Raw genomic sequence first — 55,545 nt, 5'->3', positions numbered from 1 at the left:
ATGCAGCTGAGCCACTGCACCACCGAAGAGCTCGACGCCCGCGCCCGCCGCGCCGAGCACCAGCTGACCCTCGCCCGCCAGTCCAGGCAGTGGCACCTGGCCGACCGCTACCGCCGCGAAATGCGGGCCGTGGCAGCGGAGTACGACCGCCGGCTCGGCTCCGGCCCGCACCGCACCAGGGCGATGCTGCGAGCCGAGGTCGGGTGATCTCGGCTCAGCGGAGGTAGACCCGGTCCGGGTCCACCTCCGCGCGCAGCAGCCGGAGCTCGGCTTCGGTGGGCGGCTCGACGGTGGCCAGCTCGTCGGCCACCGCGAGATCCCAGCCGGTGGCCGCGCGGACCTGCTCGACCGTGACGCCCGGGTGCGTGGCGACCAGGCGCAGCTCCTCGCCGACGCCGTCGCGGGCCAGGATGCCGAGATCGGTGATCACCCGCGTGACGCCCGCTCCGCGCGGCCGGATCCCGTCGCGCAGCGCCCGGTCCGGGCCCGGCGAGGTGCAGAAGTCGAGCTCGGCGGGCAGCGATCGCGGGTCGTGGCGGCGCATCACCACGAACACCTCGCGGGAGTTGGCCATCACCTCCATCGCGCCGCCCGAACCGGGCAGCCGCACCTTCGGCGCGTGCCAGTCGCCGATCACCGAGGAGTTCAGGTTGCCCCACCGGTCGATCTGCGCGGCGCCGAGGAAACCGACGTCGATGCGGCCGCCCTGCAGCACGTAGCCGAACAGCGCCGGCATCGACAGCACCGCCTCGGAGCCGGTGATCAGCACCGAGTCCGCGATGGTCTCCGGCAGGTGCGAGGGGTGCGCGCCGCACACCCCGGACTCGTAGACGATCTCGACGTCGGGCGCGACGGTCAGCTGCGCCAGCGACACCGCCAGGGTGGGCAGCCCGATCCCGGCGAACACGGTGTTCTTCCCGGCCAGCTCGCGCGAGGCGACCGCGGCGAGCAGCTCCGAGGACGTGACCGCCGCGGTGTTGGCTCCGGTGTTCAACTCGACTCCTCCTGCGCTGGTCGGCGTCACTGCCGACGTCCGTAGTTGACCGGCTCGCTCCACGCCTCGCCGACCGACAACCGCTGCTGGGCCTCGGTGCCGAGCTTGGCCAGGTACTCGGCGTGGTCGGCGGTGCCGCGGACCCACTCGTCGAGCCACCGCTGCAGCCGCTCGGGATCCTTGCTGATGTGCGACCAGCCGCGGTAGAAGTCGCCGTCGCGGTCGTAGTAGCCCTGCGCGAAGGCCGGGTGCGCGCCGCGCGGGCACTCGACGACCGCGTCCACCGCGTGCGCGGGCACCACCGTGCGGTTCGGGTCTGAGCGGATCACCTCGTCGGCCACCACCTCCTCGACCACCACGATCACCTTCCGCGCGGCGTAGGCGGCTTCGGCCTGGATGCCGGTCAGGCCCCAGATCTGGGTGTTGCCCGCCCGGTCGGCGCGCTGCGCGTGGATGATCGTGACGTCCGGGTTCAGCGGCGGCACCACGTAGATCTGCTCCGGCTCGCCGTCCGGGCCCGGGTAGGGCGAGGTGACCTTGCGGATCCCCGGGTTGACCGACGGCACGTCGCTGCCCGCGTAGGAGCGCAGCGGGTAGAACGGCAGCCGCTGGGCACCGGCCAGGTAGCGGCAGATCATCCCGTAGTGGCTGTACTCCTCGTACTCCAGCGGTTCGGGCTGCCCCGTCTCGATGCGGCGGCGCAGCTCGCCGAGCGAACCGGCGGTGGAGTTGCCCACGAACGACGACACCAGCTTGCGCACGCAGCCACCGGCGATCAGCTGGTCGGTGACGATGTCGGCGGTCATCCGCGCCACCGTGAGGTCCCGGCGGCCCTGGCGGATGATCTCGTGCCCGGCGGCGGTCGGGATCAGGTGCGTGAAGCCCTCCAGCGCCACGGTCGCCCCGTCGGTGACGTGGGCGGCGATCGCCTCCCGCATCGTCGTGGTCTTGTCCGGCCTGCGGACCGGCTCGGCGACCGGGTTGTGCATCGTCGGGGCTCCTCGGTGTTCGGTTCGGGTCGAGCTCACGCTGCCAGCCGCCATTGATAGCTGTCCAATACTGAATTAGTGTCGGATCAAGAGCGTTCACTGATGAATATGCCGAGGTCTGCCGTGGAGCTTCGCTACCTGACCGCGTTCGTCGCCGTCGCCGAGGAACTGCACTTCGGGCGGGCGGCCAAGCGGCTGCAGATGGCGCAGCCGCCGCTGAGCCAGCAGATCCGGCAGCTGGAGCGCGAGCTCGGTGTCCAGCTCTTCGAGCGCAACACCAGATCGGTGCGGTTGACCAGCGCGGGGGAGTCGTTCCTGGAACCGGCCCGCGCGGTCCTCGACGACGTCGACACCGCGGTGCGCGCCGCCAAAGCCGCAGGCCGCGGCGAGTACGGGCGCGTCACCGTCGGCTTCGCCGGCGCCTCCAGCCACGAATCGCTGCCGCTGCTGACCCGCGCGGTGCGCGCCGCGCATCCCGGCCTGGACCTGGTGATGCGCGGGCAGACCTACGCCAACGTCGCGCTGGCCAAGGTCGCCGACGGCTCGCTGGACCTGGGCTTCGTCCGGCTCCCGGTCAACCAGCCCGGCGTGCGGACCCGGGTGATCGAGGTCGAGGAGCTGATCTGCGCGCTGCCCACCGACCACCCGCTGGCCCAGCAGGAGAGCATCGCGATCGAGCAGCTGGCCGACGAGCCGTTCGTGAGCTTCCCGGCCAACGCCGGGTCCACCTTGCGCGACGCGCTGGTCAAGGCGTGCGTGTCGGGCGGGTTCAACCCGAGGGTCGTCCAGGAGGCGCCGGACTCCTACACGATCCTCGCGCTGGTGGCCGCGGGCGTCGGCGTCACGCTGACCCTGACCTCCTGCCAGCACATCCAGCAGACCGGCCTGGTCTACCGGCCGCTGGCGGGCGAGCCGACCCGGATGCACGCGGCGCTGGCCTGGCGCACCGACAACGCCTCGGCGGCCCTGCGCACGGTCCTGGAGATCGCCGAGGAAGCGCTGCCCACCCCGGCCGCGCACTGAACATTCCGGGCGAACGGGACCGGCCTGCTCGGCGGTCCACGCGGTGACCAGGCAAGACGCCGCCGATTGAGAGGCGTGGCGTCTTGCTGTCGCACCGATTCTGTATTGGACAGTCTTGGTGTGAGGTGAAACGGTTGCCCCCATCACATCGGGACGTGAGCGCGTGCTGAGCGCTCACCGGCACCGAAGCTTCAAGGGAGAATGCATGGGTGCGGTCAACGCGCGCGAGCAGAGCCGGACGGCCAACCGCGCCGGGATCGGGGCCTTCATCGGCTCGACGATCGAGTGGTTCGACTTCTACATCTACGGCACGGCGTCGGCCTTGGTCTTCGACAAGGTCTTCTTCCCGGAGCTCGACGGTGCGCTCGGCACCCTCGTGGCGTTCGCGACGTTCTGGGTCGGGTTCCTGGCCCGCCCGCTCGGCGGCATCATCTTCGGCCACATCGGCGACCGGCTGGGCCGGAAGAAGACGCTGGTCATCACGCTGCTGATGATGGGCATCGCGACCACCCTGATCGGCCTGCTGCCCGGCTACGCCCAGATCGGCGTGTGGGCGCCGATCCTGCTGGTGATCATCCGCATGGTGCAGGGCATCGGCCTGGGCGGCGAGTGGGGCGGCTCGGTGCTGATCGCCTCCGAGCACGCGCCCAAGGGCAAGTCCATCCTCTACGGCGCCTTCGCCCAGCAGGGCTCGCCGGTCGGCAACACCCTGAGCACGCTGAGCTTCCTGGCCATCAGCCAGCTGCCGGACGAGGCGTTCCTGGGCTGGGGCTGGCGAATCCCGTTCCTGGCCTCCGCGCTGCTGGTGCTGGTGGGCCTGTTCATCCGGATGCGGGTCACCGAGTCGCCGGCGATGGCCAACCTGATCGAGCGCAAGAAGGTCGCCAAGCTGCCGGTCTGGGAGGTCGTGCGCTCGCACCCGACGCTGCTCGCGCTGGGCATCGGCGCCTGCACGATCGGCCTGTCGGCCACCTACTTCAAGTCGACCTTCGCGCTGTCCTGGGCCACCAGCACCCTGGAGTTCGACAAGAGCTCGTTCCTGACCATCATCCTGGTCGCCAACATCGTGCAGATCTTCGCCCAGCCCTTCGGCGCGGTCATCGCCACCAAGATGCGCAGCTGGTCCCGCGCGGTGACGATCATGCTGCTGCCCGAGGTGGTGCTGCTGCCGCTGATGTTCGTGCTGATCAGCACGAACGACTACTACCTGGCGATGTTCGGCGTGGCGATCGCGACCATCCCGCACTGCCTGTACTACGCGGCGCTGGCGGGCATGCTGGCCAGCCGGTTCCCCGCGCACGTCCGCTACACCGGCATCTCGCTGTGCTACCAGCTGTGCGGCACGATCCTCGGCGGCACCACGCCGATCGTGGGCCAGTTCCTGCTGAACCTCTCCGGTTCCATCACCGCGGTGATCGCCTACGCGATCTTCCAGGTGCTGCTGACGCTGGGCTGCATGCTGCTGCTCCTGCGCCGTCCCAACCACGACGACCGCGCGCACGCCGAGAACGCGCGTGCCGAGGCCGTCCCGGCCTGATCCGACCGGTGCGGCTCCCCGGGCGAGGGGAGCCGCACCGTCCTGGAGGTTTCCATGCAGAACCCGCGCTGGGTGCGGCGGCCCGAGGGCTCCAACTGGGGCGATTTCGGCCCCGACGACAACCTCGGTCGGCTCAACCTGATCACGCCGGAGAAGGTGCGCGCCGGTGTCGCCGAGGTCGTCGAGGGCCGCAGCTTCTGCCTGAGCCTGCCGCTGGACCTGCCCGGCGGAACCGCGCTCAACCCCAACCGGTTCCCGCCGGTGCTGCGCCCGAACCTGCGCGCGGGCCAGGTCAACTTCAACTTCGGCATGGACCGGCTGCAGCCCGGCCGCACCGACGTGCTCTGCGACGACCTGGCCGTCCTGCACCTGCAGTACTCGACGCAGTGGGATTCGCTGGCCCACGCCGGGGCGATGTTCGACGCCGACGGCGACGGCGTGCCGGAACCGGTATTCTACAACGGGTTCCGCGCCGACGAGCACGTGCTCGGGCCGTCCGGAGTGGACGACGCGGGAGCGGCGTCGCTGCACGACCGCAGCACCTCCACCGCCGGCCCACTGGGGATCGACCACATGGCCCGCACCGCGGTGCAGGGCCGCGCGGTGCTGATCGACCTGCGCGCCCACCTCGGCGACGCGCGCACCCTGGTCGGCTACCAGCAGCTCGCCGAGATCATCGCCGCCGACGGGATCGTCGTGGAGCAGGGCGACATCGTCTGCCTGCACACCGGTTTCGCCGAGCAGCTGGTGGCGATGGGCGGTGACCCGGATCCCGAGGTCTTGCACGGCTCCGGCGCCGTCCTCAACGGGCGCGACCCGCAGCTGCTGCGCTGGATCACCGACTCGGGCCTGGCGGCGCTGGTCGCCGACAACTACGCGGTCGAGGCGTTCCCCGCACCGGATGCGCCGGTGCCCAGCGCGGTGCTGCCGCTGCACGAGCACTGCCTGTTCAAGCTCGGAGTGCACCTCGGCGAGCTGTGGCGGCTCACCCCGCTCGCCGAACACCTGCGAGCCCGCGGCCGCAGCCGGTTCCTGCTCACCGCTCCGCCGCTGAACCTGCCCGGAGCGGCCGGCTCACCGGTCACCCCGGTCGCCACCGTCTAGATCAACGCGCCGGGACCTCCCGGTCGGCAAGGAAAGCACCGATGTCCAAGATCGCCAACTTCTTCACCGAGCTGATGCGCCGGTACCTGCCCGATCCGTTCGTCTTCGCGATCGGGCTGACCTTCCTGACCCTGCTGCTGGCGCTGACGGTGGAGGGCAAGGGCTTCATCGAGATCACCGAGGCCTGGGGCGACGGCTTCTGGAACCTGCTGTCGTTCACCACGCAGATGGCCGTCATCCTGGCGATGGGCTACGTGCTGGCCAGCGCACCGGTCACCGACCGGGTGCTCGACGCGGTGGTCAGCCGGGTGCACTCGCCGCGCACCGCGGTGGCGGTGGCGACCCTGATCGGCTCCGTCGGCTCCTACCTGAACTGGGGCTTCGGCCTGGTCATCGGCGGGATCGTGGCGAAGAAGCTGGCGCTGAAGGTGCCCGGCGTGCACTACCCGCTGATCATCGCCGCGGCTTACAGCGGGTTCACCATGTACGGTCTCGGGCTTTCGGCGACGATCCCGCTGACCATCTCCACCAGCGGGCACGCCCTGGAGAGCAAGATGGGCGTCATCGCGCTGGCCGAGACCATCTTCTCGCTGCCGATGCTGCTGACCGCCCTCGCGGTGCTGCTCACCCTGCCGGTCCTCAACGCGATGCTGCACCCCAAGCCGGGCCAACCGGTCACGGAGATCGACCCCGCGCTGCACGTCGAGAGCAAGAGCAAGCCGGTGGAGACCGAGGACTTCGGTGCGGTCACGGTGGCCTCGCGGTTGAACAACAGCCGGATCCTGAGCCTGCTGATCGGCGCGCTCGGCATGGTCTACGTCGTCGTGTACTTCATCCGCGGCGGCGCCGCGGACCTGGACCTGGTGAACTTCTTCATCCTGTTCCTGGGCATCCTGCTGCTGGGCACCCCGGCGGCCTACGTCGCCAAGCTCGGCGAGGGCATCAAGACGATCTCCGGCATCATCCTGCAGTACCCGTTCTACGCGGGCATCATGGCGATCATGGCCGCCTCCGGCCTGGTCGGCACGATCTCGCAGGTTTTCGTGGACATCTCCACCCCGGAGACGCTGGGCTTCTGGGGGCTGATCAGCTCCTTCGTGATCAACTTCTTCGCGCCCTCGGGCGGCGGGCACTGGGTGATCCAGGGGCCGTTCATGGTCGACGCGGCCAACGCGATCGGCGCCCCGATGCCGGACGTGGCGATGTCGGTGATGCTCGGCAACGCCTGGAACGACCTGGTGCAGCCGTTCTGGATCCTGCCCGCGCTGGCCCTGTCCCGGCTCCGCCTCAAGGACGTCATGGGCTACACGGTGATCATGATGTTCTGGGTCGGCCTGATCTACATCGCGGCGATCCTGCTGTGGGGATTCCTCGGCTGAACCGGGAGGGACGACATGCCTTACTTCATCGAGACCTTCGACAAGCCCGGCCACCAGCAGGTGCGGCTGGACAACCGGCCCGCGCACCTGGCGTTCCTCGAAGAGCACAAGGAGCTGCTGCTGGCCTGCGGCGTCAAGCTCGCCGACGACGGCGACCCGGCCTCCGGCGGGGTTTACCTGCTGGACGTGGAAACCCGCGCTGAAGCCGAGGAGTTCATCGCGCGGGATCCGTTCGCGCTGGCCGGTTTGTTCGCCGAGGTGAAGATCGTGCGGTGGCGCAAGGCCTACCTGGACGGCAGGGGATACCTGTGAGCCGTCGTGAGCGCCTGGCCGGAGCAGGTCAGGCGCTCACGAGGACGGGCGGGCGCGGATCGCGAGGAAGCCGGTGGGTTCGCGGTGCAGCCGTTCGTAGCGCTCCGGGGAGATCGCCGCGGCGGCCTCGGTCGGTCGCGGCTCCCGCAGGCGCTCGATGAGGAACCCGGCTTCGCAGAGCTCCTCGCAGGTCGCCTCCAGCGGTGTGGCCCAGTACCGCACCTGCCACCCGCGGCTCCAGATCTCCTCGATGACGCGCGATTCGAAGTAGTTGCCGCCGTGCCGAAGCCAGTCCCCGGTCGGGTGCGACCGCGAGAGCACCAGCGCCCCGCCCGGCCGCAGCACCCGGCGCAGCTCGCGGAGCGCGGCGGCCCGGTCGTCCAGGTACTCCAGGGCGAGCGCGAACAGCACCAGATCGACCGAGGAATCCGGCAACCAGTCCAGCGGTTCGGCCAGATCGTGCACCCGGAACTCCGCCGAAGGCGCGCGCTGCGCGGCGAGCTCGACCATCCGCGGACTGATGTCGCAGCCGACCACCTGCGCCCCGCGCGCGACGAGCTCGGCGGCGTAGAGGCCTGGCCCGCAGGCGACGTCGAGGACCCGCTTCCCCGCGACGTCACCGAGCAGCTCCAGACAGGCGGGCCGGTCGTAGTGGGCGTTGTGGAATCCGTTCTCCGCGTGCTCGGCGAACTCATCGGCGAAGCGCTCGTACTGCGCGTCCCGTCCCACGGCATCGGTCATTGCAGCGATCTTGCTACACCGGAGCACCGCCGGGCCACCGCTTTTCCGGGCTCGACCGGCCTGCTACCGGCCGGTGAAGCTGGACACCACGGCAGCCGCGATGCTCAGCGCCACGGCCAGCAGGAGCGCCCTCGCGATGGACAGCCCTGGGACGACTCGATGGCGGCTGGCCCGGCCGAAGGGGACGGGAACCACGATGCCCGGCCACCCGACCCGGTTGCTGCGGAAGACCGGGTACAGCGCGTGGGCCAGCCGGTTCCGCAGCCGGCGCACGCTGGGGCGGATCGCGATCCGGCCCAGGTGCAGTTGCAGGAGCGCGTGGCGGCGGAAAGCGACGAAGTGCGGTGTCCAGTCGCGGTCGAAGTAGATCAGCCCGTGGATCTGCTCCTTGTTCCGGACGGAGCGCTTGCGCGGGTCGGCGGGCAGACCCGCGCGGAAGTACATCTGGGTGCGCTCCCGGAAGCGGGCGTACTCCTCGCGGCTGAGCGGGACGAGGACCACCAGCCGTTCCGGTGGCATCAGCGAAGCCGCCTGTGCGAACTCCCACCGCAGTCCCTCGCTGCTTCCCGCCGAGATCAGCACGAGCGAGGCGCCTTGCATCAGGTTGAGCACCTCGGCCTGCCACCGGTGGAGATCCGGGCCGGGATCCGGTTCCGGCGGAACGTAGATGTGCGCGGGACCCAGCACGGGCAGCGGATTGCCGGGGTTGCCGATCGCGACGAACGTGCCGAAGCGGCGGACCGCGGTGGCCAGTTCCTCCAGGTACGAGCCTCCGGAGCCGAGGGCGGTCATGAGCGACCGGTACGGTGCGCGCCGTTCGAGCAGGGCGTCGTGGGCGAAGGACCGCAGGTACAGCACCGGCGGGGCGTAGCTGGTGTGCAACACCTCGCGCCCGTCCGCGGCGAGATGCTTCTTCCCCTGCATCGCCAGCCGGGCGCCGACCGCGCTGAGAACCAGGAACAGCGGGATGGAGAACACGTTGAGGTAGATCATGCCGGGAAACAGAACGCCCAGCGCGAGCACACCGCACGCTGCACCCAGGGCCCGGTAGCGCCATCCGAGAGCGCGGCGCGGCCCGGTTTTCGGCGCGGATCCCCGGATGCCCGGTGTCCAGTACCGTTGGGGTTCGAGGTGTTCGCCCCGTTCGGCGCTGTACCCGCTCCAGCCGAGGAAGGGCACCATGCCGGTCGCGGAGCCGATCCAGCCGGGAGCCAGCCCCCATTCTCCGGCACGCGCGGTGACGGCCTCGCGCACCTTCCGTACCACCGCTTCCGCCGGGACCTTCTCCTTCTCCTTCTCCTTCTCCTTCTCCTTCTGCCTGTTCGTGGGCTGGTACTTGCGCTCCACCGATGCGATCTCCGCCCGCAGCCGCTTCGCTCGTCGAGTGCCGGTCAACGGCAGCGACGCTCCCCACCAGATGGCGGCGGAAGCGGACAGGAGGACCTCGAGGAACAGGAGCAGGACGGTCGCCTTCGATCCCCATTGCCAGACCGTCATCGTGAGCACTGCGAGCGGGAGCAGCGCCCAGGTGAGCCACGTGAGGAGCTCGCGTCCCCGGTAGCTGAGCCGGAATCCCGCGGACACCATTCGGCGCCGCAAGCCGGCGGCGGTCTCGGTACGGGTGAACGCACTGACCAGCGAGTGCACGTTCGCATGGCTCGGCAGCAGCTCGAGCACCTGTCGCTGCACGGGGTCCTGAACGCGCTGCCCGGCATCGGGGCGGGGCCGGAACTCGCTGGGATCGCCGGGGTGGACGGTGACCGCGCCCGAATCCACCAGGCCCGCGAGCGCGGTCTCGACGACCCGGTTCGAATATCCGGCCACCGCGGCCACGTCGTAGGGCCCCAGCGGAGGGGCTGTGCGAGCGATCGCCCTGGACTGCGCCCAGAAGTAGGCGCCCACCCGGGCGGCCGAAGCCGCGCAGAGCAGGACGGCGTACCCGGCGAGGTACGGCCCGGCTTCGATCGCTTCCGGCGAAAACCCCATGCGAACCCCACCACGCGCATCGTGTCCGGCGGACGGCTCCGGTGTTCCCGCACCGGAGCATTCGTGGTCGAGCCCCCAGAGCTCGATACCGGTCCTCGCGACGGCTCGGCAGCCTACCGGCTCCGGCCGGGCCGTGAACACCGAACCCGGCCGTCATCCGGGAAGTGCCGTGCGGCGCAGGAGCAGGGCAGGAGTTCCGGCCTAGCCGATCTGCGTGCTCTCGGTCAGCCAGTCGAGAACCTGCTGGGCGTGTGCGTTGGGCGGGAAGACGGGGTAGAAGACGTGCTCGATGCGACCGTTGGAGATCACCAGCGTGAGTCGCGAGTAGAGGCGGTCGTGGCCAGGGGCCTCGAAGGTCGGCAGCCGGAGCGCTTCGGCCATCGCGAAGTGCGGGTCCGAGAGCATCGGGAACGGCAGGTGCAGTCGTTCGACGAGCTCGCCCTGGTACTCCGCGTCCTGGCTCGACAGGCCGAAGACCTGCGAAACTCCGACCTGCCGCAGATCGGCGAAGTGGTCCCGGAAGCCGCACGCCTCCGCGGTGCACCCGCGCGCTCCCGGGATGGCGTCCCACCCTTCGGGCAGGTCTGTGCCGGGACGCCCGCTCAGGGGGTAGCAGTAGATGATCGTCCGGCCGGGTGCGAGGGCGCTGAGGTCGATCTCCTGCCCGTTTGTGGCGCTCAGGACGAGGGCGGGAAGCGGCCTACCGGCCAGGTGGTCGGCGGCTCCGTCGTCTTCGGGCGCGGGTAGGTCTGCGGGGAGGGCGGTGTAGTCGGTCATCGCGTTCTCCTTGGCGAAACTCCGAGCGGCGCCGCGGTGCAACCTGCGGACGAGCAGGTCGCGCCGGGCGGTGAGGGAGGCGATCGCGCGGTCCAGCTCGGCGATGCTGTCGCGGTATGCGACCAGGGAGGTCACGCAGTCGTCGCTGTGCGCGTGGCCCGCGCCCAGGCACTCGATGAACGGCCTCGCCCGGCTCGGCGGAATGCCGTTGGCGGCGAGCTCCCGGATCTCCTCGACCAGCCGCACGTGTGACTCGTCGTACCAGCGGTAGCCGTTGGGCCTGCGAAGGGGAGTCACCAAGCCGAGCCGCTCGTAGTAGCGGACGGCCTTGATCGAAACCCGTGCTCGCTGCGCGAGCTCGCCGATGCGCACGATCCACCTCCGAAGCCACGCTAAACCCTGCCCCCAGGGGCAAGGTCAAGGACGACCGCCGAGTCGGTCACAGGTGGGCCAGCAGGGAGGCGGTCAGGGCTGCTCGTTCGGGGAGGGTGGCTGCGATGATCTGCTCGTCCGGGGCGTGGGCTCCGCGGCCGACCGGGCCCAGGCCGTCGAGGCTCGGCACTCCCAGGGAGCCCGTCAGGTTCGTGTCGGCCGCTCCGGCCGCCGGGCGTCCGGTGACCTGCTGGCCGACCGCTCGCGCGGCGCGGGTCAGCACCTCGGTGAGCCCGGCGGACTCCGGCTCGGTCCACACTGGACGGCTGGTGAGGATGTCCGCGCTGACGGTCGTGCCGGGGCGGACGGGCGTCAAACGCTGCAGCGCCGCCAGCGCGGAGTTCTCGGTCGCCGTGTCGGTGAAGCGCATGCCGATCTCGCACCACGCCTCACCGGGCACCACGTTCGTGCGTCCGCCGCCGGAGATGGTGCCGACGTTGCACAGCATGTCCGGGTGCTCGGTGGCGATCCGGCGCACGACCAGCAGCTGGTCGATCAGCTCCTCGATGGCCGACGCGCCGTCCTCCGGGGCCAGCGCGGCGTGCGATTCCCGGCCCGTCACGCGGATGCGGACGCGGGTGCTGCCCCAGCGGGAGGTCTTGACCGCGCCGTCGGGGTGCGGGGGTTCGAAGCCCAGCGCAGCGATCGCGTCGCGGCAGTGCTCGGCGACGAGTTCGCGCGCCGAAGGCGAGCCGACTTCTTCGTCCGCCACCAGGATCATCGTGATCGGCCGGTGGGCGCTGCCGTGCTGGGCGAGGAGTTCGACGGCGGTCTCGAAGACGACGAGGCCGCCCTTCATGTCGTACACACCAGGCCCGTGCACGCGGCCGTCCTGCTCCAGCCACGGCACCGGGCCGTCGAGCGTGCCCGTCGGCCACACGGTGTCGTGGTGGCCGAGGCACAGCACCGGTCGTTCGTGCTGCTTGTCGCCGGTGCCGGGGAAGTGCGCGACCAGGTTGGCGCCGGTGGCGCTCGGGTGCCGCTCGGTGCGGGCGCCGAGCTCGGCGTAGCGCGCTTCCAGCAGATCGAGCAGCGCGTCGAGCGCGTCCGCACCTCCGCTCGGCGTTTCCAGCTGGACGTAGCGGTGCAGCCGGTCGCGCATCGGCTGGACGGGGAGCGTCTCGATCTGACTCACGGATACGAAACGTATATGCCCGAACTTGTCCACACAAGACCGTTGACAAAAGGGAAATATGGACTCATCTTGTGCGAGTTACGTTTCATATGGTGGCGACTCGGGGCAACGGCGCCGATGCGCTGCGTGAAGGAGGGGCCGTGGGACGCGGACCGGCATCGGGGCTCCGGGCGGCCGATTTCGTCGTCCGGGACCTGGACACCGCCGAGCTGCAGCGGCAGGCGGCCGCGCTGTACCGGCGAGTTTTCGGCTATCGCGATTCCGACGTCGGGCTGAGCCCGCCGCTGCTGACGGCGCTGCTGCGCAACGGCGGCTCGGTCGTCGGAGCGGTGGACGCGGACGGCGCGCTGCTCGGCTTCGCCTACGGCATGCGCGGCGGTGACGGCACGCGCATGTACCACTACTCGCAGGCGGCGGTCGTCGCGCCGGAGAGTCAGGGCCTGGGGCTCGGCCGCAAGCTGAAGCAGGCGCAGGCCGCAGTCGCCCGCAACACCGGGATGCGCTACATGCGCTGGAGCTACGACCCGCTGATCTCCCGCAACGCGCACTTCAACCTCGACGTCCTGGGCGCGGCCGGCCGCTGGTACGTCGACGACTTCTACCTGCACGAGCACTCGGACCGCGTCGTCGTCGAGTGGGATCTGGAGCGCTCGCCCGTGCCCTTCGCGCCCCCCGAGCCGAACCCGCCGGTCACCCGCGCCGAATGGGGCACCTGGCAGGACTTCGGCGCGCACGGACGCCTCGTGCTCCCGTCGGACCCGGCGCTGCTCGAACCCGACCGCGCCGCCGAGGTGAGATCCGCGGTGCGCGCCGGGTTCCACGAGTTGCTGGCCCGCGGCCTCGTCGCCCGCTCCTGCCGTCAGGTGTCGGCCGAGACCTCGGTTTACTGGTTCGCCCGTATCCCGATCACCGGAGGCGACCTTGACCGCGCATGACACCAACCGCGACCTGACCAGCCCGCGCCAGCGCTTCGACGCGCGCGTGCAGCGCCGTTCGGCGGCCGTGCTGCAGCAGCGGATCGCCGAGCAGGAGATCCGGTCGCTGGACGCGGCGATGGAGTCGATCGCCCGGGACGGGTCGGTGGAACGGGCCGCCGCGCTGGTGGTGCGGGCGCGCCGCCGGTTCATCCTGGGCGCGGGCAAGTCCTTCGCCTACGCGTGCCTGCTGGCCGCCGACCTCGGCGCCTCGCTGTCGAACGTGACCACCATCGACGGCCGGATCGTGCAGGCCGTCGACGTGCTCACCGAGGTGCGCTCCAGCGATGCGCTGGTCGTCTTCTCGCTGCGCCGCTACCGCCGCGAGAGCATCGAGGTCGCCCGCCAGTTCGCCGCCTCCGGCGGCACGCTGGTCGTGGTCACCGATGCCGAGGACGCACCGCTGGCCGCCGTCGCGGACGCGGTGATCGTGGTGCAGACCGAGAGCGCGTCCTATTCGGACTCGCCGACCGCCGTGGCCGCGGTGTCGCACGTGCTGGCCACCTTGATCACCGCCAGCGCCAAGGGCGCACAGCGCCGCTTCGGCGAGCGGGACCGCTTCTCCCGCGCACTGGGCATCTACGCCGACGAAGCCGACAACCCCCGATCGGAGACCTGATGAAGATCGACAGCGCGACGCTGCACCGCGTCCGGCTGCCGTTGAAGCACAGCTTCCAGACCAGCTCGCACCGCAAGAGCCACCTGGAGCACATCCTGGTGCGGCTGGTCGACGAGACCGGAGCCGTCGGCTGGGGCGAGATCGCCTCGCCGAGCGATCCGTACTACGCGTCCGACACCGTCGGCACCAGCTGGCTGATCGCCACCGAGTACCTGCTGCCCGCCATCCTCGGCCGCGAGGTCGAGCACCCGCGCGAACTCGGCGAGCTGTACGGGAAGGTGCGCGGGCACCGCTTCGCCGCCGCCGGCATCGACGCCGCGGGCTGGGCGCTGTGGACGGCGCAGCAGGGCGTTTCGCTGGCCGCCGCGCTCGGCGGCGAGCGGGAAACCGTGGTGGCCGGGGTGTCGCTGGGCATCGAGCCCACCATCGACGACCTGCTGGAGCAGGTGCAGCGCCAGGTCGACGCCGGATACCCGCGGGTGAAGCTGAAGATCGCCCCGGGCTGGGACGTCGAACCGGTCAAGCAGGTGCGCTCGGCGTTCCCGCGGCTGAACCTGCACGTCGATGCCAACGGCGCCTACCTGGACGTCCCGGAGCACCGCGCCGTGCTGCGCGAACTCGACCACTTCGAGCTGGCGATGATCGAGCAGCCGTTCGCGCCCCGCGCGCTGCTGCCCTCCGCCGAACTGCAGGCGAGCATCGAAACGCCGGTCTGCCTGGACGAATCCGTGGACACGCTGGACGACCTGCGCACCGCGATCGCGCTGCGGGCGGGCCGGGTCCTCAACATCAAGGCCTCCCGGATGGGCGGGCTGACCACCGCCGTGGCCGCGCACGACCTGGCCCGCGACGCGGGGTGGCCGGTGTGGTGCGGCGGGATGCACGAGTTCGGCATCGGCCGCATCGCCAACGTCGCGCTCTCCAGCCTGCCCGGTTTCAGCCTGCCCTCCGACGTCTCGGCGTCGGAGAAGTACTACGCCAGCGATGTGGTGAACCCGCCGCTGGCCGCGCACAACGGGGTCGTCGCCGTGCCCACCACCCCGGGGCTCGGCGTCGAGGTCGATGAGGACTTCATCGCCGAGCACAGCCACCAGACCCACAGAAAGCAGTCCTCATGAGCGATGTGGACAGCGCCGGCGCTCCGCCGCGCGCCGATGCCGGGCCCTCCAGGGGCCGAAGACTGACCATCACCACCACCGCCATCGGCGGCCTCGTCCTGTCCGGAGCGCTCGGGCCGTTCGTCCAGGCGCCGACGTTGTGGGGCCTGGTGCCGATCGTGCTCTACGCGGCGCTGGCGCTGCTGGGCATGGACATCATGGTGGCCACCGTCGTCGCGGTGATCTCCGCGCTGCTGATCATGCTGCCCACCCCGGCGGAGATCGGCGAGCTGCTCGGCGAATCGCTGGGCGACCAGGTCACCGTCATCGGACTGGTGATCATGCTCGGCGCCGGGGTCGGCGAGATCCTGCGCAGCACCGGCATCGCGGCGACGATCGTGCGCGGCGTGATGCGCGTGGTCGGCGAGCGCAACCGAACGGCCGCGACGCTGGGCGTGATGGTCTCCTGCCTGCTGCTGGTCGCCAGCCTCGGCACCCTGGCCGGTGCGCTGGCGATCGCCGCGCCGCTGCTGCTGCCGGTCGTTGCCAGGCTCGGCTTCACCCGCTCTGCGACGGCGGCGATGATGTTCACCGGTGGTTGCGCGGGTCTGGCGCTGGCGCCCTTCGCCGGTTCCAACGTCGCGATCATGAGCGCGGCCGAGGTCGGCTACCTGCAGTACCTGCTCTACGGGGCGGGGCCGCTGGCGGTGCTGTCGCTGGTCGCGGGCCTGGTGATCGTGCCGTGGATGCAGCGGCGGACCGAGGGCACCGGCGACGACTACGACGCCGCCGACCTCGGTGCCACCGACGACGCGCCGAAGCGGGGCAGCGGGCGGGCGACCGCGGCGTTCGCCCTCGTCCTGGTCGCCAGCGTCGGTTACGCGATCGCCTCCGGCGCGGGCACCACGTTCCCGCTGCTCGCGCTGCCGCTGATGGGCATCGTGGCCGGACTGGTCGGCGGCCTGAGCCCGACCGAGATCGCGGTCCAGATGTACCGCGGCGCGGCCCGGCTGGTGAACGTGTTCCTGCTGTTCTGGCTGCTGGCGGTGCTGTTCGCCGGGATCGACGAGCTGCAGCCGTTCCAGGTCATCCTCGACACCTACGGCACGGACATGCGTGGTCTGTCGCCGTTCGTGTTCGCGCTGCTCATCGCCGCGCTCGGCTGGGTCGGGGTGCCCGGTGCGACCGCCGCGCAGGTGGTGCTGCTGGACAAGGTCTTCGGTGAGCTCGCGGCCAGCCTCGGGATCAGCGCTGGGGCCTGGGTCGTGGTGCTGCTGTTCGCGTCCAAGGCCGACACCTACGGCCCGTTCCCGAACGCCAACATGGTCGGCTCGATGAGCCTGGCCCGTTCGACCAACCTGAAGAACATCCTGCTGACCGGCTTCGCGTTGCTGGTGCCGTGCTGCCTGATGTACGCGGTGATCCTGTTCTTCGAGACCAGCTGAGAGGAGATGCCATGTTCGACGTCGTGATCAACGGCGGTGAGCTGGTCGACGGGACCGGGGCGCCGCGGCGCAACGGCAGCATCGGCATCACCGGTGACCGGATCACCGAGGTGAGTTCCGGAAAACTGGCCGGGCGGCGGGAGATCGACGCCACCGGGCAGGTCGTCGCGCCCGGTTTCATCGACCTGCACTCCCACGCCGACTACACCCTGGAGGGCGCCCCGGCGGCCGTCACGCAGATCCACCAGGGCGTGACGACCCTGGTGACCGGCAACTGCGGGCACTCGCCGTTCCCGTTCACCGATCTGGACCTGATCCGCCGCGCCAGCATCATCGACGACCGGGCGCTGAGCTGGAAGTGGCGCGATGCGGCGGGATTCCGCGAGGTCGTCGAAGGATCGGCGGTCAACGTCGCGCTGCAGGTCGGCCACAACGCGGTGCGGCTGGCGGTGCTCGGCGACGCCGACCGGGCGCCGACGGGAACCGAGCTCGAGAGGATGTGCGAGCTGGTGACGATCGCCGCGCGGCAAGGAGCCGTCGGCTTCTCCACCGGGCTGATCTACGCCCCGGGCGTGTTCGCCGACGCCGCCGAAGTGCGCGCCCTGGTCGCCGCGGCGGCCTCGGCCGGGCTGCTGTACTCCACGCACATGCGCAACGAGGCTGCGACGCTGCTCGACGCGGTTCGCGAGGCGATCGAAGCCGCGGAGCTCGCGGGCGCCCGCTTGGAGATCTCGCACCTCAAGGCGATGGGGCCGGAGAACCACGGCAAGGTGGTGCAAGCGCTCGCGCTCATCGACGCGGCCCGGCAGCGGGGTGTGGACGTCGCCGCCGACGTCTACCCGTACACGGCATCCAGCACCTCGCTGGTGTCGCGTCTGAGCCCGTGGGCGGTCGACGGCGGCAAGGACGCGCTGCTGGCCAGGCTGGCCGATCCGGCGACCCGGGAGCGCATCGCCGCTGAGCTGCGGGCCAGGTTCGGCCGGGACATCGACCCGGAGGGCCTGGTCATCGCCGACCTGCCGATCGGCGCGCAGAGCGCGGACATCGGCCTGTCGGTCGCGGAGATCGGCCGCCGGGACGGCGTGGACCCGGCCGAAGCGGCGCTGCGCGTGCTGGTGGCGCACGCGGCGAACGTGATGATCGTGAACCACGCGATGAGCGAAGCCGACGTCGACACCGTGCTCCGGCACCCGTGGGTGTCGGTGGCCAGCGACGGCTGGACCATGACCGAGCGCGGCGACGGCAGGCCGCACCCGCGCAGCTTCGGCACCTTCGCCCGGGTTCTCGGCCGCTACGTGCGGGAACGCGGGGTGCTGACGTTGGAGGACGCGGTGCGCAAGATGACGTCGTTGCCCGCGGCCAGGATCGGGCTGGCCGACCGCGGCGTGCTCGCGGCGGGCAAGGCCGCCGACGTCGTGGTGCTCGACCCGGCCGGGATCATCGACAACTCCACCTTCGAGCAGCCGTGGCAGCTGGCCTCGGGATGCTCGGCGGTGCTGGTCAACGGTGTGCCGGTGCTGCTCGACGGCAGCCCCACCGGGCGCAGCGGCGGAACGGTGCTGACCTCGGCGGCGTGAACCGGCGGGGGATGGTCGCGGCGGCGATCATCCCCCGGAATCGGGTGCCGACCAGCCGCTCAGCACCCGGCGCGATTCGAAGCGCCGCCGGTGCCCGGTGACCGGATCGGTGAACTCCAGCACCTTGGCCAGCAGCTGCAGCGGGTCGGCGAAGTCGTCGGCGGCCCGCTGCCGCACCACCGGGTACAGGTCGTCGCCGAGGATCGGAACGCCCAGGCTGTTGAGGTGCACCCGCAGCTGGTGGGTGCGCCCGGTGCGCGGCAGCAGCCGGTAGCGGCCGAGACCGCCGCGGTGCTCGACGAGCTCCACCAGGGTTTCGCTGTTGGGCTCGCCCGGCACCTCCTCGGCGGCCAGCACACCGCGCTGCTTGTGGATCCGGCTGCGCACCGTGCGGGGCAGCTGCAGGTCCGGGTCGAAAGCGGCGACGGCCTCGTACTCCTTGTGCACCAGCCGGTCGTGGAACAGCGTCTGGTACGCACCGCGGTGCCGCGGGGTGATGACGAACATGACCAGCCCGGCGGTCAGCCGGTCCAGCCGGTGCGCGGGGCTGAGCTCGGGCAGGTCGAGCTCGCGCCGCAGCCTGATCAGCGCGGTCTCCACGACGTGCCCGCCGCGCGGTGTCGTGGCCAGGAAGTGCGGCTTGTCCACCACCAGCAGGTGCTCGTCCCGGTGCACCACGTCGATCGCGAACGGCACGGGCACCTCGACCGGCAGATCGCGGTGGAACCAGAGGAATGAGCCAGGGACGAACGGGCTGTCGAGGCCGAGCGGCCCGTCGGTCCCGACGATCAGCCCTTCGCGCAGCATGGTGTCGATGCGCTCCGGCGGGAGCTTCGGGATCCGGTCGACCAGGTGGTCCCGGACGGTGCGCCAGTGCCCGTCGAGCGGAAGCCGCATCCGGACCGGGTCCACGCCGTGCCGCTGCGGCAGCGGCGAGCTGAGCTTGCGTCGCATCGCGCCACCAGCGTAGCCGGTGGTCACAGCGCCATCTTGAAGCCCTCGTGGGAGGCGGTGAAGCCGAGCCGCTCGTAGAAGCGGTGCGCGTTCGCCCGCTGCTTGTCGGTGGTCAGCTGCACCAGGGCGCAACCGCGCCGGCGGGCTTCGCCGATGGCCCACTGGAACATCTCGCCGCCGAGGCCGTGGCTGCGGTGCTGCTCGTGCACGCGCACCGCTTCGATCTGGGCGCGCAGCGCACCGCGCCGGGCGAGCCCCGGGATGAACGTCAGCTGCATGGTCGCCACGACCTCGTCCGCGGCGGTCGCCACCAGCAGCAGCTGCGCCGGATCGGCGTCGATGGCCGCGAACGCCGCTCGGTACGGCTCCAGGTCGACGGCCGACTCCCGGGTCGCGCCGAGCTGGTCGGCGGCCAGCAGCCCGACGACGGCGGCCAGGTCGGCACCGCTCGCCCGGCGCAGCTGGTAGGTGACCGGTCCGACGGACAACGTCGCCAGCACGTTCAACGATTCCTCCACAGTGGACTTCCAGGTTCCGGGGGCTGCGGTCCCGACTCTAGTGCGCCGCAGCTGGCATGATCGCGGGAGCTACCGGGAGGAGGACGGTGATGCCGAAAACCGCACCGGTCGCGGCGCGACTGGCGGTGGCCGCGCTGTTCCTGGTCAACGGGGCGAGTTTCGCCAGCGTGGTGCCGCGCTACCCGGAATTGCAGGACTCACTGGGCCTTTCCAATGCCGCGCTGGGCACCGCCATCGCGGCGTTCCCGCTCGGGGCGATGGCAGCCGGTCTGCTGGCCGGCCCGCTGCTGGCCAGGTGGCGCTCGGCGGACGTCGCGGTGTGGTGCTCGGCGCTGCTGGCCGCGGACCTGGTCGCGATCGGGCTCGCGGCGAACTGGTGGCAGCTGGCCGGAGCGCTGTTCGTGGCGGGGGCGATGGACGCGGTGGTCGACGTGGCGATGAACGCGCACGGCCTGCGGGTCCAGCGCGCCTACGGGCGATCGATCGTGAACTCGCTGCACGGCCTGTGGAGCGTCGGCGCGATCATCGGCGGTCTGGGCGGTTCGTTGGCGGCCGGGGTCGCAGCGCCGCTACCGCTGCACTTCGGTGCGGCCGCCGTCGTGCTCGCGGCGGTGGCCGTCGCCAGCCGTACGTTCCTGCTCCCCGGGCCGGACGATTCCGCGCACCGGGGCAACCCGCGGGCCCGGCCGGGAGCGCGAACCCTGCTGGCCCTGCTGGCGCTGGGCGCTCTGTGCTCAGCGGGTGCGCTGGTCGAGGACACCGCCGCGTCGTGGGGCGCGATCTACTTGCGCGACTCGCTCGGCGCGGCGGCCGCGCTGTCCGGCGGGGTGTTCGTCGCGCTGCAAGCAGCCCAGACCATCGGCAGGCTCACCGGCGACCGGCTGGTCAACCGCTTCGGCGCCCGCGCCGTCGCGCGAGCCGGGGGAGCGCTGGTGGTCGTGGCCGTCGGCGGTGCGCTGCTGTGGCCCTCGATCCCGACCGCGATCACCGGTTTCGCCCTGGCCGGCTGGGGGATCGCCACGATCATCCCGGCCGGGTTCAACGCGGCCGACGCCGTACCGGGCCTGCCGCCGGGAGCGGGCCTGGCCATCGTCGGCTGGCTCTACCGGTTCGGGGTGCTGGCCGGGCCGCCGGTGGTCGGTCTGCTGGCGGACGCGGTGAGCCTGCGCCTCGGCCTGGTGGTGGTCCCGGTCGCGGGCCTGCTCATCGTGCTGCTGGCCGGCCGCCTCAGCCGAACAGCTTGGCGAGGAACCAGCCGACGCGGCTGACCTTGCGGATCCGCGGGTTGCCCGCGACGCCGTGGATCTCCCACTGCTGCCCGCAGACATCGCAGCGCCAGAGGCCGATCTGGCTGATGTCGGGTTCGCACGGGTGCCCTCGACGACCTCTTCGCATGTCTTGATCACACCACAACAGCACGCGGCGGTGGGGTGCTCCACATCGGGCGGATCGGGTGAAACCGTGACTTTTGGCCTTACCGAGCGTGCACACCACCGCCGTACCGTCGACGGCGGTACTCGTTCGGGGAGAGGGGCCGCAGGTGACGGTGCGAGAGATGATCGACCAGATGGAACGGCGCTGGGAAGAGTTGATGACTCTGCGCGCCAGCCCGGACATGTACGGCAGCGAGAGCCTCGACGGCCAGCTCGCCGAACTGGAGCTCTGGCTCCTCCGCATGCAGCGCCTGACGGCACCGGGTGTCCGCGCCGCATGACCGGAGTCCGAATCAGCACGTGAGCGCACCGAGCAGCGGAGCGCGGAGGAGCCGTCAGATGCCGTTCATCGACATCAAGGTGATCGCCGGGGTGTTCACCGCGGAGGAACAGCGACGGCTGGTGGAGAGCGTGTCCGAAGCGGTCATCGCCGTCGAAGGCGAAGCCCTGCGCCCGGTCACGCACGTGGTCGTCACCGAGACGCCCAGCGGCAGCTGGGCGATCGGCGGTGAGGCGATGACCGCCGAAGAGGTCCAGGCCAAGCGGGCCGCGGGCTGACCGCCCGGGATCAGCGGTCCTGGCGGCAGGTGCAGGGGTCTTGGCAGGCGTGGTTCACGCCTGGGAGCGGGTAGGTGTCCACGGGTTCCGCTCGGCCGATGGTGAGCCAGGACAGGACTCCGCCTGCCGCGCACAGGACAGCTGAGATCAGCAGTGCCGTGACGAAGCCGGGGCCGAGCGGGGCACCGGCTTCGGTGCGCGACAGTCCGGCGACCACCGGCAGCACCGCCACCGCGAGCAACCCGGCGAGCCGGGACACCGCGTTGTTCACGCCGGAAGCGACTCCGGCGTTGTCCTCGCTCACCGAGGCGAGCACCGCCGACGTCAGCGGCGCGACCGTGATCGACAGGCCGAGGCCGAACACCAGCACACCCGGCAGCACCCCGGTGAGGTAGGTGCTGCCCGGCACCGCCCAGGTCAGCAGGGCGAGACCCACCGCGCAGATGATCGGGCCGAACGTCATCGGCAGCCGCGGGCCGGTGCGCTGCGCGACCGCGCCCACGCGGCTGGAGAGCAGCAGCATGATGATGGTGATCGGCAGCGTCGCGATCCCCGCGGCGAGGGCGCTGTAGCCCATCGACTGCTGCAACTGCAGCGACAGCAGGAACAACGCACCGCTCAGCGCCGCGTACACGGCCAGCGTGGTGAGGTTGGCGCCGGTGAACTGCGCTGAGCGGAACAGCGACAGCGGCAGCAGCGGGCTCGGGTGGCGCAGCTCGATCAGCGGGAAGGCCACCAGGCCCGCGGCTCCGGCCACGGCCGCCGCGGTGGTCAGCGGCGTCCAGCCCGCGACCGGGATCTCGATCAGCGCGAACACCGTCCCGGCCAGCCCGACGGTCACCGCGATCGCGCCGAAGACGTCCAGCCGCCCCGCCGCCTGCGGGTTCCGGGTTTCCGGGACGTGCCGCAGCGCCAGCAGCGCGGCGGCCGCGATCGGCACGTTGATGAAGAACACCCAGCGCCAGGACGCCGCGTCCACCAGCCAGCCGCCGACGAACGGGCCGATCGCCGAGGCCACCCCGGTCAGCCCCGCCCACCGGCCCACCGCCTCGCCGCGATCGTCGTGCCGGATGGTCGAGTTGATCAGCGCCAGGCTGCCCGGCACCAGCAGCGCTCCGCCCACGCCCTGCAGCAACCGCGCCACGACGAGCGCCTCACCGGTCGGTGCGAGCCCGCACCCCAGCGACGCGACGGTGAACAGCACCAGCCCGACCACGTACACCCGCCGGCGGCCGTAGCGGTCGCCGAGCGCCCCGCCGAGCAGCAGCAACGCGCTGAGGGTGAGCAGGTAGGAGTCGAGCACCCACTGCAGCACGCTGAGCTCGCCGCCCACCGCACGACCGATCGCGGGCAGCGCGACGTTGACGACCGACCCGTCCAGGAACGCCACCCCGGAGCCCAGGATCGTGGCGACGAGGATCCAGCGACCCGACCGCGAGCGCAGCGGCGCAGCAGTGCTCATATCGCCCGACGATAGGCCTTGGAGCCCGTTGTCGGCTGGTCGGCGGGGACCCGGGTCCTTCTCTGGACGCGGGCGGGCTTGCTGCGGCAGTTCAGCGCGCAGCGGGTGTGAAGGACAGCGGCAGGTGCTTGATGCCGTTGATGAAGTTCGACACCAGGTGCTGCACCGGCCCGGTCACCTGGAGATCGCGCAGCCGCCACAGCGCCTCGCGGTAGAAGGCGCGCAGCTGCAGCCGGGCGAAGTGCGCGCCCAGGCAGACGTGCGGGCCGTCGCCGAAGGCGACGTGTGCGTTGGGGGAGCGGCGGATGTCGAAGCGGTGCGGTTCGGGGAACTGCTCGTCGTCGAAGTGCGCCGAGCAGTGGAACACCACGACCTTGTCGCCGGCGCGGATCCGCTGCCCGCCCAGCACGGCATCGGCCGTGGCGGTGCGGCGGAAGCTGAGCACCGGCGGGTGGAAGCGCAGCGTCTCCTCCACCGCGGAGTCGAGCAGTTCCGGTTCCGCCAGCAGCAGCCGGTGCTGGTCGGGATGCCGGGCGAAGGCCAGCACCCCGCCCGGCAGGGCGCTGCGCACGGTGTCGTTGCCGGCCACCGAGAGCAGGAAGAAGAACATCTCCAGTTCGGCGTCGGCCAGCCCGCGCCCGTCCAGCTCGGCGTTGGCCAGCGCGGTCATCACGTCGTCGGCCGGATTGCGGCGCTTGAACGCGGCGAGGTCCTGGGCGAAGGCGAACATGTCCGCCAGCATCGCCGGGGAGCGCGGGTTGACCGGCCTGCCGTCGGCGTCCAGCGCGACCTCGGAGTGCTCCGGGTCCTGGTAGCCGATGACCCGGTTGGTCCACGCGAGCAGCATCCCGCGATCGGCCTCCGGAACGCCGAGCAGGTCCGCGAGGTTGCGCAGCGGGTAGTCGTCGGTCACCTCGACGGGCAGGTCGCAGCCACCGCGCTCGGCCACCTCGTCGACCAGCAGCCGTGCCCGCTCCGCCACCGCCTCGCGGAACCGGTCGACGCGCCGCGGCGTGAACGCGCGGCTGACCAGCCGCCGCAGCCCGCCGTGCTCCGGCGGGTCGAGGTTGAGCATCATGCGCCGGATGAACGGCAGGTCCGCCGGATCCGGGTCGCGGATCTGGGTGGCGCCGAGCCAGGACGAGAAGACCTCGGCGGACTTCAGCACCGCGACCACGTCGCTGTACCGGGTCACCGCCCAGAAACCGGGGCCGCCGGGCCAGGCGCCGACCTCGCGCTCCTGCTGCCAGCTCACCGGCGCGTGCTCGCGGAGCCAGGCGAAGTCCTCGTGCGGCACGCCCATGGCGTACCTGCGCGGGTCGAACACGTCCGGGACTGGGGTGGGCGCTGCCATCGCGACTCCTTCGCCGGGTGCAGGCATACTCTGGCCGCCGGGCCGGGTGGCGTCAACGCCCGGATCAGTCCACTGTGGAATCCGGTTGCGGCACGGCGAGCCCCTCGGCGGGCAGCTGCGAGGCCTCGGCCTCCGGGGCGTAGCGGTGCAGCAGGTCCAGTCCGATCCGCGCGCGGCGCACCCGTTCCCGGCCCAGCGCCACGGCGGTGGGCGTCAGGTGGGTGCCGCTGGGGTAGATGTTCGGGGCGTTGCGCAGGCCGAACTTGACGTACACGGGTGCCGCGACGCGCACGATCTCGGCGATCTCGAAGTGCCGGACGAAACCGCCCATGTCGTCGGGCGCCTCCACGTAGACGTCCAGCGGCAGCTCGGTGGCGGCGCGGATCGCGGCCAGCTGCCCGATGCTCAGGTCGGTGGGCACGTTGTAGGTGTCGGCGCCCAGGTCCTCGGCGATGCGCACCGCGGCCGGGTTCGCCAGTCCCATCTGAACGCTGATCTTGAACTGCAGGTCCGGCGGCAGGTCCCCGGCCGCGCGCATGGCCGATGCGGTCTTGAGCACGCCGAGATCGGTGACCAGGACGCTGCGGACGCCGGCCTCGGCCGTCCGCTTGATGTCCTCCAGCACGTGCACGAGCTGTTCGGTGCCGCGCGCTTGCGCCGCCACCGGGCCGCCGCCGGCGGCGGTGGCCATCGGGCTGGTGTCCCAGCCGGCGACGGGCCGGGCGAACAGGCTCAGCTCGACCGAGCGCGCCGCGGCGGTGCGCGCCATCTCGCGCAGTTCCGCATCGGTGAGCAGCATCCCGCCGCTGCCCTGCGAGATCCGGTGCACCACGACCTCGCGGGCGTCGGCCTCGGCGAGCACGGCATCGAGCACCTCGGGGCCTTCGGTGCTCGGGATCTCCACCCGGTACTGGGCGCCGTCCGGGAACCGCTTGGTGCTGGTGGCCGGGGCGTCCTCCCCGGGCAGGCCTTGGGAGCGCAGGAAATCCCGGGTCTGGCGCATTGAACCACTCCGTTCGAGATCCCAAACGACGTTCGGGAAATCGTATGCAGCGCGGAAAGGAGCGGTCAAGCGGAACCTCCAGTTCGTGGCCGGTATCGGATACGATGTTCGAAATACCGGTCACGGCCGAACGCGGTCGGCGGGGGAGGAGCACCAGCGGTGGCACGAGCGGTACCAGCCGTGGAACGAGCATTCGACGTCCTGGAGCTGTTCCTGGACATCGAGGAGCTCAGCGCACCGGAGATCACCGCGAAGCTCGGCCTGCCGCGCACCACGGTGCACGAGCTGGTCGGCACCCTCAGCGAACGCGGCTACCTGATGCCCGCGGGACGCGGCAGCAACAAGTTCCGGCTCGGCGTGCGCGGATTCCAGCTCGGTTCGGCCTACGCCGAGCGCCTCGACCTGGCCCGGGAAGGTCAGCTGGTCGCCGAGGAGATCGCCGAGCGCTGCCAGGAAACCGTGCACGTCGGTGTCCGCGAGGGCGCCGAGGTGCTCTACGTGGCAAAGGTCGACAGCAGTCACCCGGTCCGCATGGTCTCCGCGGTCGGGCGCAGGCTGCCTGCGCACTGCACCGCCGTCGGCAAGGCCCTGCTCGCCGCCCTGCCGCGCGCCGAGGTCGACGAGCTGTACGGCAACCGAAAGCTCAAGGCGATGACCGAGCACAGCATCGCCACCCGCAAGGAACTGCGCGCCGAACTGGACCGGGTACTCGAGACCGGGGTGGCGCGGGAGTACTGCGAATCCAACGAAGCGGTGGCGTGCGTGGCCGCACCGGTGCGCGACCGCACCGGCGACGTCGTGGCCGCGATCAGCATCGCGGTGCCGATCCTGCGCTGGAACGAGGAGACCGAAGCGGCCCTTCGCGACCTGATCGCCGAAGGAGCGCTCACCCTCTCCGAGCGCCTGGGCCACGTGGTCAGTGCCGGACGATGACCACCGGGCACTTGGCGTGCGCGGCGCACCGCTGGCTCACCGAACCGAGCAGCGCGCCGTAGAAGCTGCCGTGCCCCCGGCTGCCGACCACCAGCAGCTCGGCTCCTTCCGATGCGTCCAGCAGCGCCTGAGCGGCGTGCGCGTGGGTGAGCTCGCGCTCGATCGGCACGGACGGGAGGTTCTCGCCCTGCACCTGCTCGACGGTGTCGTCCAGGGCCTTGCGCGCGGCGTCCTCGAAGTCGTCGGGTGGCATCGGGCCGCCCTCCCAGCTGTAGAACGCCGGGAACTCCCAGGCCCCGACCGCGTGCACGGTGGCGTCCAGCAGCGCCGCCTGCTTCACCGCCCACCGCAACGCGCACTTCGACGGGTCCGACCCGTCAACACCGACGACGACCTTGCGTTCGCTCATGGCACCCTCCGGGCCTGCTCGAACAGCGTTGCGGTTCCCATGGAAGTACGAACCGGCGGTTCCGTCCAGTCCGGGGACCCGCGGGCCGATTACACCCGGTGCACGCCGCGGCCGGGCGGCGGCCCCTGCGCGTCGTGTCGATCTATCCACGTCCGGTCGACCACGAAGGGGTGATGTTCTGCGCGAACCGGCGCGGAAACCGGGATCCGCAGGACGGGAAGTGCAGGCCTTACCCGGCTGGGTGCTTGTGACTCAACGTAGTGCGCGATACACCTGAGATCGCTGTGGCGAAATCTGGGAACGCTGTGGCGAGCAACCCGACTACCGCCCGAGGTGAGCGATCATGACCACCCCCGAGGAGAACTCCACCGGACGCTATCTGGTACTGCTGGAGGACAACTCGACCATCATCGGAACCCGCGAACTGTCCCGGCTGACCGGCATCCGCTGCGCCAACACCGCCGATGCCGCCGGCGCCGCGCCCGGTGAGCTGTTCCGCAGCGCCGGTGGGATCGTGCTGCACGACCTCGGCGTCGCGCTGATCAGCGCGGACGACGACCAGTACAACTCGCTGCGGCAGGCGGCGGGCGAAACCGGTCCGATCGCCGGGATCGAGGCCGAGCGCCGGGTGTTCGCCATCGGCGGCCCGTCGGCCTCCGCCGAGGACGGCGAGTTCACCTGGGGCCTGCAGGAGACGCGCGCCGACCGCAGCCAGGCCACCGGCAAGGACGTCCGCGTCGCGGTGCTCGACACCGGCCTGGACCTCAAGCACCCCGACTTCGCCGGCCGCGACATCGTCACCGGCTCCTTCGTCGAGGGCCAGGACGTCCAGGACGGGCACGGTCACGGAACGCACGTGATCGGGACCTCCTGCGGGCCGCGGACCTCCGCGGAGGGACCGGGCTACGGCATCGCGTCGGAAGCCAGCATCTACGCGGGCAAGGTGCTCGGCGACGACGGTTCGGGCACCGACGGCGGCATCCTGTCGGGCATCCAGTGGGCCATCTCCAACGGCTGCGCGGTGGTTTCGATGTCGCTGGGCGCGGCCACCGAGCCCGGTGCGCCCTACTCCGACGCCTTCGAGAAGGTCGCGCAGCGGGCGATGGAGCGCGGCACGCTGATCATCGCCGCGGCGGGCAACGAGAGCCAGCGCTCGGCGGGCACGATCGCGCCCGTCGGCCACCCGGCGAACTGCCCGTCGATCATGGCCATCGGCGCGCTCGACTCGCAGCTGCAGATCGCCGACTTCTCCTCCGGCACGGTCGACCAGATCGGGCAGGTCGACCTGGCGGGCCCCGGGGTCGACGTCTACTCGAGCTGGCCGGGCGCCGAGCGCTACCGCAAGCTCAGCGGCACCAGCATGGCCACCCCGCACGTGGCAGGCGTGGCCGCGCTCTACGCCCAGCAGTACCCGGAGCGGGCGTGGGGCCTGTGGGCGCGGTTGTCGCAGGCGGCCCGCAGGCTGCCGCTGGCCGCCACCGACGTGGGAGCCGGGCTGGTCCAGGCGCCGTGACGAAGGGGCTGCCTCCGGGCGAGGCGGAATCGCCCGGAGACAGCCCTGCGCACCGTCCCGCGCCGGTCACTCTCCGTCGTAAATGGCCTGCGCGGCGACCTTCGTGCAGTTGCCGAGATCTTCGGCCGCCGCGGCCGCCTGGTCGAGCGCGACGTGCACCTCCGAAGGCTCGGTGCTGTTGGGCTGGTCGCACGCGGCCGCCAGCCCGTCGAGCTGACGGGCCAGCCGCGCGCTGGTCGCGGTGATGTGCAGCAGCGCCTCCCGCGCCTCGACGAGCGCCTCCGGCGACCTGGCGAGCTCCCAGGTGCTGCGCTCCAGCCGATGACCGGCCTGCTCGATCAGGTCGGTAGTCGCGTCGACGTCCTGCCGGCGCGGCGTGCCGCTGTTCATCTGGTCGCTCCCCACCGAGTCCGGTCCCGGCCCGACGCACTCGGACCGGAGAAGGTCTCACGCCGTCGGATTACCCGAGCGGCCCGATCGACATTCCTCACCAGCGGGTTCGGAGGCTCACCGCGGCGGCCGCGCTGATCGCCGCCGCGGCGACGACGAACCGCCGGGGACCGGACACGGCCACCCGGCGGCGGAACACGTCGTAGCCGGATTCCACGATGCAGTCCAGGATCTCGCCGTAGAGCGTGAACGCGGTGCGCACGCAGGGGCGCGAGCGCGCTGCCAACAGCGCGATGCCCGGCTCAGCGCTCCGGTAGAGCGCGCGGGTGCGCGCCACCTGATCGGCCAAGGCCTGGCGCACCCGGCGGTCGGGGCGGCCGGTGCGGCGGCACCACGCCAGCCGCTCGCGGTCCACGCCGAACGCGGCCAGCTCCTCCAGCGGCAGGTAGACCCGGCCGCGGTCGAGGTCCTCGCCGACATCGCGCAGGAAGTTCGTCAGCTGGAAGGCCTCGCCCAGCGCGGCGGCGTAGGGGGCGGCCTCCGCAGCGGGTGAGACGGTGCCGAACACCGGGAGCAGCTGGAGACCGATCACCGCGGCCGATCCGTGCACGTAGGCGTCCAGCTCGGCGCGGGTGGGGTAGTCGCGGACCGTCAGGTCCATCCGCATCGACGCCATGAAGTCGGTGAACAGGGCCGTGTCGATCGCGTGCCGGGAGGTGGTGTCGACCAGCGCGGCGATGATCGGGTTCCGGCTGTGCCCGTCCCGCAGCCCGGCGCGCAGCTCGCCGTCGAGCCGGTCGACCGCCTGCTGGCGCTCGTGCACCGTCCGCGGCCCGGTCTCGTCGACGATGTCGTCCACCCACCGCGCGAACCCGTAGAGCGCGTGCACGGAGGGCCGCTGAGCCGGTGCCAGCAGGCGGGTGGCCAGGAAGTAGGTGCGGCCGTGCTGGGCGTTGAGCGCCCGGCACCGCTGGTAGGCGGCGTGCAGGTGCTCCGGGATGCGGGCGGCGTCGAGCTCGCGGCGCGCTGCCGCCGACGACCTGGTGCCCGTGTCCATACCGGAAATAACAGCACACCGAGTGCGCAGGTGTGCGCACGGTGGCCGCTCGCGGTGAACCCGGTCACGTCCGTCGTCCGAATAGGACGGTCGTGCTCCCGCCGCCCGGCCCGAACCCGCTTAGGCCAGCCCGCTTTCGTCGAGAGCCTCGTCCAGACCGTCGAGCAGCACGACCCCGAGGGTGTTGGCGACCGAGCCGGTCGCCAGGTCGGTGCGCAAGCGCTGCGCCAGGGTCCGCACCCGCCCGGCGTCCGGTCTGTCCTGGCGGGTCGCCTCGCACAGCCGGCGGGCGGTCGATTCGATCTCGACGGTGTCGCCGTAGCGCGCGTGCACCGTCGGCAGCGCCAGCAGCACCACCTTGGCAACACGCGTCAACCCGGAGTAATCGATGCGGTGCGGTGCTTCCTCGGTCGCCGACCGCGCCTGCGGGACCGCGGCTTCGGCCGGGGCGTCGAGCACCGCCACCGACTGCGACCGGGACCAGGAGGTGATGTCACCGCCGTGCCTGCCCGCGCAGATCAGCCCGGAGCCGGTGAGCCCGGCCCGGGCCGGGGTGCCCAGCCGGCCCTCTCCGCTGGTGGCGATCAGCTCGCGCTCCCGCAACGCCTCCAGCACGTCGGCCAGCTCTGCCCACGACGGCTGGACGGCTGCCGCCTCGGCCGCCGCGCTGTCGAAGAAGTCGGCGACCTCCGGCCGGAACCGGTGATCTTCGTAGAGGTACCGGAGGAAGGCGCGAGCGATCGACTCAAGCCGTGACACAACCGCCTCCAAAAGCGTGCTCGTCCGCGATGTCTGGGCGAGAGGGAGGAAGGTGGCCGCGGAGCTGTCGAACCGGCGATCGGCGTGTCTCGTCGCCCCGGAAGTGCTCTCGCCGTCCCCAGTTCAGCGGATCCACTTCGGCGACCACCGGGCCCCGAACGGCCACAACGCATGGAAGCCTAAGCGGACCGACTGCTAGATCGCAGGGGACTTTTGTCACCCACACGCTGATTTTCGCGTTGCTGCCAGGAAGTTTCGCGCTGCGCCGGTCGTCTTCCGGTTGGTAACCGCAACTGCCCGCAGCGGTGGCGGCGGAACTTCACCACGCGAAACGCCGCGGCGTTCTCCCCCGGCAGCGGGGGCGCTGCCCGCCTCCCGGGCGGCGCGGGGCCGCCGGTCGCGGCCACATCCACCCCTGCCACGACCGGCGGCCGTCTCGTGCGCGATCCCCTCTTCGTCGCGCACGCGCGCGGGCGCTCCAGAACGCCCACGTGTTCTAGACAGACCAGACCGCCGGGCGTGACGTGAGTCTGCGAAGAATTTTCACGCGGGTTTCCGCGACCCGGTGCGCAGGCCGTCGAAGGCGATCTTGGTCACCGCGTCGGCGACCTGCTCGGCGCGCAGCCCGCGGCTCGGCCGGTACCACTCGATGATCGAGTTGACCATGCCGAACAGCAGCCTGGTGGTCAGCGCGGGATCGACGTCCGGGCGGATGCTGCCCTCGGCCTCGGCCTGCTCGACCAGATCGCTGACCACCAGGTCGAACTCGCGTCGCCGGGCCAGCGCCTGCCGCTCGACCCGGGTGTTGCCGCGCACCCGCAGCAGCAGCGTGACGAACGGCAGCTCGGCCACCAGCACCTCGATGCTGCGCCGCACGACGTGCTCCAGCCGGTCGATGGCCCGGCCGGTCGTCGACGCCTCCTCCTCGACTACCGCGAACAGCGCGTCCAGCGCCCGGTCGACGCTCAGCCGCAGCAGCTCGTCCTTGCCCGAGACGTGGTAGTAGATCGCCGACTTGGTGATGCCCAGCCGCTGCGCGAGGACCTCCATGCTGGTGCCCTCGTACCCGCGCTCGTTGAACACGCGCACGGAGACGTCCAGAAGCCTGCCGAGGTCGTAGCCCGGTCGGCCCCGGCGATTGCTCCGTCCAGCGTTGTCTGCCATGGTCCCGAGTATTTCAGCCGCGTCGACCGGCCGGTCGGTCAGGATTGGCGGCGGTCGACGATCCGCCGCAGCTTGCCCACGGAGCGCTCCAGGGTGTCCGGGTCCACCACCGCGATCTCGGTGCTGATGCCGACCCCGTCCTTGATGGCGCGCAGCAGGTCGGCCGCGGCCGCCTCCCGCCGCGACGCCGGGCAGTCGCTCCGGGCCTCCACCCGCACGGTCATCACGTCCATCCGCTCCTGCTTGGTGAGCACCAGCTGGAAGTGCGGGGAGAGCCCGGCGGTGCGCAGCACCAGCTCCTCGATCTGGGTGGGGTAGACGTTGACCCCGCGTAGGATGATCATGTCGTCGCTGCGCCCGGTGATCTTGGCCATCCGGCGCATCGGCCGCGCCGTGCCCGGCAGCAGGCGGGTCAGGTCGCGGGTGCGGTACCGGATGATCGGCATCGCCTCCTTGGTCAGCGAGGTAAACACCAGCTCGCCCTCGGTGCCGTCGGGCAGCACCTCCTCGGTGAACGGATCGATCACCTCCGGGTAGAAGTGGTCCTCCCAGATGTGCGGGCCGTCCTTGGTCTCGGCGCACTCGTTGGCCACCCCGGGACCCATCACCTCGGACAGGCCGTAGATGTCGACCGCGTCCAGGTCCAGCCGCTGCTCGATCTCCTGGCGCATCTGCTCGGTCCAGGGCTCCGCGCCGAGGATGGCGGTGCGCAGCGAGGTGCTGCGCGGATCGACGCCCTGCCGCTCGAACTCGTCGATCAGCGTGAGCAGGTAGGACGGCGTGACCATGATGATCTCGGGCTGGAAGTCCTGGATGATCTGCACCTGCCGGGCGGTCATGCCGCCAGAGGCGGGGATGACGGTGCACCCGAGCCGCTCGGCGCCGTAGTGCGCGCCGAGGCCGCCGGTGAACAGCCCGTAGCCGTAGGCGACGTGCACCCGGTGCCCGGGCCGGCCGCCCGACGCGCGGATGGACCGCGCGACGAGGTCGGCCCAGTTCCGCAGATCCCCCTCGGTGTAGCCGACGACCGTGGGCTTGCCGGTGGTGCCGCTGGAGGCGTGCAGCCTGCGGACCTGCTCGCGCGGGACCGCGAACATGCCGTACGGGTAGTTGTCCCGCAGGTCCTGCTTCGTGGTGTGCGGGAACTTCGCCAGGTCGGCCAGGCTCCGGCAGTCCTGCGGCCGAACCCCGGCGCGGTCGAACTTCTCCCGGTACAGCGGCACGTTCTCGTAGGCCAGCCGCAGCGTCCACTGCAGTCGCTCCAGCTGCACGGCGGCCAGCTCGTCGGCCGAGTACCGCTCCGCGGCGTCGAGCTCGGCCGGGTCCGGCGCGGGGCCGAGCCTGCGCGGTGCGGAGTGGGTCTCGGTGCTCGCGGTCATCGCGTCTCTCCTTCGGACTCGCCGGCCGGTTTCGCGCCGATCGATCTGCTGTGCCCGCGGAACTCGGCGATCAGCTCCTCGCCGCGGTGCACGGAGACGTCGTAGATCCCGCTGCGCCCGAACCGGGTGCGCTCGACCGCGCTGGCGGTGAGCTCGTCGCCGAGCCGCGCCGGGCGGACGAAGGTGACGTCCGCGCGGGCCGCGACGGTCGTCGGGCCGTGGCTGTTGCAGGCGCACGCGAAGGTCGTGTCGGCGAGCAGGAAGAGGTATCCGCCGTGGGCGATCCCGTGCCCGTTGACCATCGTCTCGGTGATGGTCATCCGGGCGCGGGCGGTCCCGCTGCCCACGTCGAGCAGCTCGATGCCCAGCGCCTGGGAGGCGCGGTCGTCGTCGAACATCGCCTGGGCCGGATTGCGCCTCGTCGCGCTGGGTTCCTGCACTGTGCACCGCCTAGCCACCGAACGAACAGTCGGTAATTAATCCCGGCCGGTCCTGGACTGTCAAGCCATCCGTCCGAAGTGGTCTTGCTGGCTCGGTCAAGGCGGGTTTTCGCCATTTCGAGTGGTGTTGCCGGGCGAACACCCGTGCTACTTTTTCGAATGAACGGTCAGTAAAAGAAATCCACCGCCCGCGGATCCGGGCTTGAGGAGGTCGGAGTGCATGGCTGCCCTGCGGAGCTACGTCAACGGTGACTGGCACGCGCCTGCGGAGGACGGCGTGCCGCTGCACGACGCGGTGACCGGTGATGAGGTCGCGCGGGTCTCCTCGGCCGGGGTCGACATGGCCGCCGCGCTGGCGCACGGCCGCGAACGCGGCGGGCCGGCGCTGGCCGAGCTGACCTTCCACCAGCGGGGCGCCCTGCTGAAGAGCCTCGCCTCGTACCTGCGCGAGCACCGGGAAGAGCTGTACGCCCTGTCGGCGCGCACCGGCGCGACGCTCGGCGACTCGAAGTTCGACGTCGACGGCGGGATCGGCGTGCTGTTCGGCTACTCCAGCAAGGGCAGGCGGGAGATGCCGAACAGCACCGTCTACGTCGACGGCGCGGTGGAGCCGCTGAGCAAGGGCGGCACCTTCGTCGGCAGGCACATCTGCACCCCGCTGCGCGGCGTCGCGGTGCAGATCAACGCGTTCAACTTCCCGGTGTGGGGACCGCTGGAGAAGTTCGCCCCGGCCTTCCTCGCGGGCGTGCCCTCGCTGGTCAAACCGGCCAGCCAGACCGCCTACCTCACGCACCGGCTGGTGGAGCTGATGATCGAGTCCGGGCTGCTGCCGGAGGGCTCGCTGCAGCTGGTGTGCGGCAGCGTCGGTGATCTGTTCGAGCACCTCACCGACCAGGACCTGGTGTCGTTCACCGGCTCCGCGGCCACCGGGCAGCGGCTGCGCGCGCACCCGGTGGTGGCGGCGAACTCGGTGCGCTTCAACGTCGAGGCCGACTCGCTGAACTGCTCGATCCTGGGGCCGGACGCGGTGCCCGGGACCGCGGAGTTCGACCTGTTCGTCAAGCAGCTGGTCACCGAGATGACGGTCAAGGCGGGGCAGAAGTGCACCGCGATCCGCCGTGCGATCGTGCCCGCCGGCCTGATGGACGACGTGGTGGACGCGGCCAAGGCGCGGTTGGAGAAGGTCGTCGTGGGCAACCCGTCCGCGCCGGGGGTTCGGATGGGAGCGCTGGCCAGCCTCGAACAGCGCGAGGAGGTCCGGCGCTCGCTGAAGGCGTTGCTGGAAGCCGGAACGCTCGTGCACGGCGATCCCGATCGCGTCGAGGTCGTCGACGCGGACCCGGAGCGCGGCGCGTTCCTGTCCCCGCTGCTGGTCCGCTGCGACGACCCCGACCAGCCGCAGCCGCACGAGGTGGAGGCCTTCGGGCCGGTCAGCACGCTGCTGCCCTACGAGAGCACGGAGCAGGCGGTCGACCTCGCCCGGCGGGGCAGGGGCAGCCTGGCCGGTTCCGTGGTCAGCGCCGACCTCGGCTTCAGCTGCGCCGTCGTGCTGGGCGCGGCCTCCCGGCACGGCCGGATGCTGGTGCTCAACCGCGACAACGCCGAGGAGAGCACCGGGCACGGTTCCCCGCTGCCCGCGCTGGTCCACGGCGGACCGGGCCGGGCGGGCGGCGGCGAGGAGATGGGCGGGGTGCGCGGCGTCCTGCACCACATGCAGCGCACGGCGGTGCAGGCCGATCCGGCGACGCTGACCGCGATCACCGGGCAGTGGGTGACCGGGGGCCCGCAGCTGTTCACCGACGTGCACCCGTTCCGCAAGCACCTGGACGAGCTGAAGGTCGGCGACACGGTCATCGCCGGCCCGCGCCGGGTGACGCTGGAGGACGTGGAGCACTTCGCCGAGTTCACCGGCGACACCTTCTACGCCCACACCGACGAGGACGCGGCCCGGGCCAACCCGTTCTTCGACGGCCGGGTCGCGCACGGCTACCTGGTGGTCTCCTTCGCCGCCGGGCTGTTCGTCGACCCGGAACCCGGCCCGGTGCTGGCCAACTACGGGCTGGAGAACCTCCGGTTCCTCACGCCGACCTACCCGGGCGACGAGCTCACCGTGACGCTGACCGCCAAGCAGATCACCCCGCGGGTCGACGCGGACCACGGCGAGGTCCGCTGGGACGTGGACGTGACCAACCAGGACGGCGCCTCGGTGGCCAAGTACGACGTGCTCACCCTGGTCGCGAAGCGGCCGGAAACGCAGGAGTGACCATGACGACCACGGTGCGGGCCGATCAGCTCGGGGATGCCGAGCTGCAGCGGCACTTCGACGAGCGGATCGCCCACGACCAGCGCATCGAACCGCGTGACTGGATGCCGGAGGGCTACCGCAAGACCCTCGTGCGCCAGATCGCGCAGCACGCGCACTCCGAGATCATCGGCATGCAGCCGGAGGGCAACTGGCTGACCAGGGCACCGAGCCTGCGGCGCAAGGCGATCCTGCTGGCCAAGGTGCAGGACGAGGCCGGCCACGGGCTCTACCTGTACTCCGCGGCCGAAACGCTGGGCGTGGACCGCTCGGAGCTGACCGAGAAGCTCATCGACCGGCGGCAGAAGTACTCGTCGATCTTCAACTACCCGACGCTGACCTTCGCCGACATCGGAGTGATCGGCTGGCTGGTGGACGGTGCCGCGATCTGCAACCAGGTGCCGCTGTGCCGCAGTTCGTTCGGCCCCTACGCGCGGGCGATGGTCCGCATCTGCAAGGAGGAGTCGTTCCACCAGCGGCAGGGCTACGAGCTGCTGATGACGATGATGCGCGGCACCGCGGAGCAGCGGGAGATGGTGCAGGAGGCCACCGACCGGTGGTGGTGGCCGTCGCTGATGATGTTCGGCCCGCCCGATGCGGACTCGCCGAACACCCAGCAGTCCATGGCGTGGCGGATCAAGCGGCACACCAACGACGAGCTGCGGCAGAAGTTCGTGGACATGACGGTCCCGCAGGCGGCGGCGCTCGGCGTCACGCTGCCCGATCCGGAGCTGCGGTGGAACGCCGAGCGCGGGCACCACGACTTCGGCGAACCCGACTGGTCGGAGCTCAAGCGCGTCATCAGCGGCGGCGGGCCGTGCAACGAGGAGCGGCTGGCCAGGCGCCGGGCCGCGCACGAGGACGGGCAGTGGGTGCGCGAAGCGGCAGCGGCCCACGCCGCGAAGCAGGCCGCACGAGAGGAGGTCGCGCGATGAGTTCGGACGCCGAGGTGGGCGCGCCGCGTCCCTCGTGGCCGCTGTTCGAGGTCTTCGTCCGGGGCAAGCGGGGGCTCAACCACGTGCACGTGGGTTCGCTGCACGCGCCGGACGAGCAGATGGCGCTGCACAACGCGCGGAACCTGTACACCCGCCGCAACGAGGGCGTGAGCATCTGGGTGGTGCGGGCGGACGCGATCACCGCGTCCAGCCCGGACGAGAAGGACCCGTTCTTCGCGCCCAGCGGCGACAAGGTGTACCGGCACCCCACCTTCTACCGGATTCCCGACAACGTTCCGCACATGTGAGGTCGGCTCAATGTCGTTCGACAACGCCTACGAGGCGCTGACCGCCGCCGAGCCCGACGGCGAGTCCCGCTGGGCCTTCGGCACCGGGTTCGACGATCCGCTGTCCGGTGTGGACACGACGCTGCCCGCCGGGCTCGACGGAGCCGAGTTCAGCCGCTACCTGCTGATGCTCGGCGACGACGCGCTGATCGCCTCGCACCGGCTGACCGAGTGGGTCACCCGCGCTCCGGAGCTGGAGGACGAGCTCGCGCTGGCCAACATCGCGCTGGACCTGCTCGGCCAGGCCAGGCTGCTGCTGGCCCGGGCCGGGCAGGCCGACGGCAGCGGCCGGGGCGAGGACGAGCTGGCGTACTTCCGCGACGAGCGGGAGTTCCGCAACGTGCGGCTGGTCGAGTCGCCCAACGGCGACTTCGCGCAGACCACCGCGCGTCTGCTGGTGTTCGCCACCTGGCGGCTGGCGCTGTTCGGCCGCCTCGCGGACTCCCGCGACCCGGTGCTGGCGGCGATCGCGGCCAAGGGGGTCAAGGAGCTGACCTACCACCGCGACTACGCGGCGCAGTGGGCGGTGCGGCTCGGTGACGGCACCGAGGTGTCGCACACCCGGATGCAGCGCGGTCTGGACGAGGTGTGGCCGCTGGTCGACGAGCTGTTCACGCCGCACGAGACCGAGTTGCGGATGACCTCAGCCGGGATCGGCGCCGACCCGGCGGCGGTGCGAGCCGAGTTCGACGAGGTGATCGACCAGGTCTGCACCGCGGCGACGCTGCGGCGACCGGACGCTCCGGCGCTGGCCGGGGTCGGCGGGCGCAGCGGTCGGGACGGCATTCACACGGAGCACCTGGGCTACCTGCTGGCGGAGATGCAGAGCCTGGCCCGAGCACACCCGGAGGCGACGTGGTGACGAGCACGCAACCGGGCCTCCAACACGCCCGCGCGGTCGCCGAGTCGGTCACCGACCCGGAGCTGCCGGTGCTGACGCTGGCCGATCTCGGTGTTCTGCGCGAAGTGGAGCTGGCCGAGGACGGCACCGTCGTCGTGTCCATCACCCCGACCTACTCGGGGTGCCCGGCGATGCGCGAGATGCGCAGCGATCTGAGCAGCCGGCTGCGCGAAGCCGGCTTCCCCGAGGTCGAGGTGCGGACGGTGCTGGATCCGCCCTGGACCACGGATTGGATCAGCGCGGCCGGGCGGCGCAAGCTCGCCGACTACGGCATCGCCCCGCCCGGTGCCGCACCGCGCCACGCCGCCGGTCCGGTGCCGTTGACGCTGGCGCCACCGAGCTCGCGGGTCAGCTGCCCGCAGTGCGGTTCGCCGGACACGGAACGGGTTTCGCAGTTCGGCTCGACCGCGTGCAAGGCGTTGCGCCGGTGCCGCGCGTGCCACGAGCCCTTCGAGCACATCAAGGAGATCTGACGTGGTCCGTCCCGCCCCCGTCGAGGCCCCCGCCCCGCCGGCGGCCCGCCGTCGCACCGAGTTCCACGCGCTGCGCGTCAGCGGTGTGGAGCGGTTGTGCGAGGACGCGGTCGCGGTGAGCTTCGACGTTCCGCCGGAACTCGCCGACGAGTTCGCCTTCCGGCCTGGGCAGTCGCTGACGCTGCGCCGTCGCGTCGACGGCCGCGAGGAGCGCCGGTCGTACTCGATCTGCGCGCCGCGCGGTGCCGCCCTGCGGATAGGGGTGCGCCACGTCGTGGGCGGGCTGTTCTCCAGCTGGCTGGTGCACGAGGTCCGGCCGGGAGACGAGGTCGAGGTCCTGCCGCCGACCGGCGGTTTCACCCCGGACCTGACCGCGCACGAGCGACACGTGTGCATCGCGGCGGGTTCGGGGATCACGCCGGTGCTGTCGATCGCGGCGAGCGTGCTGCGCGAGACCGACGCGACGGTGACGCTGCTGTACGGCAACCGCCGCAGCGGCACGGTGATGTTCGCCGACGAGCTGGCCGACCTGAAGGACCGCTACCCGAGCCGGCTGGAGCTGGTGCACGTCCTGTCGCGGGAACCGCGAGAGTCCGAGCTGTTCACCGGCAGGCTGGACGCGGCCAAGATCCGCGCCCTGCTGTCCACAGTGGTCGATGCCGGGGCGGTGGACCAGTGGTGGTTGTGCGGACCGTTCGGGATGGTCACCGATGCCCGGGACGTGCTCCGCGACAGCGGCGTGACCGGCGAGCGCATCCACCAGGAGCTGTTCTACGTGGAGGACGCGCCACCGGAACCGGCGCACCACGAGGAACCGGCCATCGACGGCCCCACCAGCGAGGTGACCGTCGTGCTCGACGGCCGTTCGACGCCGATGACGCTGCCCCGCGACGTCCCGGTCCTGGACGCGGCCCAGCGGGTCCGCCCGGACCTGCCGTTCGCCTGCAAGGGCGGCGTCTGCGGAACCTGCCGGGCCAAGGTCACCTGCGGTGAGGTGCGGATGCGCCGCAACTTCGCCCTGGAGGACTCCGAGCTGGACCAGGGCTTCGTGCTCACCTGCCAATCGCTGCCGACCACCGACGAGGTGACGATCGACTTCGACGCCTGAGAGCCGGTTGCTCGTTCTGCCCGGCACGAACTCCATCATCGAGTCCGTGCCGAACGCACGGCGAGCGGACCGGACCCGGCGGCGTGATCACCGCTGGTAGTGTCATGACGTGACGGGGATCACTTCGCCGGATGGTTACGACGCGTTCATCTCCTACAGCCACGCGAACAAGGCAGTTGCCACCGCCCTGCACGGGGCGTTGACCAGGATCGGGCGTCCCATGTTCGTGCGGGAGCGGGTGCGGCGGCTCCGCCTCTTCTGGGACGACGAAAGCCTTCCCGCAGGTTCGTTGCCGGAGAACATCAAGCAGGCGCTGCTGCGTTCGCGCTATTTCATACTGCTCGCTTCCCCGGAGGCGGCGCAGTCGAAATGGGTGCGTTGGGAAGTGAAGTTCTGGCACGAGCACTGCTCGCCGGAGAACTTCCTGATCGCCGTGGTCGACGGTGAAACCGCATGGGGGGACGAGGATTTCGACTGGGCTCGCACCAACGCCCTGCCGGAAGTGTTGCGCGGTCGGCTCGCCAGCGAGCCGTTCTGCATTCCGCTGACCGATGATGGCCGGACGGCCGGGCTGTCCCTTCGCCGACCCGACTTCCGCCGAGCGGTGGGAAAACTGGCCGCCCCGCTGCACGGCATCCAGCCGGAGGACCTGGACAGCCTCCAGCTGCGGCAACAGCGCCGGCAACTGCGGACAGCCTGGTCGGCGGTCTCGGTGATGCTGGTGCTCAGCATCGGTGTCGCCGCCGCCTCGGTGGTCGCGGTGCAGCAGCGCAACCGCGCTGAGCAGCAGGCTGCGGTTGCGCTCTCCCGCGCGCTGGCGGCCGAGTCGCAGACGCAGCGGCAGCCGCAGCTGGCGGCGCAGCTGGCCGCCACCGCTTTCCGATCGGCACCCACCGCACAGGCGGCCGGGGCGATGCTGGCAGCGCTGGAGCGCAACCGCCACGTCGTGTCCTTCGTCCAGCCACCGGACAACGCCCCTCCCGCGCAACGCACAGCGGTCGTCACGCTGGCGGGCCATGCTGCGCTGAGCCCGGACGGCTCGCTGCTGGCCTTCGCCGCCGACGACGCAGAACGGGTTTCGCTGTGGCACGTCCGGCAGCAGCGGATGCTCGGCGAGCTGGAGCTGCCGCGGCGGAGCGTGCTCGCCCTGGCGTTCACCCCCGACGGCCGATCCCTGATCTCCCACGACGGCGGCGGGTTCCAGATCTGGGACGTCGAGACCCGACGGCAGCGCCACGCCGCGGCTTTCGAGGCGTCATCCCCAGAGCTGGCCGTGTCCCCGGACGGCACGCTGCTCGCCGCACGCGACAGGGATGCGGAACCGAGCGCGCCGCAGATGTGGGATTTGCGGACCGGGGCGCCGAGGCAGCTGCCGGAAGCGCCGGTGGAGTTGTCCGGCCCGCTGGCCTTCGCACCGGACGGTCGGCGCTTGCTGGTCGGCCAGGCGGAGTCGGCGGGGTGGATCACGACGGCGATGGTCCCGCTGGACGTCGGAACCGGGTCGTGGTTGCCGCAGGAGTCCGTTCCGGTCGGAGCCCACCTGGAAGCGATCGGAGGTGGCCTGCTCGTGACGTCCGAGAACGAGCAGCTGCAGCTCCGGGACATGGCGACCGGGGCGCAGCTGGCGTCGGCACCGCTGCCCGGCGGTGCCCTCCGCGTCGAGATCTCCGGAGACGGCTCGACGGTGCTCGTCGTCGATTCCTCGTTGCACGTCACTGCGCTCGACCGCGGCTTGGGCGATCCCGTCCGGTTGACCGAGGAAACCTCGCAGGTGCTGGATCTGGCGCTGTCGGCGGACGGCGGGCTGGTCGGCGTCGTGTCCGACAACGGTGCGGTCAGCGTCCTTTCGCCCGACACCGATGCGCGCGTGCTCGCCCATCCGTCTCCGCCGGATGACCTGAAGCTGGAAGCGCTGGCGGTCCGCGGTCAGCGGGCCGTGGTAGCCGGAACACGCGGCATCCGGGTCTGGAACCTCGCCCGCGGCACCGTCGAACGTGCGCTGCCGGTGGTGGCGGATCCCGATGATCTCTCGGCCTACTCGATCGCCGCGGCACTCGACGGGTCCGGCAGCCGGCTGGCGGTGCAGGTCGGCGGCCGGGTCGGGATCTGGGATCTCGGCACCGGCGAGGAGATCCAGCGCTTCCGCGGGCCCTACGACTTCCAGCAGAGCATCACCAGGTCTGCCGGTATCCGGTTCCTGGCCGGGGACCGCGCGGTCCTCGTGGACCGCATCGGCGGGCCGGAAGTGGTCGACGTGGCCAGCGGCGCGGTCATCGGCAAGGTGCCGGTGTCCGGGGAGCAGAGCGGTTTCGCCGTCGACCGGGACGGATCGACCGTCGCCGTGGTGGAGGACGATCTGAACGGCGTCGTCGGAATCCACGAATGGGACGGTCGAACGCTCCAGCGCGCGGGGGAGGTCACCGGCGGCTTCCGGATCGACGACGTGGCGGTCAGCCCGGACGGCGGCCGGATCGCGATCACCGAGGCCGACAACCAGATCTTCGTGCGGGATGTGGCGGGCACGTCGCGCACCGAGATGCAGCTGCCGGAGCTGTCCCCTCCGGGCGGGCTCACCTTCAGCCCGGACGGGGAGGTGCTCGTCGGGCTCGGCGACGGGATCTCCTTCTGGGAAGTCTCGACCGGCGTCCTGATCGGTGAGTGGCGGGTCCCCGATCCCGGTGGCGGGCACGATGGCGACCCCGAGCTGACCGACGACGGCCGCCTGGTCGTGACCCGCAGCGGCGCGCCCCACCAATGGGCGCTCGGATCGCAGCAGTGGCTGGCGGCTCTGTGCGAGATGGGCGTCGGCGAGCTCCGCGGCCAGGAACGATCCCAGTACCTGGGTGGGATCGACGTCCCTCCGGCGTGCAGCGGCTGATCAGCTCGCTCGCAGCGTCCGCCGACGTGGTCGCGTCAGTCGCTGACGATGCACGTCGCGAGCCGTGGTCGGCGCAGGCAGCAGTGCTCAGGACGCCTTGCGGGAGCGGCGGCCACCGGCCGGTTTCTCCGCGGTGGCCTCGGCGACCGCGGACTCCAGCTCGGCGCGCTTCATCTTGGACCGGCCCTTGATCCCGAGCTCCTTCGCGCGGTTGTCGAGATCGGCCTTGCTCAGCTCGGAGAGGTCCTCCGCTCCGCTCGGCGCGCGGCCCTTGCGCGCCGCGTCGACGCTGCGGCGCAACGCCTCGGTGAGGTCGATGACGTCGGTCGGCTGCGGCGGAGCCTCGGCAGCCCTGATCTCGCCGCCGTGGGCCTTCTCGGCGAGCAGCTCCTCGACCTTCGCCGTGTAGGTGTCCTCGTACTCCTCGGGCTCCCACGGGCCGCTCATCGACTCGATGATGGTGGTGGCCATGGTGAGTTCCTTCTCCGACGGGCCGGACTGCTCGGGCTGGTCGCCGACCAGCTCGGCGGGATCGCGGATCTCGTCGGCGAAGTACAGCGTGTTCAGCGCCAGCACCTCGGAGTCGGCCCGCACCGCGGTCAGGTACTGCTTGCCGCGGAGCACGAACGTCGCGATGCCCGCCTGCCCGGTGTCCTGCATGGCGCGCCGCAGCAGGTTGTACGGGCGGAAGTGCTCCTTGCTGTTCGGCGCCAGCCAGTAGGTCTTCTGGAAGTGCACCGGATCGATCTCGGCGAGGTCGACGAACGTGGTGATGTCGATGGTGCGGGAGCGCCCGGGTGCGATCTCGTCCAGCTCGGACTGCTCGACGGAGATGACCCCGCCCTCGTACTCGCGGCCCTTGACGATGTCGTTGTAGCCGACCTCCTCGCCGGTGCGCTCGTTGACCCGCTTGTACCGGATTCGATCGGTGGTGCCGCGCTCGTACTGGTGGAACTGCACGGTGTGGTCCTCGGTCGCGGCGTAGAGGCCGACCGGGATGGTCACCAGGCCGAAGTTGATCGACCCGGTCCAGATCTTGCGCGGCATGGCAACCTCCCATCGCCCCCACCGTCCACGATGCGGTCGCGGCGGCAAGATCGCAGAACGCGGGCCCGGTCCCGGCGGTTCCGCCGCAGGTCAGCGGGGAACGACGCGGTGCGTGCCGTCGGGCAGCCGCCGGGTCCGGCCCCGGTGGGCGAGCAGTTCGAGCAGCGGGACCGCCACGCGCCGGGAGGTGTCCAGCGCCTGCCGGGCCTGGCTGAGGGTGAACGGTTCGGGCAGCGGGGTCAGCCGCTCCACGGCCTGCTGCTCGGCATCGGGCAGCAGGACCAGACCCGGAGCCACGCGGAGCAGCTCGCCGACGCGTGCGGCCGCCGCCAGCTCCCGGTCTCCGAGGCCCAAGGCCGCGAGCTCGGCGGCGGTCGGCGCGCGGAACGGGTGGTCGAGCAGCGCCTCGCGGACGGCGGCGACGGCGCGGTGGACGTGGCCGGGCAGCTGCGGGTGCTCGTGGCGCAGCTGCCCGGCTCGCAGCGCGATTCCCGCCCTTGCGGCGACTTCCGCGACCAGCGCGGAGTCGGGCAGGTCCAGGGCTCGGCGAGCGGCTTCCACCGGCATCCCGCCCGCCAGCGGATCGTCCTGCTCGTGCCGGGTCAGCACTTCCACCAGCCGAGCGGCGAGTTCGGCGCGGTGCTCCTCGGAGATCAGCCACCGCCCGGCCCCCGGCGGGCTCGCACCCATCGCGCGCAGCTCGTCGGCCCTGATCACGCGCCGTCTGTCCAGCTCGGCGCGCCCGTCGGGAGAAGTGCTCATCGCCGCCAGTTCGGCAGCGCGAGCCCGTGCTGCGCCGCGCCTGGTCAGCGCGGGCGGCCGCACATCGAGCACGTGCAGACCACCGTGGATCCGGTGGCCGCCCGGATCGCGCAGCAGCGCCCGGTCGCCGATGCGCAGCGGCAGCGGGAGCCGAGAGGTCAGCCGCGCGTGCACCGGCCCGAGCGGCCGGACCCGCACCGTGGTGGCGGCCGAGCCGATGTGCAGCACGAGTTCCGCGGGCCAGGACGTCGGTGCCGGGTGGATGCGGACGTCGAAGACTTCGGTGGTCAACCAGCGGTCCGGAGCGAGCAGCGCATCGCCGCGCCGGGCTTGTGCGCAGTCGACGCCGCGGAGGTTCACCGCGACCCGCGCCACAGCCCCGACCTGCGATTCGGGAGAGCCGAGGGCCTGGAGCCCGCGGACGGTGCAGCTGATCCCGGCCGGATGCAGCCGCAGTCGGTCCCCGATGCGCAGCGTTCCCGCGGTGAGCGTGCCGGTCACGACGGTGCCCGCGCCGCGGACGGTGAACACCCGGTCGATCCACAGCCGCACGTCGGCGTCGTGGTCCGGTGGCGGGAGCCGGTGGAACAGAGCGTCGAGTTCACCGCGCAGCGCGTCGACACCGGTACCGGTCGTGCCGCTGACCTGCACGGCGGGAATGCCGGCGAGCGTCGTCCCGGCGAGCCGGGCCGCGGCCTGCTCGGTCGCCGCGGCCGGGTCGGCAAGGTCGCTGCGGGTCACCGCGAGCACGCCGTGGCGGACTCCCAGCGCGTCCAGCGCGTCGAGGTGCTCGTCCGACTGCGGCATCCAGCCCTCGTCGGCGGCGACGACGAACAGCACCGCGGGCACCGGTCCGATCCCGGCCAGCATGTTCGGCACGAACCGCTCGTGCCCGGGCACGTCGACGAACGCGGCTGTGCAGCCGTCGGCGAGCCGCGTCCAGGCGAAGCCGAGGTCGATGGTCAGCCCGCGGCGCCGTTCCTCCGCCCACCGGTCCGGGTCCGTCCCGGTGAGCCGGCGGACGAGCGTGGACTTGCCGTGGTCGACGTGCCCGGCGGTGGCGATGACGTGCACCGGTGCCTGCCTCCGAACTGTGGTCGGCGGAGAGGGGCTCGTCCGCGGTCCGGACACGACCACTAGGCCACGGCGGGCCGGGCCGCGCAAACCGCGCTGGTCAGGCCGCGCCCAGCACGGCACGGCGCAGGCCGTCGTCGTCCTCGGGCGGGAGGGCGGCGAGGTCGAGCAGGCAGCGGTCGTGCGCGAGACAGGCCAGGACGGCCGGATCCGCACGCCGCAGCAGCTCGGCGAATCGTGCGGGCAGCACGACTGCGGCGCTGGGCAACGCGACGCCGGGTGCGCCGCCGCCACCGACCGTCGCTTCGCTCGGCTGCGCGGACGCGGGAACACCGGCTGCGCTCAAGGACTCGGCCAACCGCTCGGCTCGCCGCAGCAGGCTCTGCTGATCGCGGCGCAGCGCCTGCTCGATCGGCGCGCGCGGGCCGCGCAGCGTCGCTTCAAGCGCTGCGAGGGTCAGCTTGTCGACGCGCATCGCCCGGGCGAGCGGGTGGTGGCGCAGCTGCTGCACGATCTCCGCCCGGCCCAGCAGCAGCCCGGCCTGCGGCCCGCCGAGCAGCTTGTCGCCGCTGGCCAGCACAAGGTCTGCGCCGTCGGCTAGTGCGCTCGTGGCGTCGGGTTCGGCCGGCAGCACGGGGTGCGGGTGCAGCAGTCCGGAGCCGATGTCGACCACCACCGGAGCGCCGATGCCGCGCAGCGCGGCGACCGGAACCGCCGAGGTGAAACCGGTGATGACGAAGTTGGACGGGTGGACCTTGAGGACGAACCCGGTGTCCGGCCCCACGGCCGCCCGGTAGTCGTCGAGCCGGACCCGGTTGGTGGTGCCGATCTCCCGCAGTCGCGCGCCGGTGGCGGTGAGCAGTTCGGGGAGCCGGAAGCCGTCGCCGATCTCGACCATCTCGCCGCGCGCCAGCACGATCTCGCGGCCCTGCGCCAACGCAGTGGCGGCCAGCGAGAGCGCTGCGGCACCGTTGTTGACCACGTGCGCGGCTTCCGCCCGCGGCACGGCGGCGAGCAGCGCGGCCAGTGCCGCGGCTCCGCGCGGCCCGCGCCGACCGGTGCTCAGGTCGAGCTCGACATCGGTGGTACCGGCGGCGCGGCGGAGGGCGTCGACGGCGGCTTCGGAGAGCGGTGCCCGGCCGAGGTTGGTGTGCAGCAGGACGCCGGTCGCGTTGAGCACCGGCCGGCCGCTCGCCGCTGAATCCGGAAGCGCGGCAAGGGTTTCCGCGATGACCGCGGAAACGGTGATCTCGCCGTCGCGCGCTCGCTGCTGCGCGGTGTGCACGGCCTGCTTGACCAGCCGGTGGCCGAGCCGGTCCGCTGCGGCGGCCACCTCCGGGTGGGTCAGCACCCGGTCGGTGCCGGGTACGCGCTGCCGCGGATCAGACATGGTCCGCACTGTAGGGCCGTCCGGTCGGTGCGGCTCGCGGAGTTCTGCAACAACATTCACTGTGACAATGAGTGTTGACAACTTCGGTAGGCTCCGGAGCATGGCTCGCACGCGGGAAGCCGCCAGATGGCTCGACACCAGTGACGGACTGCGGCTGGCCGTGCGCGAGCACGGCGATCCTTCGGCACCGACCGTGCTGGCGGTGCACGGCTACCCCGACGACCAGGCGATCTGGGACGGCGTGGCCGACGCGCTCGCCGGGCGCTTCCGGCTGGTCAGCTACGACGTGCGCGGGGCGGGTGAGTCCGACAAGCCCCGCCGCACCGGCGCCTACCTGCTGGACCAGCTCGCCGACGACCTCGCCCGCGTCGCCGACCTGGTCAGCCCGGACCGGCCGGTGCACCTGCTGGCGCACGACTGGGGTTCGATCCAGGCCTGGCACGCGGTGACCGAACCGCGGCTGGCGCACCGGTTCGCCTCGTTCACCTCGATCTCCGGCCCGTGCCTTGACCACGCCGGGCGGTGGATGCGCGAGCAGCTGCGGAACCCGACCCCGCGATCGCTGCGCAAGCTGGTCAACCAGCTGGTCTTCTCCGGCTACATCGGCTTCTTCCAGCTCCCGGTGCTGCCGGAGCTGGCCTGGCGGACCGGTGCGATGCGCAGGCTGATCGCCACCCTGGAGCGCCTCGACCCGCGCGCCGCCCACAACCCGACGCAGCCCGCGGTGTCCGACGGCGTGCGCGGGCTGGCGCTGTACCGGGCGAACATGCGCGGACGCCTCGGCGATCCGGGGGAGCGGCGCACCGACATCCCGGTCCAGGTGCTCGCGCCGACCGGCGATCCGTTCGTCTCCGCGCCGATGCAGACCGAGATCGCCCAGTGGGTGTCCAACCTGCGCATCCGCCGCGTGCCGGGCGGGCACTGGTTGCCGCGCAGCCGACCCGAACTCGTCGCGCGGTGCGCCGCCGAGCTGGTCGAGCACGTCGAGGGCGGTGCCGAGTCGCGCGGTCTGCGGCGCAGCCGGGTGCGTCCGGGACGCCGCGAGTTCCAGGACCAGCTGGTGGTCGTCACCGGAGCGGGCAGCGGGATCGGCCGGGCAACGGCGGTGGAGTTCGCCGCCGCCGGCGCGCACGTGGTCGTCGCCGACATCGACGAGGCGGCGGCCCGGAACACCGCGGCACTGATCACCCGCACCGGCGCCGGGGCCACGCCCCACCGCGTGGACGTCGCCGACGGGGCTGCGGTGGAGCGCTTCGCCGAGCACGTTCGCGCGGAGCTGGGCACGCCGGACGTGGTGGTCAACAACGCCGGGATCGGCCTCGCGGGAGCGTTCCTCGACACCCCGGACGCCGAGTGGGAGCGGGCCATCGACATCAACCTGTGGGGCGTCATCCACGGTTGCCGCCAGTTCGCGCGGCAGATGATCGACCGGGGCGAGGGCGGCCGGATCGTGAACATCGCCTCGGCCGCGGCGTACCTGCCCTCGCAGTTGCTCCCGGCCTACAGCACCACCAAGGCCGCGGTGCTGGCGCTGAGCCAGTCGCTGCGCATCGAGCTGGCAGCCGAGGGGATCGGCGTCGTCGCGGTGTGCCCCGGGCTGGTCAACACCGGCATCACCACCAGCGCCCGCTTCGTCGGAGTCGACGACGCCGAGCAGGCGCGGCGCAGGCAGGCCGCCAAGCGGCTCTACCAGCGGCGGAACTTCACCCCGCAGCGCGCCGCTGCCGAGATCCTGCGCGCCACCCGCCGCAACGCCGCGATCGCACCGGTCACCGCCGAGGCCAAGGCCGGGCTGGTGCTCTCCCGCCTCACCCCGGGCCTGCTGCGCGCAGCGGCCAGGGCCGATCTGACACCGCGCTGAAGGAGGCCGGACATGTCCCACATCGATCCGGGTGAGCCGGACCGCGTCGTGCTGCAGGCGCGCGACGTGGAGTTCGACTGGTCGAAGCTGCCGGTGCACTGGATCCCCGGTGAGCCCTTCGCCACCCACGTGATCAACTTCCTGCACCTGGTGCTGCCCGAGGGCGAGCGCTGGTTCGTCGAGGTCTTCAAGCAGGCGCTGCCGCTGATCAAGGACGACCAGCTGCTGGAGGACGTGCGCGGCTTCGTCGGCCAGGAGGCGATGCACGCCGAGTCGCACCAGGGCGTGCTGGACCACTTCGACGCCCACGGCATGGACACCCGGCCCTACGTCGAGCAGGTCGGCTGGATGTTCCGCAAGGTGCTGGGCGACCGGCCCCACGGCGGCAGGCGCGCCGAGTCGTGGCTCGTGCAGCGGCTGGCGATGATCGCGGCCATCGAGCACTACACGGCCTTCCTCGGCCAGTGGGTGCTCGACGCGAAAGCGCTGGACGCGGCCGGTGCCGATCCGACCATGCTCGACCTGCTGCGCTGGCACGGCGCTGAGGAGGTCGAGCACCGCTCGGTGGCCTACGACCTCTACATGCACGTCGACGGCAGCTACCTGCGCCGCTGCCACGCGATGGTGATCGCGATGGTGGTGCTCGCCGTGCTGTGGGTGCGCGGCGTGAAGTACCTGATGGCCGCCGACCCGGTGCTGCGCGGCCGCCGCAAGCCGCGCTGGCGGGACATGCTGCGCACCGGCCGCATCGGCCTGACGCCCAGCTACTGGCAGATGCTGCGCTCGATCCCGGCCTACTTCCGCCGGTCCTACCACCCGTCGCAGCACGGCTCGACCAGCCAGGCGATCGCCTACCTGGCCAAGTCCCCGGCCGCCCAGGCGGCGGAGCACTGATGGCCGGAGCTCGTGCGGTGCCGCGGGCGCTCAGCGGCAGCGGACCGGACCGCTTCCTGTGGGCGCTGGACAAGATGGCCGTCGGCATGGAGTGGTTGCAGCGCAACAGCCGCCGCAACAGGAGGCCGGTCGCGCCCGTGGACCGCGACATCCGGCTGGAGGTCGCCGAGGTCCGCGCCGAGGCCGACGAGGTGATCAGCCTGCGGCTGGTGGGCGACGGGCTGCTCCCGGCCTGGCAGCCGGGAGCGCACCTCGATCTCGTGCTGCCATCGGGGCGCACGCGGCAGTACTCGCTGTGCGGCGAACCGGGCGACCGGCGCTCCTACCGGATCGCGGTGCGGCGGATCGCCGACGGCGCGGGCGGCTCCCGCGAGGTCCACGACGTGCTGCGGCCGGGCAGCCGGATCACCGCTCGCGGGCCCCGCAACGCCTTCCCGTTCATCACGGCGGAGAAGTACCTGTTCATCGCCGGCGGCATCGGCATCACACCGATCCTGCCGATGGTGCGCACCGCGGCGGCGCGCGGCGCGGACTGGCGGCTGGTCCACACCGGGCGCTCGCGGGAGTCGATGCCGTTCCTCGACGAGCTGGCCGAGCTGGACCCGGCGCGGGTGTGGATCCGGCCGGACACCGAGTTCGGCGTCCCGGCCTCCGGCGCGGAACTGCTCGAGCACGCCCCGCCCGGTGCCGCGGTGTACTGCTGCGGGCCGATCCCGATGATCACCGGCGTCCGGGTGGACCTGCCGGGCAGCGCGGCGGATTCGCTGCACTGGGAACGGTTCTCGGCACCGCCGATCAACGACGGCAGGCCGTTCACCGTCGAGCTCGCCCGGACCGGGCGCACGGTGCGCGTGCCCGCGGACCGATCGGCGCTGGAGGCCATCACCGAGGTCCTGCCGCAGGTGCCCTACTCCTGCCGACAGGGCTTCTGCGGCACCTGCCACGTCCGGGTCATCGACGGCGACGTCGACCACCGGGCACGCGCGGCGGAGGACCACATGGCGATCTGCGTGTCACGAGGCACCGACCACGTGGTCCTGGACCTCTGAGCCGATCCGGGCGAGGAATTCACCGACCGCCGCCGCGAATTCCGCGCAGTGGGTGAGGTGGAGGTCGTGCCCGGCGCCCCCGATCGACACCAGCTCGGTGTTGGCCCGGACGCGGACCATCCGCTCGGCCAGCTCCGGGCCGATCACGGGGCTGTCGGCGCCGCGCAGCAGGAGCACGGGCTGCGAACTGCCCGCCCAGTCGGACCACCACGTGCCGCACACCTCGCGCTTGAGGTCGCGGACATCGGCCGCGCGCCACCGGAAGAACCAGCCGCGGTCGTCCTCGACCGCGCTCTCCAGGAAGTGCTCCGGTGCTTCGACGACGGATTCCAGCGCGGCGCGCATGCTCTGCAGGTCGGGGAACCGGTCGGGGAAGTCGTCGAGCCAGTGGTCGTCGGGCACGTCGATCTCGGCCCCGACGTCGACCACGATCGCCGCGGCGACCAGCTCGGGGCGCCGGGTCGCGAGCTGGAAGGCGCTGATCCCGCCGAGCGAGTGCCCGAGCACCACCGCCGGGGCGAGTTCCAGCTGTTCGACGACCGCCGCCGCATCGGCGACGAACGCCTCGCGGCTCACGTCGTCACTGCGGTCGGACCTGCCGTGGCAGCGCTGGTCCACCGCGATGATCCGCCAGTCCGGGGCCAGGTCGTCGGCTAGCCGGAGGAACGTCCGGCTGCGCCCGTAGGCGCCGTGCAGCGCGAGGACGGGGCGTCCGGGACCGCCGGAATCGACGTACGCGAGCCGCATTCCGGCGGGGGTGGTGAGGTACTGGGTTTCGGGCACGGTGGTCCTCCTGATCTTCGAAGCGTCGAGACTCTAACAGAGGTAACTCGAATCGAGGCAGCGAGTTATCGTGGTGGCGCACAACCGCGCCGGAGGACCGGGAGACCGCGCTTGCTGACGTTGTCGATCTTGGGGTTCCTCAACGAGGAACCGCTGCACGCCTACGACTTGCGGACCCGGATCTCCGGTCTCAGCGGCCACGTCCGGCCGGTCAGCGACGGTGCGCTCTACCCGGCGATCAACCGGCTGCGCAAGGCCGGGCACGTGTCCCGGCACGCCGAGCCGGGCAAGTCGGCGGTGCCGCGGCAGGTGCTGTCGCTGACCGACAGCGGGCGCGAGGAATTCCTCCGCCGGTTGCGCGAACCGGCGGAGGTGGAGATCACCGACCGCAACTCGTTCCTAGTGCTGCTGGCGTTCCTGGGCGCGCTGCCCGACCCGGCGGACCAGGCGCGCGTGCTGCGCCGCAGGCTGGCCTTCATGGAGCAGCCGGCCAGCTACTTCTACGACGACGGGCGGCCCCTCCGCGCGGCCGACATGACCGACCGGTTCCGCAGGGGCATGCTCACCATCGCCGCGGCCACCAGCCGCGCGGACGCCACGTGGTTGCGCAAGACCCTCGCCGAGCTCGAGCAGGAAGCCGCGGGCTGAAAGCGCGCGGCCGGCAAGCCGAACCGCCGAATCCGTGCGATGACGGGCCCCGCCCGGCGTAGGGTCGGAGGTGTTGTCGATCTCGGGAGGATTCGTGGCACTCGCCGGGCTGGTGGAGATCACCTCGGAAGCGGAATTGCGGGACCTGCTGGGCGAACCGCTGCCCAGGGTCCGGGACAAGGCGCGCGGCGCGCTGCACGAGGTGGACCGGCAGTGGCTGGCCGCCTCGCCGTTCTGCCTGATCGCGACGTCGGCCGCCGACGGCACCTGCGACGTCTCGCCCAAGGGCGACCCCGCCGGTTTCACCCTGGTGCTCGACGACCGCACGATCGCGATCCCGGAGCGCCCGGGCAACCGGCGCGCCGACGGCTTCCGCAACGTCCTGTCCAACCCGCACGTCGGACTGATCCACTTCCTGCCCGGGCGCGGGGACACCCTGCGCATCAACGGCCGGGCCCGGCTGGTGCGCGAAGCGCCGTTCTTCGACGACATGGTGGTCAGGGGACACCGGCCGGCGCTGGCGATGGTGGTCGAGATCGACGAGATCTTCCACCACTGCGCCAAGGCGTTCCTGCGCTCCGGGCTGTGGAAGCCGGAGACCTGGCAACCGGATTCGGTGCCCTCCCGCCCGCAGATCGCGAAGCTCATGGAGCGCCCGGAGGAGTCGCTGGCCGAGCTGGAGCGCTACTACGGCCCGCGGTACGCAGAGCACCTCTACTGACTCGCGGTCCCGGTGCCGCCGAGGAGGACGGCACCGGGGCCGTGTCCCGGTGGCCGGCTTGCACCCGAGGGCGATCGGGTTTCTCCTGGGAGCACGTGCGCGAGGAGGGATCCGATGGCCGAGTGGCTCGGCTGGCCGCTGCTCCGGCAGCTGACGGGAGCGGATCCGTTGGGCAGAGGCCTGGCGGCCCGCTCGGAGCGCACCGACGCCCAGCGGGCGCGCACCCAGGACGCCGACGCGGTGGTGCGCTCGGTGTGCCCGTACTGCGCGGTCGGCTGCGGCCAGCGGGTCTTCGTGCAGGACGGTGCGGTCACCCAGATCGAGGGTGATCCCGATTCGCCGATCAGCCGCGGCCGGTTGTGCCCGAAGGGCTCGGCCAGCCGGGAACTGGTGACCTCACCGCTGCGGCAGACCAAGGTCCGCTACCGCCGCCCGCACGGCACCGCCTGGGAGGACCTCGACCTCGACACCGCGCTGGACATGATCGCCGACCGGGTGCTGGCCACCCGGGCCGCCACCTGGCAGGAGACCGACGCCGACGGGCGTCCGCTGCGCCGCACGACGGGCATCGCGAGCCTCGGAGGAGCGACCCTCGACAACGAGGAGAACTACCTCATGAAGAAGCTCTACACCGCCCTCGGCGCGATCCAGGTGGAGAACCAGGCGCGCATTTGACACTCCTCCACGGTGCCCGGTCTGGGCACCTCCTTCGGGCGCGGCGGCGCCACCACCTTCCAGCAGGACCTCGTCAACGCCGACTGCATCCTGATCCAGGGGTCCAACATGGCCGAGGCGCACCCGGTCGGATTCCAGTGGGTGGTGGAGGCCAAGCGGCGCGGCGCCACGGTCATCCACGTCGACCCGCGCTTCACCCGCACCTCGGCGCTGGCGCACCGGCACGTCCCGCTGCGCGCGGGCAGCGACATCGCGTTCCTCGGCGCGCTGATCAACCACGTGCTGACCAGCGGCGCGTACTTCCACGACTACGTGGCCGCCTACACCAACGCGGCGATGATCGTCGGCGAGGACTTCCGCGACACCGAGGACCTGGACGGCATCTTCTCCGGGCTCGACGCCGAGGCCGGCAGCTACGACACGGACAGCTGGCAGTACGAGGGCAGCACCGCGGTCCCGTCGGTCGGCGGGCACGGGCCAGAAGGCCCGACCAATTCGCACGGCCCCGAGACCACCGGCTCCGGCGGCCCGGTCTACCACGGCCGCGCCCGCAGCGATCCGTCGCTGCAGCACCCGAGGTGCGTGTTCCAGCTGCTCAAGCGGCATTACGCCCGCTACACGCCGGAGCTGGTGGAGGAGGTCTGCGGCGTGCCGCGCGCGGAGTTCGAGTGGGTCGCCGAGCAGCTGGTGGCCAACTCCGGCCGGGACCGCACCTCGGCGGTGGTCTACTCGGTCGGCTGGACGCAGCACACCGTGGGCGTGCAGTACATCCGCGCCGCGTCGATCCTGCAGCTGCTGCTGGGCAACGTCGGCCGACCGGGCGGGGGAGTGCTGGCGCTGCGCGGGCACGCCAGCATCCAGGGCTCCACCGACATCCCGACGCTGTTCAACCTGCTGCCCGGCTACCTACCGATGCCCTACGCCGAGGCCGACATCGACGTGGACTCCTACGTCGCGCCGGACGAGCGGGCCCGCGGTTACTGGGCGAACATGCGCGCCTACCTGGTCAGCCTGCTCAAGGCGTGGTGGGGCGAGCACGCCACGGCCGACAACGACTTCTGCTTCGACCGGTTGCCGAGGCTGACCGGGGATCACAGCACCTTCCAGACGGTGATCGACCAGATCGAGGGCCGCTGCCGGGGCTACTTCGTGGTCGGCGAGAACCCGGCCGTGGGCTCGGCCAACGCCCGCCAGCAGCGGCTGGGCCTGGCCAACCTGGACTGGCTGGTGGTGCGCGACCTCAACCTGGTCGAGACGGCGACCTTCTGGCAGGACGGCCCGGAGATCGACAGCGGAGAGCTGCGCACCGAGGACATCGGTACCGAGGTGTTCTTCCTGCCCGCGGCCGCGCACACCGAGAAGGACGGCACCTTCACCAACACCCAGCGGCTGCTGCAGTGGCACCACAAGGCCGTCGAACCCACCGGCGACCAGCGCAGCGACCTGTGGTTCTTCTACCACCTGGGCCGGCGGCTGCGGGAGAAGGCGCAGGACGTCGAGCGCGACCGCCCGCTGAGGGAGCTGACCTGGGACTACCCGACCGAGGGCGCGATCGGCGAGCCGAGCGCGGCGGCGGTGCTGCGGGAGATCAACGGAACCGGGGCCGACGGCGCACCGCTGTCGGCCTACACCCAGCTGCGCGCGGACGGTTCCACCAGCTGCGGGTGCTGGATCTACTGCGGTGTCTTCGCCGACGACGTCAACCAGGCCGCCCGCCGGCGGCCGGGGGCGGAGCAGTCGTGGGTGGCCCCGGAGTGGGGCTGGGCGTGGCCCGCCAACCGCCGCCTGCTCTACAACCGCGCGTCGGCGGACCCGGACGGTCGGCCGTGGAGCGATCGCAAGGCCTACATCTGGTGGGACGACCAGCGCGGCGAGTGGACCGGCCACGACGTGCCCGACTTCGACCGCACCAAGCGCCCGGACTTCGTGCCCGCGCCGGAGGCGACCGGCCCGGAGGGCATCGCGGGCACCGAGCCGTTCATCATGCAGAGCGACGGCCGCGGCTGGCTCTACGCCCCGTCCGGCCTGGTGGACGGGCCGCTGCCCGCGCACTACGAACCGCAGGAATCGCCGCTGAACAACCGCGTGCACCCCGCTCAGCAGCGCAACCCGGCACGTCAGGTGTTCGCCCGCCCGGACAACCGCTACCAGCCCAGCGGGCTGGAGCCGGGCAGCGAGGTGTTCCCCTGCGTGTTCACCACGTTCCGGCTCACCGAGCACCACACCGCCGGCGGCATGAGCCGGTGGCTG

Annotated in this window: 53 protein-coding genes (2 of these 53 cut by a window edge); 30 read left to right on the top strand and 23 right to left on the bottom strand. The window is 71.7% G+C overall.

The window, feature by feature from the left end:
- A protein-coding gene (locus C4T78_RS06965; protein WP_093353706.1) for a hypothetical protein crosses the window boundary here: on the top strand, positions 1-10 show its final stretch. The gene continues 236 nt to the left of window position 1, outside the view; only the last 10 of its 246 coding nucleotides appear in the window; the start codon falls outside the window, past its left edge; the stop codon is at positions 8-10.
- Positions 1-207 (top strand): hypothetical protein, encoded by a 207-nt coding sequence (locus C4T78_RS06960; RefSeq protein ID WP_093353704.1) that lies wholly within the window; start codon positions 1-3, stop codon positions 205-207. Before C4T78_RS06965 ends, C4T78_RS06960 begins: the two co-directional genes overlap by 10 nt.
- A 7-nt stretch (positions 208-214) precedes the next feature.
- Here the strand turns inward: C4T78_RS06960 and C4T78_RS06955 are convergent, their stop codons facing one another.
- Together C4T78_RS06955 and C4T78_RS06950 are read right to left on the bottom strand one after the other, a co-directional pair.
- Positions 215-994 carry a CoA-transferase subunit beta gene (locus tag C4T78_RS06955; protein ID WP_093353701.1) on the bottom strand — a complete coding sequence of 260 codons (780 nt, stop codon included), beginning with the start codon at positions 992-994 and terminating at the stop codon, positions 215-217.
- Between the two features lie 26 nt (positions 995-1,020).
- Complete coding sequence (locus tag C4T78_RS06950) at positions 1,021-1,983, bottom strand: CoA transferase subunit A (protein WP_093145874.1); 963 nt, start codon at positions 1,981-1,983, stop codon at positions 1,021-1,023.
- 123 nt (positions 1,984-2,106) lie between these two features.
- Here C4T78_RS06950 and C4T78_RS06945 point away from each other — a divergent pair, with 123 nt between their 5' ends.
- The 5 genes from C4T78_RS06945 (at position 2,107) to C4T78_RS06925 (ending at position 7,338) form a co-directional block, all read left to right on the top strand.
- Complete coding sequence (locus tag C4T78_RS06945) at positions 2,107-3,006, top strand: LysR family transcriptional regulator (RefSeq protein WP_093353698.1); 900 nt, start codon at positions 2,107-2,109, stop codon at positions 3,004-3,006.
- Positions 3,007-3,211: 205 nt separating this feature from the next.
- Positions 3,212-4,543: an MFS transporter gene (locus C4T78_RS06940; RefSeq protein WP_093353696.1), complete on the top strand. Its 1,332-nt coding sequence runs from the start codon at positions 3,212-3,214 to the stop codon at positions 4,541-4,543.
- A gap of 54 nt (positions 4,544-4,597) precedes the next feature.
- A complete protein-coding gene (locus C4T78_RS06935; RefSeq protein WP_093353693.1) occupies positions 4,598-5,647 on the top strand; it encodes a cyclase family protein in 1,050 nt (349 codons plus the stop codon).
- Between the two features lie 41 nt (positions 5,648-5,688).
- Positions 5,689-7,026 carry a short-chain fatty acid transporter gene (locus tag C4T78_RS06930; RefSeq protein ID WP_093353691.1) on the top strand — a complete coding sequence of 446 codons (1,338 nt, stop codon included), beginning with the start codon at positions 5,689-5,691 and terminating at the stop codon, positions 7,024-7,026.
- A gap of 15 nt (positions 7,027-7,041) precedes the next feature.
- Positions 7,042-7,338 carry a YciI family protein gene (locus C4T78_RS06925; protein WP_093353689.1) on the top strand — a complete coding sequence of 99 codons (297 nt, stop codon included), beginning with the start codon at positions 7,042-7,044 and terminating at the stop codon, positions 7,336-7,338.
- Between the two features lie 36 nt (positions 7,339-7,374).
- Here C4T78_RS06925 and C4T78_RS06920 read toward each other — a convergent pair whose 3' ends face one another.
- The 4 genes from C4T78_RS06920 to C4T78_RS06905 form a co-directional block, all read right to left on the bottom strand.
- On the bottom strand, positions 7,375-8,079 hold the full coding sequence (locus C4T78_RS06920; RefSeq protein WP_093353687.1) for a class I SAM-dependent methyltransferase: 705 nt from the start codon (positions 8,077-8,079) through the stop codon (positions 7,375-7,377).
- Between the two features lie 63 nt (positions 8,080-8,142).
- Positions 8,143-10,065, bottom strand: coding sequence for a TIGR04222 domain-containing membrane protein (locus C4T78_RS06915; RefSeq protein ID WP_093353684.1), 1,923 nt, complete (start codon positions 10,063-10,065; stop codon positions 8,143-8,145).
- A gap of 201 nt (positions 10,066-10,266) precedes the next feature.
- Positions 10,267-11,214 (bottom strand): redoxin family protein, encoded by a 948-nt coding sequence (locus C4T78_RS06910; RefSeq protein ID WP_093353682.1) that lies wholly within the window; start codon positions 11,212-11,214, stop codon positions 10,267-10,269.
- A gap of 67 nt (positions 11,215-11,281) precedes the next feature.
- Positions 11,282-12,409 carry a M20/M25/M40 family metallo-hydrolase gene (locus C4T78_RS06905; protein WP_235863583.1) on the bottom strand — a complete coding sequence of 376 codons (1,128 nt, stop codon included), beginning with the start codon at positions 12,407-12,409 and terminating at the stop codon, positions 11,282-11,284.
- Between the two features lie 140 nt (positions 12,410-12,549).
- Here C4T78_RS06905 and C4T78_RS06900 point away from each other — a divergent pair, with 140 nt between their 5' ends.
- The 5 genes from C4T78_RS06900 to C4T78_RS06880 are packed head-to-tail and all read left to right on the top strand — an operon-like array spanning position 12,550 to position 18,121.
- Entirely contained in the window at positions 12,550-13,344 is a 795-nt protein-coding gene (locus C4T78_RS06900) for a GNAT family N-acetyltransferase (protein ID WP_093353679.1), read from the top strand.
- Complete coding sequence (locus tag C4T78_RS06895) at positions 13,331-14,002, top strand: MurR/RpiR family transcriptional regulator (RefSeq protein WP_218161600.1); 672 nt, start codon at positions 13,331-13,333, stop codon at positions 14,000-14,002. The genes C4T78_RS06900 and C4T78_RS06895 overlap by 14 nt, the downstream gene beginning before the upstream one ends.
- Entirely contained in the window at positions 14,002-15,120 is a 1,119-nt protein-coding gene (menC, locus tag C4T78_RS06890) for an o-succinylbenzoate synthase (protein WP_093353677.1), read from the top strand. Before C4T78_RS06895 ends, menC begins: the two co-directional genes overlap by 1 nt.
- Positions 15,117-16,544, top strand: coding sequence for a Na+/H+ antiporter NhaC family protein (locus tag C4T78_RS06885; RefSeq protein ID WP_093353674.1), 1,428 nt, complete (start codon positions 15,117-15,119; stop codon positions 16,542-16,544). The genes menC and C4T78_RS06885 overlap by 4 nt, the downstream gene beginning before the upstream one ends.
- Before the next feature lie 11 nt (positions 16,545-16,555).
- Positions 16,556-18,121: an N-acyl-D-amino-acid deacylase family protein gene (locus C4T78_RS06880; protein WP_093353672.1), complete on the top strand. Its 1,566-nt coding sequence runs from the start codon at positions 16,556-16,558 to the stop codon at positions 18,119-18,121.
- Between the two features lie 27 nt (positions 18,122-18,148).
- Here C4T78_RS06880 and C4T78_RS06875 read toward each other — a convergent pair whose 3' ends face one another.
- A complete protein-coding gene (locus C4T78_RS06875) occupies positions 18,149-19,075 on the bottom strand; it encodes a pseudouridine synthase (protein WP_093353861.1) in 927 nt (308 codons plus the stop codon).
- A 23-nt stretch (positions 19,076-19,098) separates the two neighbouring features.
- A complete protein-coding gene (locus C4T78_RS06870) occupies positions 19,099-19,581 on the bottom strand; it encodes a GNAT family N-acetyltransferase (protein ID WP_235863582.1) in 483 nt (160 codons plus the stop codon).
- A 101-nt stretch (positions 19,582-19,682) separates the two neighbouring features.
- On the opposite strand from C4T78_RS06870, the gene C4T78_RS06865 reads away from it, so the two are divergent.
- Complete coding sequence (locus C4T78_RS06865; protein WP_093353670.1) at positions 19,683-20,861, top strand: MFS transporter; 1,179 nt, start codon at positions 19,683-19,685, stop codon at positions 20,859-20,861.
- Here the strand turns inward: C4T78_RS06865 and C4T78_RS36310 are convergent.
- A complete protein-coding gene (locus C4T78_RS36310; RefSeq protein ID WP_177247631.1) occupies positions 20,821-20,988 on the bottom strand; it encodes a hypothetical protein in 168 nt (55 codons plus the stop codon). The two genes, C4T78_RS06865 and C4T78_RS36310, sit on opposite strands and share 41 nt — an antisense overlap.
- A gap of 160 nt (positions 20,989-21,148) precedes the next feature.
- Between C4T78_RS36310 and C4T78_RS36305 the strand changes: the two genes are divergently transcribed.
- Positions 21,149-21,307: a hypothetical protein gene (locus tag C4T78_RS36305; RefSeq protein WP_177247614.1), complete on the top strand. Its 159-nt coding sequence runs from the start codon at positions 21,149-21,151 to the stop codon at positions 21,305-21,307.
- Positions 21,308-21,365: 58 nt separating this feature from the next.
- The gene (locus tag C4T78_RS06855; RefSeq protein WP_093353667.1) at positions 21,366-21,584 is read left to right on the top strand and encodes a tautomerase family protein; all 219 of its coding nucleotides are present in this window, start codon (positions 21,366-21,368) and stop codon (positions 21,582-21,584) included.
- A gap of 10 nt (positions 21,585-21,594) precedes the next feature.
- Here the strand turns inward: C4T78_RS06855 and C4T78_RS06850 are convergent, their stop codons facing one another.
- From C4T78_RS06850 to C4T78_RS06840, 3 genes are all read right to left on the bottom strand, one after another.
- Positions 21,595-23,046: an MFS transporter gene (locus tag C4T78_RS06850; RefSeq protein ID WP_093353664.1), complete on the bottom strand. Its 1,452-nt coding sequence runs from the start codon at positions 23,044-23,046 to the stop codon at positions 21,595-21,597.
- Between the two features lie 91 nt (positions 23,047-23,137).
- Positions 23,138-24,400 carry a cytochrome P450 gene (locus C4T78_RS06845; protein ID WP_093353662.1) on the bottom strand — a complete coding sequence of 421 codons (1,263 nt, stop codon included), beginning with the start codon at positions 24,398-24,400 and terminating at the stop codon, positions 23,138-23,140.
- Positions 24,401-24,464: 64 nt separating this feature from the next.
- A complete protein-coding gene (locus C4T78_RS06840; protein WP_093353659.1) occupies positions 24,465-25,403 on the bottom strand; it encodes a U32 family peptidase in 939 nt (312 codons plus the stop codon).
- A gap of 180 nt (positions 25,404-25,583) precedes the next feature.
- Between C4T78_RS06840 and C4T78_RS06835 the strand changes: the two genes are divergently transcribed.
- The gene (locus tag C4T78_RS06835; RefSeq protein WP_235863581.1) at positions 25,584-26,336 is read left to right on the top strand and encodes an IclR family transcriptional regulator; all 753 of its coding nucleotides are present in this window, start codon (positions 25,584-25,586) and stop codon (positions 26,334-26,336) included.
- On the opposite strand, the gene C4T78_RS06830 is transcribed toward C4T78_RS06835, so the two are convergent.
- Positions 26,320-26,745 (bottom strand): universal stress protein, encoded by a 426-nt coding sequence (locus C4T78_RS06830; protein WP_093353654.1) that lies wholly within the window; start codon positions 26,743-26,745, stop codon positions 26,320-26,322. The two genes, C4T78_RS06835 and C4T78_RS06830, sit on opposite strands and share 17 nt — an antisense overlap.
- Positions 26,746-27,088: 343 nt before the next feature.
- On the opposite strand from C4T78_RS06830, the gene C4T78_RS06825 reads away from it, so the two are divergent.
- Positions 27,089-28,258, top strand: coding sequence for a S8 family peptidase (locus tag C4T78_RS06825; protein WP_093353651.1), 1,170 nt, complete (start codon positions 27,089-27,091; stop codon positions 28,256-28,258).
- A gap of 66 nt (positions 28,259-28,324) precedes the next feature.
- Here C4T78_RS06825 and C4T78_RS06820 read toward each other — a convergent pair whose 3' ends face one another.
- From C4T78_RS06820 to paaI, 6 genes are all read right to left on the bottom strand, one after another.
- Positions 28,325-28,648: a hypothetical protein gene (locus C4T78_RS06820; protein WP_093353649.1), complete on the bottom strand. Its 324-nt coding sequence runs from the start codon at positions 28,646-28,648 to the stop codon at positions 28,325-28,327.
- A 97-nt stretch (positions 28,649-28,745) separates the two neighbouring features.
- Positions 28,746-29,705: a phytoene/squalene synthase family protein gene (locus tag C4T78_RS06815; RefSeq protein ID WP_093353646.1), complete on the bottom strand. Its 960-nt coding sequence runs from the start codon at positions 29,703-29,705 to the stop codon at positions 28,746-28,748.
- A 120-nt stretch (positions 29,706-29,825) separates the two neighbouring features.
- On the bottom strand, positions 29,826-30,464 hold the full coding sequence (locus tag C4T78_RS06810; RefSeq protein ID WP_093353643.1) for a hypothetical protein: 639 nt from the start codon (positions 30,462-30,464) through the stop codon (positions 29,826-29,828).
- A gap of 543 nt (positions 30,465-31,007) precedes the next feature.
- A complete protein-coding gene (locus C4T78_RS06805) occupies positions 31,008-31,628 on the bottom strand; it encodes a TetR/AcrR family transcriptional regulator (protein WP_093353641.1) in 621 nt (206 codons plus the stop codon).
- A gap of 38 nt (positions 31,629-31,666) precedes the next feature.
- On the bottom strand, positions 31,667-33,007 hold the full coding sequence (gene paaK / locus C4T78_RS06800) for a phenylacetate--CoA ligase PaaK (RefSeq protein ID WP_093353638.1): 1,341 nt from the start codon (positions 33,005-33,007) through the stop codon (positions 31,667-31,669).
- The gene (gene paaI, locus C4T78_RS06795; RefSeq protein WP_093353636.1) at positions 33,004-33,405 is read right to left on the bottom strand and encodes a hydroxyphenylacetyl-CoA thioesterase PaaI; all 402 of its coding nucleotides are present in this window, start codon (positions 33,403-33,405) and stop codon (positions 33,004-33,006) included. Before paaI ends, paaK begins: the two co-directional genes overlap by 4 nt.
- Before the next feature lie 262 nt (positions 33,406-33,667).
- On the opposite strand from paaI, the gene paaZ reads away from it, so the two are divergent.
- The 7 genes from paaZ to C4T78_RS06760 all read left to right on the top strand — a co-directional run bounded on the left by paaZ (position 33,668) and on the right by C4T78_RS06760 (position 42,391).
- A complete protein-coding gene (paaZ, locus tag C4T78_RS06790) occupies positions 33,668-35,710 on the top strand; it encodes a phenylacetic acid degradation bifunctional protein PaaZ (RefSeq protein WP_093353633.1) in 2,043 nt (680 codons plus the stop codon).
- A gap of 2 nt (positions 35,711-35,712) precedes the next feature.
- Positions 35,713-36,684, top strand: coding sequence for a 1,2-phenylacetyl-CoA epoxidase subunit PaaA (paaA, locus tag C4T78_RS06785; RefSeq protein ID WP_093145905.1), 972 nt, complete (start codon positions 35,713-35,715; stop codon positions 36,682-36,684).
- Positions 36,681-36,992: a 1,2-phenylacetyl-CoA epoxidase subunit PaaB gene (gene paaB / locus C4T78_RS06780; protein WP_093145906.1), complete on the top strand. Its 312-nt coding sequence runs from the start codon at positions 36,681-36,683 to the stop codon at positions 36,990-36,992. The genes paaA and paaB overlap by 4 nt, the downstream gene beginning before the upstream one ends.
- A gap of 10 nt (positions 36,993-37,002) precedes the next feature.
- Positions 37,003-37,893, top strand: coding sequence for a 1,2-phenylacetyl-CoA epoxidase subunit PaaC (paaC, locus tag C4T78_RS06775; RefSeq protein ID WP_093353630.1), 891 nt, complete (start codon positions 37,003-37,005; stop codon positions 37,891-37,893).
- A complete protein-coding gene (gene paaD / locus C4T78_RS06770) occupies positions 37,887-38,405 on the top strand; it encodes a 1,2-phenylacetyl-CoA epoxidase subunit PaaD (protein ID WP_093353628.1) in 519 nt (172 codons plus the stop codon). Before paaC ends, paaD begins: the two co-directional genes overlap by 7 nt.
- 1 nt (position 38,406) lies before the next feature.
- Positions 38,407-39,513: a 1,2-phenylacetyl-CoA epoxidase subunit PaaE gene (gene paaE / locus C4T78_RS06765; RefSeq protein WP_093353625.1), complete on the top strand. Its 1,107-nt coding sequence runs from the start codon at positions 38,407-38,409 to the stop codon at positions 39,511-39,513.
- Between the two features lie 109 nt (positions 39,514-39,622).
- Complete coding sequence (locus tag C4T78_RS06760; protein ID WP_093353623.1) at positions 39,623-42,391, top strand: toll/interleukin-1 receptor domain-containing protein; 2,769 nt, start codon at positions 39,623-39,625, stop codon at positions 42,389-42,391.
- 87 nt (positions 42,392-42,478) lie between these two features.
- On the opposite strand, the gene ku is transcribed toward C4T78_RS06760, so the two are convergent.
- From ku to selA, 3 genes are all read right to left on the bottom strand, one after another.
- Positions 42,479-43,438, bottom strand: a complete 960-nt coding sequence (gene ku, locus C4T78_RS06755) for a non-homologous end joining protein Ku (protein ID WP_093353620.1) — start codon at positions 43,436-43,438, stop codon at positions 42,479-42,481.
- 90 nt (positions 43,439-43,528) lie between these two features.
- Positions 43,529-45,274: a selenocysteine-specific translation elongation factor gene (gene selB / locus C4T78_RS06750; protein WP_093353617.1), complete on the bottom strand. Its 1,746-nt coding sequence runs from the start codon at positions 45,272-45,274 to the stop codon at positions 43,529-43,531.
- Positions 45,275-45,374: 100 nt separating this feature from the next.
- Positions 45,375-46,664, bottom strand: coding sequence for an L-seryl-tRNA(Sec) selenium transferase (gene selA / locus C4T78_RS06745; protein ID WP_093353856.1), 1,290 nt, complete (start codon positions 46,662-46,664; stop codon positions 45,375-45,377).
- Positions 46,665-46,764: 100 nt separating this feature from the next.
- Between selA and C4T78_RS06740 the strand changes: the two genes are divergently transcribed.
- The 3 genes from C4T78_RS06740 to C4T78_RS06730 are packed head-to-tail and all read left to right on the top strand — an operon-like array spanning position 46,765 to position 50,468.
- The gene (locus C4T78_RS06740) at positions 46,765-48,525 is read left to right on the top strand and encodes an SDR family oxidoreductase (RefSeq protein ID WP_093353615.1); all 1,761 of its coding nucleotides are present in this window, start codon (positions 46,765-46,767) and stop codon (positions 48,523-48,525) included.
- Between the two features lie 12 nt (positions 48,526-48,537).
- Positions 48,538-49,419: a metal-dependent hydrolase gene (locus C4T78_RS06735; protein WP_093353612.1), complete on the top strand. Its 882-nt coding sequence runs from the start codon at positions 48,538-48,540 to the stop codon at positions 49,417-49,419.
- Entirely contained in the window at positions 49,419-50,468 is a 1,050-nt protein-coding gene (locus C4T78_RS06730) for a PDR/VanB family oxidoreductase (RefSeq protein ID WP_093353610.1), read from the top strand. The genes C4T78_RS06735 and C4T78_RS06730 overlap by 1 nt, the downstream gene beginning before the upstream one ends.
- Here the strand turns inward: C4T78_RS06730 and C4T78_RS06725 are convergent.
- Positions 50,433-51,251, bottom strand: coding sequence for an alpha/beta fold hydrolase (locus tag C4T78_RS06725; protein ID WP_143185881.1), 819 nt, complete (start codon positions 51,249-51,251; stop codon positions 50,433-50,435). The genes C4T78_RS06730 and C4T78_RS06725 overlap by 36 nt on opposite strands.
- Before the next feature lie 111 nt (positions 51,252-51,362).
- On the opposite strand from C4T78_RS06725, the gene C4T78_RS06720 reads away from it, so the two are divergent.
- From C4T78_RS06720 to fdh, 3 genes are all read left to right on the top strand, one after another.
- The gene (locus C4T78_RS06720; protein WP_093353608.1) at positions 51,363-51,899 is read left to right on the top strand and encodes a PadR family transcriptional regulator; all 537 of its coding nucleotides are present in this window, start codon (positions 51,363-51,365) and stop codon (positions 51,897-51,899) included.
- Positions 51,900-51,978: 79 nt separating this feature from the next.
- On the top strand, positions 51,979-52,620 hold the full coding sequence (locus C4T78_RS06715) for a pyridoxamine 5'-phosphate oxidase family protein (RefSeq protein ID WP_374703866.1): 642 nt from the start codon (positions 51,979-51,981) through the stop codon (positions 52,618-52,620).
- A 114-nt stretch (positions 52,621-52,734) separates the two neighbouring features.
- On the top strand, positions 52,735-55,545 hold the 5' portion of the coding sequence (gene fdh / locus C4T78_RS06705) for a formate dehydrogenase (RefSeq protein WP_177247630.1). Its footprint extends 435 nt past the window's final position; only the first 2,811 of its 3,246 coding nucleotides appear in the window; the start codon lies at positions 52,735-52,737; its stop codon lies beyond the right edge, outside the window.

Origin of the sequence: Saccharopolyspora kobensis (genome assembly GCF_900108315.1) — a bacterium.
GTDB lineage: Bacteria > Actinomycetota > Actinomycetes > Mycobacteriales > Pseudonocardiaceae > Saccharopolyspora > Saccharopolyspora kobensis.
Note: the sequence above shows the minus strand (reverse complement) of the source record. Positions and strands in the feature narration are given on the sequence as shown.

Bases quoted from the DNA above. Each gene is read 5' to 3' on its own strand.
- C4T78_RS06960 (WP_093353704.1), top strand. From the start codon at position 1: ATGCAGCTGAGCCACTGCACCACCGAAGAGCTCGACGCCCGCGCCCGC.
- C4T78_RS06950 (WP_093145874.1), bottom strand. From the start codon at position 1,983: ATGCACAACCCGGTCGCCGAGCCGGTCCGCAGGCCGGACAAGACCACG.
- C4T78_RS06940 (WP_093353696.1), top strand. From the start codon at position 3,212: ATGGGTGCGGTCAACGCGCGCGAGCAGAGCCGGACGGCCAACCGCGCC.
- C4T78_RS06935 (WP_093353693.1), top strand. From the start codon at position 4,598: ATGCAGAACCCGCGCTGGGTGCGGCGGCCCGAGGGCTCCAACTGGGGC.
- C4T78_RS06930 (WP_093353691.1), top strand. From the start codon at position 5,689: ATGTCCAAGATCGCCAACTTCTTCACCGAGCTGATGCGCCGGTACCTG.
- C4T78_RS06925 (WP_093353689.1), top strand. From the start codon at position 7,042: ATGCCTTACTTCATCGAGACCTTCGACAAGCCCGGCCACCAGCAGGTG.
- C4T78_RS06920 (WP_093353687.1), bottom strand. From the start codon at position 8,079: ATGACCGATGCCGTGGGACGGGACGCGCAGTACGAGCGCTTCGCCGAT.
- C4T78_RS06915 (WP_093353684.1), bottom strand. From the start codon at position 10,065: ATGGGGTTTTCGCCGGAAGCGATCGAAGCCGGGCCGTACCTCGCCGGG.
- menC (WP_093353677.1), top strand. From the start codon at position 14,002: ATGAAGATCGACAGCGCGACGCTGCACCGCGTCCGGCTGCCGTTGAAG.
- C4T78_RS06885 (WP_093353674.1), top strand. From the start codon at position 15,117: ATGAGCGATGTGGACAGCGCCGGCGCTCCGCCGCGCGCCGATGCCGGG.
- C4T78_RS06880 (WP_093353672.1), top strand. From the start codon at position 16,556: ATGTTCGACGTCGTGATCAACGGCGGTGAGCTGGTCGACGGGACCGGG.
- C4T78_RS06875 (WP_093353861.1), bottom strand. From the start codon at position 19,075: ATGCGACGCAAGCTCAGCTCGCCGCTGCCGCAGCGGCACGGCGTGGAC.
- C4T78_RS06865 (WP_093353670.1), top strand. From the start codon at position 19,683: ATGCCGAAAACCGCACCGGTCGCGGCGCGACTGGCGGTGGCCGCGCTG.
- C4T78_RS36310 (WP_177247631.1), bottom strand. From the start codon at position 20,988: ATGCGAAGAGGTCGTCGAGGGCACCCGTGCGAACCCGACATCAGCCAG.
- C4T78_RS36305 (WP_177247614.1), top strand. From the start codon at position 21,149: ATGATCGACCAGATGGAACGGCGCTGGGAAGAGTTGATGACTCTGCGC.
- C4T78_RS06855 (WP_093353667.1), top strand. From the start codon at position 21,366: ATGCCGTTCATCGACATCAAGGTGATCGCCGGGGTGTTCACCGCGGAG.
- C4T78_RS06850 (WP_093353664.1), bottom strand. From the start codon at position 23,046: ATGAGCACTGCTGCGCCGCTGCGCTCGCGGTCGGGTCGCTGGATCCTC.
- C4T78_RS06845 (WP_093353662.1), bottom strand. From the start codon at position 24,400: ATGGCAGCGCCCACCCCAGTCCCGGACGTGTTCGACCCGCGCAGGTAC.
- C4T78_RS06840 (WP_093353659.1), bottom strand. From the start codon at position 25,403: ATGCGCCAGACCCGGGATTTCCTGCGCTCCCAAGGCCTGCCCGGGGAG.
- C4T78_RS06830 (WP_093353654.1), bottom strand. From the start codon at position 26,745: ATGAGCGAACGCAAGGTCGTCGTCGGTGTTGACGGGTCGGACCCGTCG.
- C4T78_RS06825 (WP_093353651.1), top strand. From the start codon at position 27,089: ATGACCACCCCCGAGGAGAACTCCACCGGACGCTATCTGGTACTGCTG.
- C4T78_RS06820 (WP_093353649.1), bottom strand. From the start codon at position 28,648: ATGAACAGCGGCACGCCGCGCCGGCAGGACGTCGACGCGACTACCGAC.
- C4T78_RS06815 (WP_093353646.1), bottom strand. From the start codon at position 29,705: ATGGACACGGGCACCAGGTCGTCGGCGGCAGCGCGCCGCGAGCTCGAC.
- C4T78_RS06805 (WP_093353641.1), bottom strand. From the start codon at position 31,628: ATGGCAGACAACGCTGGACGGAGCAATCGCCGGGGCCGACCGGGCTAC.
- paaK (WP_093353638.1), bottom strand. From the start codon at position 33,007: ATGACCGCGAGCACCGAGACCCACTCCGCACCGCGCAGGCTCGGCCCC.
- paaI (WP_093353636.1), bottom strand. From the start codon at position 33,405: ATGTTCGACGACGACCGCGCCTCCCAGGCGCTGGGCATCGAGCTGCTC.
- paaZ (WP_093353633.1), top strand. From the start codon at position 33,668: ATGGCTGCCCTGCGGAGCTACGTCAACGGTGACTGGCACGCGCCTGCG.
- paaA (WP_093145905.1), top strand. From the start codon at position 35,713: ATGACGACCACGGTGCGGGCCGATCAGCTCGGGGATGCCGAGCTGCAG.
- paaB (WP_093145906.1), top strand. From the start codon at position 36,681: ATGAGTTCGGACGCCGAGGTGGGCGCGCCGCGTCCCTCGTGGCCGCTG.
- paaC (WP_093353630.1), top strand. From the start codon at position 37,003: ATGTCGTTCGACAACGCCTACGAGGCGCTGACCGCCGCCGAGCCCGAC.
- ku (WP_093353620.1), bottom strand. From the start codon at position 43,438: ATGCCGCGCAAGATCTGGACCGGGTCGATCAACTTCGGCCTGGTGACC.
- selA (WP_093353856.1), bottom strand. From the start codon at position 46,664: ATGTCTGATCCGCGGCAGCGCGTACCCGGCACCGACCGGGTGCTGACC.
- C4T78_RS06740 (WP_093353615.1), top strand. From the start codon at position 46,765: ATGGCTCGCACGCGGGAAGCCGCCAGATGGCTCGACACCAGTGACGGA.
- C4T78_RS06735 (WP_093353612.1), top strand. From the start codon at position 48,538: ATGTCCCACATCGATCCGGGTGAGCCGGACCGCGTCGTGCTGCAGGCG.
- C4T78_RS06730 (WP_093353610.1), top strand. From the start codon at position 49,419: ATGGCCGGAGCTCGTGCGGTGCCGCGGGCGCTCAGCGGCAGCGGACCG.